The sequence below is a fragment of the Sulfidibacter corallicola genome, from assembly GCF_017498545.1.
GTDB lineage: Bacteria > Acidobacteriota > Holophagae > Acanthopleuribacterales > Acanthopleuribacteraceae > Sulfidibacter > Sulfidibacter corallicola.
Window position 1 is genome coordinate 5,842,813 of record NZ_CP071793.1, and the last position, 57,671, is coordinate 5,900,483.

The following is a 57,671-nucleotide window of genomic DNA, read 5'->3' on the forward strand; positions in this document are numbered from 1 at the left end:
CTTTCGAGTGCGAAGATTGGTATTCGCTCCTTCCGCAAATGGAGCCTCGGATCCTGAAGGGAAAATCCGGCTCCCGGGCAGGTGGTGATGCTGGAGAGCGCATGGTGCGCTCACCGCCAAATCCTCCCCCGATGGTGTATCCTTTTCTACTGATCTGCATGCCATGGAGGCATCTGTGCCACAAGGTGAAAATCTGTTCGGAGAATTGGAATCCAATGAGCCGTGGTTGGTCGAGGTCGCCCTACCGGTTCCCTTGCGCCAATCTTTCACCTACAAAATACCGACTCGGGATTACGACCCGGCCGATATCGTGCGGGGATTGCGCGTCTTGGTGCCTTTCCGCTCCAAGCTTCTCAACGGCGTGACGGTCGGCGATGCCTATCGCTCCGGGGACCACCATCCCCGTACGCGTTTCTTGGTCTCCTGTGAACTGGGCCATACCGTATTGGCCCCGGAAATCTACGAATTGATCGATTGGATGACGCGCTACTATCGCGCGCCGATCGGGGAAGCCGCCAAATTGGCGCTTCCACCCGGGATTCTCAACGAGAAGGAAATTCAATTCGCGCTGACCGAGTCGGGGCGGGACTATATCGAAACCTCGCCGGACGGGGTGCTGTTGGGACAGTTGGCCGGTGGACCGGCGACCCGCCGCGAGTGGAACCTCAAGGCCAAAACGGAGATCAAGCTGGAGGACATCCGCCATTGGGAGGACCAGGGTTTTTTGCGGATTCACGCACGCGATCAGGAGAAGGAGAGCATTCCCCACATCACCGTGGTGGCACTGACGGAGGCGGGGCACAGCTCCGACCTCGACGCATTGAGCCGAGCCGTCAAGCAGCGCGAGGTATTGCTCTGGCTGCGCAGCTATCCCCGAGAGGTCGTGACCTATCGCGAGATCAACGAGGCATTTTCCAACGGAACCGCCATGATCGCGCAACTGGTCAAGCGCGGGCTTTGCGAAAAGCGGCGCATTCCCAAATACGAGCTGGTCTTCAACCAGGAGCACTTCGAGCCCGACGAGATCAAGACCCTGACCGACGAGCAACAAAACGCCTTCGATCAGATCGTCGCATCTTTGGAGGAACGGTCGTTTCGCTCCTTTCTGGTGTTTGGCGTCACCGGGGCGGGCAAGACCGAGGTGTATCTGCGTGCGATTCAGCATTGTCTCGAGCAGGGCCGCCAAGCCCTGTTCCTGGTCCCGGAAATCGCCCTTACCCCGCTCATGCATCGCCGCATTCGCGACCGCTTCGGCGAGCGCTTGGCGATTTTGCATTCGGCGGTGGGCATGTCTCAGCGTTCCGAGGCCTGGGCCAACGTGCTGGCGGGCAAGGTGGACGTGGTGCTGGGCGCTCGTTCGGGTATCTTTGCACCGCTACCCAGGCTGGGTCTGGTCATCGTCGACGAAGAGCACGACCAGAGTTACAAGCAAAACGACGGCATTCGCTACCATGCTCGCGATCTTGCGCTGGTTCGCGCCAAAATGGCGGGTGCCACCGTCGTTCTCGGCAGTGCGACACCCAGCCTGGAATCCTGGCAGAACTACCACAATGGTCGCCACGGGTTGATCACGCTCACCAAGCGGGCCACACGGGCCCCGCTGCCCGCGGTGGAAGTCGTCGACATGTGCGACGAATTCAAGGCCCAGCGCCGCCGGCCCCTGCTCAGTCGCCGTTTGCGCGAGACGATGCGGGCCACCCTCGAGGCGGGACACCAGGTCATGATCCTGCTCAACCGCCGGGGCTATCACAGTTTTCTCCTGTGTCGCAAATGTGGTCATGTGGAGATGTGCCGTCAGTGCGAGGTGAGTCTGACCTACCACCGCACCGATCGCCACCTGCGCTGCCATTATTGCGGCGAGTCGCGGGCGGTCCCCGAGGCCTGTTCCGCCTGTGGCGCCAGCGGCGCCGGGCTCCAGTTCTTCGGCGAAGGGACCCAGCAGATCGAGGAGTTGATCCAGAAGGAGTTCCCTGAGTTCGTGGTGGACCGGTTGGACCGCGACCGGCTCAGCGCCCGTGAGGCCGGGCAGAAGATCTTGGAGAAGTTCGAGAACCGGGAGACCCATATCTTGGTGGGGACCCAGATGATCGCCAAGGGACACGATTTCCCCAACGTGACCCTGGTCGGTATTCTCAACGCCGATCAGGGGCTGCGTATCCCCGATTTTCGCAGTGCCGAATACGTGTTCCAGCTCATCACCCAGGTAGCCGGACGCAGCGGTCGGGGAGAAAACCCCGGGTACGTCATCATTCAAACCTACATGCCCGACCACTACAGTATCGTGCATGCCGCCAACCACGACTTCCTCTCGTTTCTCGGCAAGGAGATCCGTTACCGGGAGCACCTGTTCTACTCGCCGTTCGCCTACATGATCAACATCATGGTGACCCACACCGACGATCAGAAGGCCTACGGTGCGGCCCAATGGATGGCGGCGCAACTGGGTCGCCAAAAGGATCGGAATCGAATGGTGATCCTGGGGCCGACCAAGGCGCCCATCGGCAAGATCAAAGGGGCTTTTCGATATCAGATCGTCTTGAAGTCGGGTGAGCGAACCAGCCTTCATCGCCACGCGGATGCGGTGGTGGAAGCGTGCGTGGCGTGGGGCATGATCGCGCGCCCGGCGGTAATTCTCGACATCGACCCCTACCAATTTTTTTAGTTATTGGGAATCCCGTTCGAAAGGTCTTTATGGTAGGCTGCTAACGGTATGATCCGATTAGCCGCCCGAGTTCGGAAGTCTCACCAACGCACACAGAAATCCATGGAACCACTTGTTTTTTGAAGTTTTACAATTCCAACTCCAGCGGTAAACACGGACACCTATATCGATCAAGGCTGGCGAATGAAGTTATTTTGTCGACACTGCCAGGCAGTCTTTTCTCCCGAGGAACTTCTCGAAAATTGCACCCAGAGTTGGCCGGACCAGCATTGGGTCTATTTCGTGTGTCCGGAATGCCACAAGGGCATGAATCTAGAGGTCAAAAACGAATTTGTGTTCGTCGGTTTCCTGGACGGCGGGCCCGGCTCTTCCTTCATCTACGAGCGTGGCTACACCATCGAAGGCCTGCGTGTGGAACGCGAAGGAAATGATTTAACGATTCACTACGGTTCACACACCCGACGCATTCCCAGCAAATAGAGGCCTCATTTCGCCCCGGTCGCCACCGCCGCCGTATGGGTCAATTTGATCAGCAAGGGTAGGTAGCAAAGAATCGTTGCGCCCGCGGCCAGCCAGGGGTTGTCGAAAGTGAAGAACAGGATGCCGACCAGCGCCAGGGGCAGCGACAGGAAGCACCACTTGAACACGAGTTCCGGTGAGCGGCGTCCCCAGCACACCCAGGTGAAGAAGATGAAGGCCTCGGTGACGAGGGTCATGCCCGCCGCACCGGCGGCGCCGTGGCGGGGAATCAATAGGATGTTGCCGACGATGTTGATCAGCGCGGCCAGGATCCCGGACCACAGGGCGAAGCGCTCGCGACCTTGGGAAAACAACCAGCGGCTCAGAATGCCGTTCGCGAACATGAAGGGCAGGCCCGCGGCAAGGATGTAGAGCAAGGGGAGTGCACCCGCGAAGCTTTCGCCGGCCAGGAGGGTTCCCACCGGTTCACCGAACACCCACATACCGCAAACGCCGCATGCCGCGATGACGACGAGCAGGGAAAACGCCATGTCGAAGAGGCGCGCCCGTGTGTCGGGGTCGGCTTTGACCAGGCGGGGGTAGAGGACCGCGGCGACTGCGCCGCTGATGAACAGGGTCCCTTCGACCAGGTCGTAGGCGTTGGCGTAATCGCCGGCGGCCCGTTCTCCGGCCATCGGGACCAGCATCACCTGATCGATCCGGAAATAGAGTACGGTGACCAGGGTATAGGCGCCCATGGTCAGGAACGATTTCCAAGCGCTGGGATCGGGATCGGCCACCGATTCCGGGATCAGCTTCCAGGCGCGCCAGCCGTACAGCAGGCGAAGGGCGAGAATCCCCGCGAAACACCAGGCGAACAGGTTCAGATCGGGGTCGGGAACGATCAGTGCGGCCAGACCGGCGACGAGCGCGAAGCCGCCCACCTTGAAAAAGGACATGAGCGCCAATTGGTCCGTCTTCGATTTTCCCTCGAAGACCGCTTGTTCGGCGAGGGCGATGCCGTCGAAAACGAGTGCCGCACCGAAGGCGGCCGAGGCGAGCCAGGGATAGCCGCTCAGCGCAACGACGCCGGCCCCGATGAGCAGGCACAACAACCAGGGCCCGGTCTTGGCCCGAAACAGAAAACTGACGGCATGGCCGCGGGTGATGCGGTTGGCGGCCACGGCCCGCGACAACCAGACTTCGAAACCCATGTTCGCGAAGACCGAGAGGATGCCGAAGAGGGAGAAGAGTGACGCCCATACGCCTTTGGCTTCGACACCCAGATAACGGTTCAGGTACCAGAGGGCGAAGAAAACGTATAGAAGCCGCCCGGTCAGATGGGCGATGTGCAGAAGTAGAATGGACTTGACCAAATGGCGTCCTTTTCATCGATGGAAATGGCTGGGCGGAAGCGACGGATGACTTCGGTACGATCGCTGGTGGCCGGTCACCGTTTCGCCGCAACGGCGTGACCATGGCCTTCGGGTCAACGAATCCGTTCGGTGGTTTCCTTCAGCAGGCCGGGCGTGCAGGCGATGACCTTGCCCTCGTGAAGGTCGAAGGGGGCCCCGCCGATACCTGCCAGCCTACCGCCGGCTTCCGTGACGATCAAGGAACCGGCCGCGATGTCCCACGCATTCAAACCGTCTTCGACGTAGAAATCGAAACGACCCGAGGCAATGTAACACAAATCCAACGCCGCCGAACCCAGGCGCCGCAGGCCCCGTGCGTGTTGCAGGAAATCGGAGACGCGATCGAGCAGTTCGTTCTTGCGATCGCGTCGATCGTAGGAGAAACCCGTCACACCGAGCGCTTCACCCATGTTCGTCTCGCCGGACACCGCGATCGGACGCCCGTTGAGGGTGGCGCCCTCGCCGAGATGCGCCTCGAACCACTCGTCCTTCACCGGATCGAACACGATGCCCGCGACGACCTCGCCCGCCTTGGCTAGCGCGATCGATACCGAGAAGTGGGGAAAACCGTGCGTGAAGTTGGTGGTGCCGTCCAACGGGTCGACGATCCACTGATACTCGTTGCTTCCCGAGTGACTGCCGCTCTCTTCCGCCAGAATGTGATCGTCGGGAAAGTGGCTGCGAATGCCTTCGATCACGATTTTCTCCGCGGTCTCGTCGGCCACGGTGACCAAATCCAGAGCCCCTTTCTTGCGGACCGCCACACCGGTGCGAAAATGCCGCAGCAGGCATTCACCGGCCCCAGCCGCGACCTTTTTCATCAACAACTTTCGATTCATGAAGCGCTCCTTGGCGATGGGGATTCCAATCCGTGTGCATGATACCCGATTTGACCGTTCCGTGCTGTTTGGTCTTTGCAATGCGGGTCCTGAAGCGAATCGCGCCTGGACCGGGAAACCCTCCTTTACAGGAGCCCGTGGGCGGCGAAACTGAAATGATCGCGGTGATTGAAAATGATGTGATCGAACAAATGAATGCCCAGCACCGCCGCCGCTGCGTTCAGGCGCCGTGTGATTTCGTGGTCGGCGGAACTCGCCTCGATGGTACCGGCAGGGTGGTTGTGGGCCAGAATGATGCCGGCCGCTCGATCGGTGAGTGGGTCGGCGAAGACCTCCCGCGGATGGATCAGGCCGCGGTTGGCCAGGCCAACCGTGACCACCCGAATGGCCAACACCTCGTTGGCGCCGTTCAGTGAGATACACAGCAAGTGTTCCTGACGGCGATCGGCGTAAATCCGAATCAGTGGCAGAATGTCCGTCGGTTCCATGATCCTGAATCCCGCCGGATGAATGCGTCGGCGGCAGAACTCCAGCGCCGCCAGAAGCTGGGCAGCCCGGGCCGTGCCGATGCCGGGAATCTCGCACAGCCGTTCCAGACGCAACGGTTCCGGTGCCGCGTCGAGTGTTTCCAGGGTCAACCGGGCCAGGCGCCACAGCGAAATGCCGCGCGCACCTTTTCCGAGGACCACGGCCAAGAGTTCCAGATCCGACAGGGCATGCGGTCCCTTTTGGACCAGTTTTTCCCGAGGTCGGTCCGGAGTGGGAATATCGAGAATCGGTTTGGGCTGTCTCACGGTGTTACTCCCGCGAGACCTGAAGGGGATCGTCCCCACGATTCTACCCGATCGTTCGCGCTCTTTCAGCACTTCGGTGCCGATTTTTATTTCCAAAATAGAAAGGGCCCCCTTTCGGGAGCCCTTGCGATAAGAATGGAACCGGGAGAAGCATAGCGCTTCTGGTGAATAGACCCGGCGCTTTGTGAATCGGATCGGTCGGGGTATGCCCCGTCGAAGCCGTGGCTGTTTACTTGTTGTCGTGACGGTCCATTACTTCGATGCCGTCTTCGTTGTAGCAATAGGTTACTTCGCCGTATACCAGGGAAATTTCGTCTTCATCGACATAATTGCCGGAGTGGGGCGCGTGAACGTGCATTTTGTAGGTACCCACTTTGATGACTTTCAGTTCCTTGAACTTGATGGTGAAGTACTCGAACTGGTCGCCCTTGATGTCGGGCTTCACCATGTGAACAGTGAGGTCGGCCATTTCCAGGTTGTTGAACAGGTGCTGATAGAAGCCGGGAGTATGCTTGCCGGTTTCAGAGCGGAAGATGAAAGGCTGACGAGTGCGGCGGCCTTTGATGTTGTTGTCCAGTTCGGAAACGGGCAGTGCGGAGCTGACGCTCATTTCGTGAACACGGATTTGGCCTTCGAAACCCGCGTCGGGGGATTCACCGGCAATGGGACACTCGATATAAGCATAGTTGGTCATGTCGATCTCTCCTGTAGTGTTGTCGCGAAAGTGGATCGCTTGTTGGGAAACCCTAATAGCGAGGGTTGTGCCAACTTTGTAAATCGATGTGAAAAAGCGAGTTGAGCGATTGCCCCTGAAAATGTGTTTTGTTTTCTGTTTGTAATGCGGGAACCGTGTTCGCGATGTCGAACAAGCTTTGGCAGCCTGGGGAACCCAAATGCGGAACAACGGATGCCGCATCCTGAACAGGCACTCTCGTCGTTCGACATTGGTGCGTCTCCCGCGATCACGTGGGAGCCGTGGCTACGTCCCCTTTCGATAAGGGTTCCCGCCGGCTCCATTGCACCGTGGATGACGGAAAATGACGGGAATGTTATGCTGGCTCGGTAAAGGGGAGGCACGGGATCATGGGATTTGTCGCACGGTTTTTTCTGTTGGTTTTCGTGCTCACGATGAGCGAATTCTACCTGTTGATGTTTGTCGCACAACATACGTCCCTGCTGCTCACGGTGCTCCTGAGTGTGTTGACGGGTGTGCTGGGTGGCATGCTGGTACGAGCCCAGGGGCTGCGCTGTCTTCGCGACATTCAGCGTGCGATGGCGGCCGGTGAGATCCCGGCCAATGAAATCGTCTCCGGTCTGATTCTGGTCGTGATCGGCACCTTGTTGCTCACCCCGGGTTTCATCACCGACACCTTGGCCTTCACGATGCTCGTGCCGCCCATCCGTCTTTGGACTGCCAATCGCCTGGTGGGCTACTTCAAGAAGCGCGTTGTCTTGCACAAGAGCGGTTCCTTCGGTACAGGGGCCTCGGGATTTCGCCGTTCACCCGATGGCGGCGTGGTGATCGATGTGGAAGGGGAAGATGTCGCGCCGTCGCCCAACGGTCGTATCGATTCGCCCTGATTATTTCGAGTCCAAGGGCGAAGCTCAGATCGCCTCGTCGTTCGCGGTTTTTTCTTCGATGAGGATTTCGGTGGTCAGCACCGCTTCCCGTTCCACCGTGACCGTCAGTACCGGGATTCGCGAACGTTCCCAATAGTGTCGCGACTCCCATTCCTCCACCAGCGCCATGCGTGGCGATTCCGTGGTCGCATGGATCCTGATTTTGGCCATCGAGGAGCGGGCCCCGGTGGGCGTCAAAACCCAATCGCCGGGCATCAGGCGCCAGCGGAGCGTCGCCGAGTCGTCGAATCCCGCAATGCGATCCGTGATACACCAGCGGGATTCGGTGGCCGTGATTTCGCGAATGTGGAGACAGCCCCGATCGTCGCGATAGCTGCCGGCCCACTGTAGTCCTTCTTCGCCTCGGTGGAGCGGCTGATTCTCCTCCACGTTGGTCCAGCAGCCGAACAGGAATTTTCCAATCCTGGGCATCTGGTCGCGGTCTTCGAACGTGACGCAGTTGTGGCTGGGCGTTCCGGAGAGGAATCGGTAACAGGTGTCGTCGTCGTTATAGCTGTAAGAGCCCGAGTCTCGCAGCAGATTTCGTCCATCCACCCATAGATCCAGATGGAGCGCATCGGCGTGGGCCGGTCGGAATCGATTCTTCGTGGCGCGAACAAATCCTCTGGTTCGACCGGTGTCCATGAGAACCAGACCGAACTCGGGGAACGACTTGGAAGGGCGTTCCGGCGGCTTGGCCGGGTCGTCCAGAGGGTGACCCAGCCAGAACAGGGTCTCGTCATAAGGGCCCGGTTCGTAGAAGCGCTGGCCGTGAAAAAGCCAGGCCGCCCATTGGACCGAAGGGCGGAAGTCGCGGTATCCGCAGGAGCTGAGGCGAAAAACGAAAGAGCCGTCGTTGGTTCCGAGGTTGGGGGCATCGCCGCTCTGTGGGTCGGTCAGGTGATAGAGCCACATGGTTGCCGCACGCAACCGTGAGAGAACCTCATCGGCGAAAGAGGGCAGTTTCCAGGCTTGGCGGAAGTGCTCCACCAGGGAATAGGTGTCCAGCATCAAGCGGTGGTAGGTAGTGGAATACTGGGAAAACCCACCGTCGGGAGTGATGAGTTTGAGAGCCCGTTCTTCCAGGAGGCGTCGGCCCATCTGGGCCCATTTTTCACCAGTGGCGCGGTGCTGGGGCGAGGCGGAGACGCGCAGGAGCCAGTTGCCTGCCAGAAACAGTCCCGCGGCCTCGCTGGTACCGTGGTTGTTGTCCTGAGCCAGGGCGTAGCGGATATTGCCGGCGATGCGTCTACCGTGCTCGTAGGCGAACCGAATCGTGGCTTCGCGCGGCTGTTCCAAGCTGTCCAGCAGCCAGCCGGTCAGCATCACGTGCAGCAGACGCAGGGCGGTTTCCTGCCCGCATTTCCAATTGGGACCGAGGTTGCTGGGGTTGCGCTCCGTCCAGTCCGCGAGCCACGCATTCAGGAATTCCAGGTGTTGGCGCTCCCCGGTAATGCGCCAGGCCCGGGCGAACAGGGGCGCCCAACCGAACCGGGACGCTTCCCATATGTTTTTGATGTCGCCCTGGCCGCTATCGAAGTCGTTCAAGGCGGTCCAATGCCGCTGGGGGTTACCGGCTCCCGTGCCATTGAAGGGGTTTGCGAACCAGTTCGGCGGCGAGCCCACGTGCTTTTCGTGGCGACCGTAGTACAGGACTCGCCCGCGATGCAAGGCGCCCACTTCCGCCAAGAGCGGACGCCACCACGAATCGGGCAGCTCGGTGGGCTCCGATGATTGGGGCTCGAAAAAGATGTCGCACCAGGGGGTGCCGCTCGGGAAGCTCCAGCGCCGCAGCCCGCTTTTCAACGTGGCGCGGTAGAAGGCTACGTAGAGCACGTTGCGCCAGCCCAACAAAGGCAAGGTGCGGGTCAGGTATCCCAATCGTTCGAAAAACGCAGGTGCGGCCTTGGTTGGTGGTGCCGAGGTCGACACGACCGTGTCTGTCGTGTCCGGATTCAAGCTCATCCTTTCCTGATGGGCAGGATCTGAGTCAAAATTGTCGATCATCGAAAGAACCCTCTATTTCGGCACGATTACCAGCAGGAATCGGGAATGTATTCCGAAACATGTGTCGATCTGTCGGCCGAAGTCGGGATGTTGAAAACCTGAGAAACTGATAATCCATGTAGGCCCGTTAACGAGGGAGGGTCTCACTCAATCCGCTGCGAGCGGCCATGAGCGGCATTTGCCGAGGCGATTGGGGAGCCTGGGCCCTGGTGCTCTGTTGGTGCAACTCGTTTCCGCGTCGATCGACCCGCGCGATCAGATAGCCGACGATGCCCCAGAAGATGGCACTGTTCTGAAAGCTGCCGAAAATCGCGTTTGGAGAGAACATCGCCACGATAATGGCGCTGGGGACCACCAGGGACAGGTTTTGCAGGAAGGCTTGTTCGTGTTCGTTGGGAAAGTAGAGACGGATCCTGCGTAATCGCATGGAGATGAAATAGAGAATCATGCTGAAGACGACCGGGTAGATGATGCCCGCTTCGCAGGCCATTTTCAGCCACACGTTGTGAATCGTCTGGTATTCGAACCCGAAGCGACGCAGATCCACCTGACCGAAGCCGTAACCCGTGAGCGGGCGATCGAGCAGCAGTTCGAACCCGAGAATGTACCCGTCGACCCGTCCGGAAGAAAACTTGGAGACGTTGTCCATCGTGATCGTGTCGGAGCGCAGGCGGTGTAGTTTGAAGTGTTGCTCGTATTTATCGCTCAGCGTGACGCCCAAGCTCAAAATGACCAGAAGGGTCATGGCGCCGAACCATTTGTTGACGATCCGCGAGGCGAACACGATCACAGTGAACAGCCCCACGAGCATGCCGGTGCGTCCACCGGTCAGAAGAATGGTACCCAGGATGTTCATGCTCATCAGCGTGGCCATGAAATAGAAGCGAAAGCGCGGGGAGCCCTGGGGCGTCTGTGAGGCGCGCCAGAAAATGCAGGCCAGCGCAATCGGGTAGAACAGGCTCACGCCGTTGCACCAGCCGGTCCTGGCGTAGGCGAACCCCACCATGGAAGGTGCCAAGCCGCCATGGGGCATCGGGGCGGTCCAGTTGGGGAAGCCGGTAAAGTACGATTGTATGGTGATAAACGAGAGAATGGTGATGATGCAGGCCCCGCGCCAGAAGATCTGGATGCAATCATGGCGCGACCTGCCGAGATTGTAGAAGGTCCATACGAAGACGAAGGGTAAGGCCGAATCCAACAACCAGCGCATCCCGCTATCCGCCGTGCCTTGAACCACACCCGGAATCGCGCTGATCATGAAGAGCATCATGCCCAAGGGCCCCAGCAGGCCGCCGATCAGGAAAAAATTCTTGAAGCGCACCGAAGTGTGCACGACGACGATCAGAACGCCCACCGTCACGAGCATGAACTTGAACAGGTAGACGTGACCTGGTGCAAAGTTGCCAAACCAGAAAACAGGTGCGGTGCCCAGATATATGGAAAAGATCCAGCTAATGATTTGATCTACGGGGTTTTGCTTCATGCGTGAGTACTTTCGGGCGCCCGGCAACTTTGGGCTTTCCGGTGCGACACCGGAAATGGACTTTGTCGTGAGGGCTCCATAGGTCAGCGAAAAGGTTCTCCTATCTTAGCACCGAACTACGGGTTGAACAGCCCGACTTGGTTTCGATGTTCCCGAACCGATCCCAATCGAGGCGACCGCCGAAGTTCGATCCCCGATAGCGGAAGTGGGTTGATCGAGGTAGATGTGCCCGCGGGGATCAACTGAACGTCGGGGAAAGGCCCCAATTTAATCTGTCTGGGTCGTGTTGAGATTGTAAGTGGCGTGAATCGAGTCTGTTACTTGAAGTCGCCTGCACAACTCACGCAGTTCAGGTATAATCTGCCGTTCCCTTTTCAAAACAAATCTCATTTCTCGAAACCAGGATTGACTGGCATGAAGACACAGATCGGCGAAAAAAATCCATTCGGGACAAATCGTTACGGATTTTTATGGGAGGTCCTGAACCGAGAGGAAAAGGGCTGCCACCTGGATTTCGGTGCCTACGATGGAACCGTGATCAAGAAACTGGCCGAAACGGGCGTGATCGAGAAGGGGGTCGGCGTCGATCTCAACAAGGAGGTCGTCTCGCTTTCCGAATCCGGCATGCCGGAAAACACCTCCCTGAAATTGATCGCCGCTGGAAAACCGCTTCCCTTCGACGACGATACTTTCGATTCGGTCAGCATCCTGGATGTCATCGAACACATCCACGACCAGGAATCGATTTTGAAAGAGCTGTATCGGGTGTTGAAGCCCAATGGCCTGTTCATCATCACGGTGCCCCAAAAGCATTTGTTCTCTTTTCTGGATCTGGGCAATTTGAAGTTCCGCTTCCCCCGCCTCCATCGCCACTACTACGTCAAGAAATATGGGTTCGAGGCCTACAAGCATCGCTATGTCGATTGTGCCAACGGCCTTTTCGGCGATATCGAGAAAGAAAAAATGTGGCACCAGCATTTTTCGCCACGAGAATTGGGTGATTTGTTGGCGAACTGTGGTTTCAAGGTCGTATCCTTCGACGGCGCCGGCTTTTTCTTCCGACCCATGCGCGCGCTCGGATACGCGCTGCCCCGTTCCATCAAAGGATGGTTCCGGGGGTTCGTGCGGGTGGACGAGAAGGCGTTCGCCAAGTGCCACCTGTTTTGCCTCGCGGCCAAGTAATGCTGAAAGAGGATCACATGGAGAACTGCAATATCTTGTTCACGAGTGTCGGCCGACGGGTTTCCCTGGTGAAAGGGTTCCGCGCCGCCCTGGAGCGCATGGACGTGAAAGGTACCTTGTTCGGTGCAGACCTGAAGACCAATGCGCCGGGCCTGTTCGTCGCGGACGAAAGGGTGGCGGTGCCGCGCTGCAACGATCCCGAATACATTCCCGCGCTTCTCCGGTTGTGTCGCGAGCGCGAGATTCGCCTGCTGATTCCGTTGATCGATCCCGAACTGCCGGTGTTGGCGGAAACCCGCGCCTCGTTTCAGGAGATCGGTACCACGGCTTTGGTGTCGGGACCGGAAACGGTGGCGATTTGCCGCGATAAGCGCGATACGGGGGCCTTTTTCGAAAAGGCCGGTGTGTTGACGCCCGTCATTTTCGACATCGACGAGGTGTTGGCCTCGGATAGCCCATCCTTTCCCTACCTGTTGAAGCCCGCCGACGGGAGTTGCAGCCAGGGGGTCACCGTCATTCGCAACAAGCGGGAACTGGCATTTTTCCGGGAGTACGTGCCCAATGCGATTCTGCAGGAATTGCTCGTGGGTAAGGAATACACGATGGACGTGTTCACCGACCTCGAAGGTGGGGTTCATTGTGTGGTGCCGCGTTGGCGCATCGAAACCCGTGCGGGCGAAGTGAGCAAAGGTCGAACGACCAAAGACGTTTCCGTCATGGAGGCGTGTAAAAAAGTGGTCGAGGCCCTACCCGATGCCAGAGGTTGTATCACGGTTCAGTGTTTCGTCGACAGAGATGGCGTCATCAAATTTACCGAGGTCAATCCCCGCTTCGGCGGTGGGGCACCCTTGGCGATCCAGGCCGGTGCCGCCATGCCTCGATGGTCGATCGAGCTTTCCCTGGGACGCCGCCTCGGCTCCTATTTCGATGGCTGGCAGGATGGCCTGACCATGCTCCGTTACGACGATGCCGTCTTTGTCGAGGACTTGTAGATGGAACGTGTCCTGGTTTTCGATTTGGACGATACCCTGTATCCGGAGCGGGATTTCGTCAAAAGTGGTTTCGGTGCCGTCGATGCCTGGCTGCATGAGCATCGGGGCGGGCCCGATTTTTTTGAGCCTGCCTGGCGATTGTTCGAGCGGGGTGAGCGCGGCACCATATTCAACCAGGTCCTCGATGCTCGTGGCGTGGATTACGATCGAGCCTTCATACGACAGTTGGTCGAGGTCTATCGCTCGCACCGACCTGACATCCAGCTTCATCCGGATGGGGCCGCCGCCCTCGAACGGCTTGGGAGAACCCATGTCCTCGGCTTGATTACCGACGGTTTTCTGGAAACGCAGCGGAACAAGGTGGCGGCCTTGGGGATCGAGCCGGTCTTTCGCTGCATCGTCTATTCGGACGAGGGCGGGCGTGAGGCTTGGAAGCCCAGTCAGATCCCTTACAGACGCATCATGGACGGTTGCGAGGTGACCGGCGAAAGATGCATCTACGTCGGCGACAACCCCACCAAAGATTTCGTCACCGCCAAAAAGCTGGGATGGCTGACGATCCAGATCCTACGGTCGGATGGCGAGTACCGAAACCTGGATGTGGCGCCGGAATTTCGAGCCCACCACCGGATCGAATCCCTGGACCGATTGGACGTTTTGCTCTGAAAAGAGGCCCTATTCCGCGATGATGCCTTTATCCATGCGTACGGCTTCGAATGCCTGGATGAAGTTCTCGACCATGTTGTTGATGTTGTACTTCGTGTCCACCACCCGGCGCGCCGCCTGGGACATCGCGGCCTGTTTCTGTCGGTCGCTGAGCAGTTCGATGAGGCAACGGGCGAGGTCCTCGGGATCCCGTTCCTTGAAGAGCAGGCTGTTTTCACCCTCGATCAGGGCCTCGGCCTCGGTGCTGTGATTGGTGCGGTTGTCGTGGGTGACGACCGGAAGGCTGCAGGTCAAGGCGTGAACGCCACTCAGGCCGATGTTGCCTGGATAGACGAACGCCTCTGCCACCCGAAACCAGGGAACCAGTTTCTCCTGATCGAAAATGGCGCCTTTGAAATGAACGAAATCTTCGAGGTTCAGCTCTTTACAGCGGTTCTTGAAGGTTTCGCGCTCTTCGCCGTCACCGATGACCACCAGCCGTGTATTCGGGTGTTTTTCCAATATGGCGGGCATCGCCGTGAGCATTTCGTTCAGGCGGCTCTTCATGGTGAGTCGGCCGCAAAACAGCAGGATTCGATGGTCGGCGAGACCTTCCTCCCCGCGAAAGGCGACCAATCGTTCCGGGCTCCATTTCTGGAGGTGCTGGTCGACCGTTTCGGTGTCGATGCTGTTGTCGGCGGCGTAGAGCTTTTCGGTAATCAACCCCATGTTGCGGAACGTCTCGATGTCCTGCCGGTTGTAAAACATGACCGCATCGACCCGACGCATGAATTTGCAGCGCACCCGGTGGCGGAACTGGGTGGTTCCGGGCATGGATCCGATGCCCCACCAGATGACACAGACCCCTTTTCGTCGGGCTTGGTAAATCAGCAGGATGTTGCTGATACATCTCGGGTTACCCATCAAAACCAAGATATCGCCGCGCTGCAGATCGTCCAGCAGGTTGGTTCGGTACTGCCAGTAAAAGACACCGAAGATGGAATAGGCGGAAAGGGCTTCCGTCGGGAAAGGGTAGGAGGGACTGTTGTGGGGCCAGGTCGGGTCGTAGTAGACCTTGGCGTCGACTCCCGGTGTCTCGGCAATCTTGCGGTAGAACGCCACGCGGTAATGCGGAATCATGAACTGAATGATCCTTACACGGTAAGTCAATGCTCACTGCTCCTGATGATGTTTCGTTGGGTTGAGTTTGCCGAGAGTTTAGCATAAGGCCGGGCTGACCGGTGTCTCTTGATGTACGTTCCTCTTTTGTGAAGAAAGCATGAGAAATATTTGGTTTCAAATTTCAATTTGGGTGCGAATTCCTCTTGTATGTCATATTTTTATGATTTTTTGAAATTTGATGGGCGCGGGATTCTGAGAATCGGTAGTGAAATATTTTTCGGGCTTCGAGGATGGATCGACACGGTCTGGACTTGCTCGCCTCATTCATCTTATGATGCTTTCCAAATCGAGCCTGGAGCAAAACGATGGGTCGCTTTTATTCCCGATTCGGTAAGAGGGCCTTTGACTTGGCGGTCGCCGTCCCCTTTTCCCTTTTTTTTTTGCCGGTGGGTCTTCTGATCTTCGTCCTGATCAAAATCACCTCGCCCGGGCCCGGGTTTTTCTACCAACAACGCGTGGGAAAGGGCGCCAAGCCCTTTACACTCCTCAAATTTAGGACCATGACCCACAAGAATCACGATGCCTCGGTCCAGTTGTTCGGCGGCGAGGCCGAGATTACCTGGCTCGGGCGTTGGTTGCGGCGCTTGAAATTGGACGAAATGCCGCAACTGGTGAACGTACTGCGCGGCGACATGACGCTGGTCGGGCCGCGCCCGATGTTGCCGGCCACGGTCGACGAGACCAATGCCAATTGTCGCCGGCGCCTGTCGGTACTACCTGGCATGACGGGTCAGGCCCAGATTCACGGCAATATCTACCTCACTTGGCCGGAACGCTGGGAGTACGACGCCGACTATGTGAATTCCTGTTCCCTCTGGCTCGACCTGAAAATCATTGTAGGCACCTTTGCAGTGGTCTTTTTGGGCGAGAAGCGTTTTACCAAACCCATGCCTTCGGCGAAAGGTTCCCCTCATGAATGATGTAACAGTGCCTTGCCCGCCGCGCGTCGTCCTGGCCGGCAGCGTGACGAGTTCTCTGAGAACGCTTCAGGGCCTGGTTCGGCACCATCTGGCCCCGGTCGGGGTTTTGGGTGTCAACGTGGACCGCTCCCAAAAAATCAGCGGCTTCGTGGATTTGGAGCGGGCTGCCGAAGAACTTGGGATTCCCTATCTGGGGTTCGATCGCATCAACGACCGGGCCGTCATCGATCAAGTACGGGCTTGGCGGCCGGACCTGTTGTTCGTGGTCGGTCTCTCCCAAATGGTGCAGGAAGAGTTGATGGGGATTGCCACTGTGGGCAATGTCGGCTTTCATCCCACCCACCTGCCGCTCGGACGGGGACGGGCCCCTCTCGCTTGGATCACTCACGACCTGGGACCGGGCGCCGCCAGCTTTTTCCTGATGGATGAAGGGGTCGACTCGGGGCCGATCCTCGCGCAGGAACCCTACGAGGTGGGCCCGAGAGATATCGCGGACCAGGTCAACGACAGGACCCTTGCGGCCATCGATCGCGCTTTGGACCGCTGGTTGCCCGAGCTGGCTGGTGGCCATTGGCGTCCGGCTCCGCAAAACCACGCCAAAGCTACCTACACCGGAATTCGCCGCCCCGAAGATGGCTGTATCGATTGGCAGGCATCCGCGCGGGATATCGATGCCCTGATTCGGGCGGCCTCGCGCCCTCATCCCGGCGCCTACACGTACGTGGGCGGCCGGAAGCTGTTGATTTGGAACTGCGCTCCCGCCGAGGGGCTTCCCTATCGGGGCATACCGGGACGTCTGCTTCTTTGGGACGACGACCGTGGCTGGCTCGTCCAAACGGGTCATGGACTTCTTTGGCTCACCGAATTCGAGTTCGATGTCGAGGCGGAGGACGCCAAGGAGCCCCAGCTTCGCGTGGGCCGGAAGCTGGGTTATGCGGCGCAGGATGAAATCCATCGGCTTCGGCGACAAAATACCAAACTCAAGAAACAACTGCTCGATCTCGAACAGCGAATCCAGACCCTGGAAGAAGGAGGAACTCGATGAAGGTACTCGTCATCGCGCCCCATCCCGACGATGAAGTGCTTGGATGCGGCGGCGTCATGGCACGCCATGTGGCGAACGGCGACGATGTTTTCGTCCTGCTTGCCACTCGTGGTGCCCCGGAATTTTTCTCCGACGAGCAGGTCGAGAGCACGCGCCGCGAGATGCTCGAGGCACATCGGACCCTGGGGGTGACCGAAACCCGTTTTCTGGAGTTCCCCGCGCCGAAACTGGATACGGTGGCCGGTTGTACTATTGCCGATGCCGTGGGCAAGGTGATCGCCGAAATCCGTCCCCAAACCGTGTACCTACCTTTTCCGGGTGATATTCACAAGGATCACCAGGTGGTTCATGAAGCGGCGATGGTCGCTTGTCGACCCGTCTACGACCACCGTCCCGAAACCATCCTTTGCTACGAAACCCTATCCGAAACGGAATGGGCGTCACCGATTGGAAACATGGGGTTTCTGCCGACCTATTTCGTCGATATCGACCGCTTCCTGCCAAAAAAACTGGAAGCCATGCAGTGTTTCGCCAGTCAATTGCGTGATTTTCCGAACCCCAGGTCCTTGGGGGCCATCGAACATTTGGCCAGGTTTCGCGGAGCCTCGGTCAATCTGGCCGCCGCGGAGGCGTTCGTGCCCGTGCGTCAAATCGTTCCCTGATTGGCGGCGGAATGCCGGGCGATTGGAGGCGTCGCGACCCGCGATCGCCGTGAATGTGGGCGTTTCGCTCGGGCAAATGCCTCCCCTGTCTTCGCTTGAGTTATAATCGGTTCTTTCTGGAGCCAGGGGCAAGGACCGCACCTCTTCGAGCGAGATGCGGCGAGGATGCGGACGGGACGAGTTGCGCTGCTTTTCGGTCGTGCCCGATCGTTTGTGCTTGATTCGAGGGCTGCTCACTCGGTTCAGATGTAATCGCTTCTGGGATTCTTTTCACCGCTCCGGACACATGGTACCGCCGGCGCAAGGTTTGGGATTCGTCGGACCCCTCGCAGGGGAGCCCGGTGGTGGAGGCCTTTTTGGGAGAGCTGCAGAAAAATTTGGTGCGCGTCGTCGGGAATTTTACGCGCCTGGGCATCGGCCTGATGTTCGGGCTGCTCCTGGTTCGGCTGCAATTGAGTTTCGGTCAGGACGCCTTTTCGATCATCATTCTGCTGGGCACCACCGTGGGATACCTGAGAATCTTTCCCGATATCATTCAGCATGCCGTCATCGCCGAGCTCAGCCGTGCCTATCACAGTGAAGATCGCCACGACATGTCGCGGGCCTTTGCCGCTGCCGGTCGGGTCAGCGCCCTGATCGGGCTCACCATTCTGACCGCGGTCAGTGGGTTCGCACTCGTGGTGGATCAGGTATTCAACATTCCCGTCGAACTTCTGGGGGCGACGCGGTACCTCACGGTGTGTATCGGGATTCAAACCATGAGCATCGCCCTGTTCGCACCATGCTACAAAATACTGGAAATCCTGGAACGTTTCACCGAGGTCAACTTCTGGCACATGGCGCTGAAACTCTCGTTCCTGTTCGCCGCCGGTCTGGTCCTCCTGTTCGTCGAAGGCTCCCAGGAACGCTTCATCATCTGTTACGGCACGCTTTCGACCCTGTTCTTCGGCACGGTCATGGTTTCCATCATGTTGCGCGCCATGCACTTGTTACCCCACGCCACTTTCTTCCGACGTGACTTTTGCCGCGACGCCGCCAAGCGCATGCTGCGAACCGGCGTGTGGAACACCGTTTCCAATGTTTCGATGGTCTCCCAAGTGGTGTTCGGTGCGTTCATGGCCAACCGATTCTTCGGGATTCACGCCAACGGCATGTACGGACTCGCCATTCAATTGGGCGGCTATGTACGCATGTGCTGCGGGGGCCTCGCCTACGGATTGGACTCGATTGCGGCACGGGTTCTCCTCGTCGGAAAATCCTCCCGGCGGAACCAATTGATCGAAGTGTCCACCGCTGCGCACGCCTGGGCCGTGTTGACGCTTTTCCCGATGATGGTGCTCTTTCCCCAGGAGATTTTGACCGAGTGGATCGGTCCCCAGAGCAAGAATCCCCAATTCGACTATGCCATGACCGCCAACCTGATTCGCCTGTTCGCGTTTGGTGCCATGTTTCACGGGATTTCCGACGCCTGGGACAAGATTCTGATCGGAGCCGGACGCGTCGCCTCCTACGCCCGCCTTCAGTTGGGCATCACGATCCTGGCCATTCCCCTGAGTCTGGCGATCGCCTTGAAGGGTCCCGAGGGTTTGCGGTTCTTCAGCCTCAGCTTCCCCTACACCCTGTTCTATCCGCTGTTTGGTCTCTGGGTGTTCCCATGGCTGTTGTCGCTGTGGACCCAGCAACGACGTTGGACCATGTATCGTCCGTTGTTCAAGACCTTTGCGGTGACGCTTCTGCCGGTCTCGATCCTGTTCCTGGCCGGACTCGCCCTTCCGGCCGAAGGCTTGGGACTGCTTTTGCTGGCCGTTCTGTTCGGGACTTTCCACGTGTTGTCCTCGGGATTCCTGCTGGTGCCCAAACAGTATCGTAGAATGGGATTCGATTTCTTGATGGGGCTGAGAAGTCGGTTTGGCGGCTCGGCTGCCGAATGATTTGGATCGGCTCTTCGAGGTGCGTTTTTGACGGCCGTGCCTGTCGCCGGCGGGCGATGGATCCTCCGCTTCTTCTTGTCTCCCTTCCCCAAACCAACTAGAATACAACCGCGCCATTTTCCCAATGCTCTCAAATCAAATAAGGTCAGCTCAGGTTCTTTGAAACCAGGCTTCGTTGCATGATGAATACGTCCCATGACTCTCACCACGGTTCTCTGGCAGACTGGATTTGGCACGTCCTTTTCTTCGATGCGTTGGTTCTCTTCCTTCGTTTTGGCGGCTACGCGATTGCGGACCTGCTCTTTCACGCCTGTTGCCTGATCATTGCCGGAGTGTTGCTGTGGCGTTGCTCCTCCGGGTACCGGCTGCCCAAGGGCATTTGGCTCGTTTTTTACGGCATCGCGGCCCTGGCCCTGGTTCAGACCGTGCCGGTCGGTCACGGGCTCTTGGCCTGGCTGGCCCCGATCAAGCACCGCATTTTCTCGGTCTCGTCCGCACACTTTCCCGATGTGACCGTTGCCACCTCGATCGCCATGGTGCCGCCGCTACACTGGCTGAAATTCGCCTCGTTGTGCCTCGATATGGCGATGGTGGCGATTCTGCTTGCCGCGCCGCGTCCCCAACGTCGCGTGTTCTACGGATGGTTCTTCGGCATTGGCGCTTTGGCCTCATGGCTGGCTATCTTGAATTACCAGAATCATATAGAGACGTTGCCATTCTTGCGTCTCTACAGCGGGACTCACGGGGGAATCGTCAACCGCAATCATTTCGCCATGTTGACCGTGACCTTGCTGATCATGACCTATCCGAAGATCCTCAAACATTTTGCGGCATTGCGGCAACCCAAGCGCCGGCAGACCATCGGCTTGGATCAACGCGCGACCGAAATCCTTTGGGGGTTCTTCTTCCTCATCGTGGCCTCGGTGTTTTTCGTGGCCTTTTCGGCAACTTGGTCGCGATCGGGTGTGCTCAATTTCGTGGTCAGCCACTTCGTGTTTTTGTTTTTGCTGGTAGTTGGCCTGGTGCGTCAGATGAATCGGCACAAGTACCTCATTCCGGCGGTTCTTCTGGCGGGGGCCGTCCTCATGCTGTTTCTGCCGCTCGGACGTGGATTGGAACGGTTTCAAAAATTGGGGGCCACGGACGAGGGCCGGTTGAACCGAATCCTGATCGGGATGGGCTACCTGGCCGAAATGCCGGTTCTCGGAGCCGGAATGGGGGCCTCCGAAGCGATCCTCGATCCGGTGGAGCCGCGAAACCTGCGTGAAACGCGCAATGCTCGGCAGTTTCACAACGAATATCTTCAAGTGTTGATCGAAATGGGGCCACTTGGATTGGTGGCTCTTCTGGTGGCTTTGTTTTTCTTGGGGAGCGAGTTGTGGAAGGGGCTTTCGGTCAAGGAATTCGATCGCCGGGTTTTTGCCTGTGCCATCTTCGCCCTGTTCGTGACGCTGTTGATATATTCTCTGCTCTCTTTTCCTTTGCGGGTCCCCGCGTTGAGGGTGTTCCTCATGCTTCTCTTCGCGTATGGGCTCAAATGTGTCCATCATCGGGATCACCTCCATCGCGGGGCCACGCGCAAGGTCCTTGGCGGGCTGCCTCTGCTGGCGTTCGGCACTCTTTGGTTTGCCGCACACCTTCCCGCCTCGCTGGAAAAGGACAGCCTTCCTCTGGTGGAACGATCGCGGAGTTACGGGTTCTTCTACCGCGTCGATCTGTTCAAGGCCAACGATCGCCTGGAGCGGATCTTTCTCGAAATGCCTCCGGCCGAGACCGTCGTGGCCGAGCTTCCCGAGATTCGCGCCGGATTGTTGCGGCATTTGAGGTTGCAGCCCTTCAGCCTCAAGGCCCTCAACAATCTGTTCATCGTCGATGTGCTGCAACACCGTTTCCGGGACTTGAGTTTCGACCCGGACGTCTATGCCGGTTTCCGGGCTCAGGCCATGGCCATCAGCGAGCTTGGGCGCGATGCCAACTGGCACTCCAAGGCGGCCCAATTGTTCCTCTATTCGATTTACGAACCCCATCTCCCACCGGAGGATCTCGCCGAATTCGAACGCTTGAAAAAAGACCCATATGTGATTCGATTCTGGATTCTGGCGCGCAAAAAGCTCGCCGAGCCAAAAGAAGCACCGGAGTCTTCGATGGAACGGGAAAGCAACCCGGAAGGAGTACCCTCGACCACAGGAACCGAAAATCCTCCGAGTAGCCAAAGGAGTTCGGTACCCAACGAGTCGGCTCCTGCCCGGGTGGGATATTGACGGCGATACGTATGCAGTGTGGGCGTCGGCGTGGCCTTTTTCGGAAAGCTGTTTTCGTGGTTTTGGTCGGGTTCTTGGTCGGGTGGGCGCCCACGGCCCTGGCCGCCAAACCCGCTCGTACGGATTTTGTCCTCTTCGCAGATGGTCGATTCGTGCCGGATGTCTATTTGGTGACGCCGGCTCCCGATGTGCCGGTCGCCCGTTTCGAACTTTTTTGCGGCTATCTGGGCAAAACCGCCTCGGAAATTCGCACCGTGCCGTCTCTGGCCGAAGGGATGCGGATCCATGGGGAAAAAGGGGATCTTTCCGGCGACAGTCCCGGAGTCAATCGGGTGCTTTTGGTTTTGGGAAAGGCGGCCCAAGCGGTGACGGGCGCACCCGATGCCCTGGGAGACGGTTTCGTGATTCAGTTTCCCGAGCCGCACGTCATGGTGATCGCCGCGGCCACGGGGAACGGTTTGTGGCATGGGATGGTCGAGTTTTTGGAACGCTACCTCGGTATCCGATGGCTGTTTCCCGGAAAAGAGGGCGAGGTGGTGCCCGAACACCGCGACTTGGCCGTTTCCCGCCGGCCCGTTCGTCAGAAACCTCACTTCGAACATCGTTTCCTGTCCGGCCTGCTCGGTCCAGGGCACCGCGAATGGGCAGAGTTCCAGCGCATGCAGTATAAGATCCATCGTCACCACAACATGATCAATCTCTTCCCTCCCGAAACCTACATGAAGTCCCATCCCCATTTCTATCCCGTGATCGACGGTAAGCGGCGCCTACCCGCCAACAACGAAGTCTACAGTTGGCAGCCCTGTTTCAGTGATGAGGAGCTGCTGGCCGAATCGATCTCGGTCGTCAACCGGTGGTTCGACGAACACCCCGAAGAGAGTTCCATTTCGTTGGGTACGAACGACTCCATGTTCTGGTGCCAGTGTGATCGCTGCCTACCCCGTTATGGCGCCAAAAACGAGCTGGGTCTGGACGACACGTCCGACGTGTATTACACCTGGGCCAACAAGGTGGTGGAGGCGGTGCTGAAACGCCATCCGGACAAGTGGTTCGGGGTATTGGCCTACAGCAACCTGTTGGAGCCACCCAAACGGGTGCCCATCCACCCACGGATCGTGCCCTTTCTCACCTACGAGCGGCTCAAGTGGCGTCGTCGCAAAGAGCGTCGGCGAGGCCTCGCTCGAGAACGGACCTTCCACCGCAAAGCGGCGAATGTCGGTCTCTACGACTATTATTATGGGACCCCGTATTTACTGCCGCGGCCCACCTTCCACAGTGTCGCCACCGAATTGCGCCATGCCGCTCGCCGCGGCATACGCCATTTCTACGCAGAGGCCTATCCCAATTGGGGCGAGGGCCCGAAGATCTATCTCGTGCTCAAGTTACTCTGGAACCCCAAGGCCGATCCCGAGCCGTTGCTGAAAGATTGGTATCGCGCTGCGGTGGGGCCCGAGGCGGCGCCCTATCTGGAGGACTACTTCGCGCATTGGGAACGCTTCTGGATGAAACGAGTCAGAAAGCTAGAGTGGTTTCGCGCGCCAGGACAGTATCTCTTCTTTGGCGAGACCGAATACCTGAAGCCTTTGACGCACGAGGATGTGACGCATTCGGAGTACCTGCTTCGAGAGGTGGTCGCCAAGTCTCGAACGCCGGAACAAAAAGCGCGGGCGGAATTGTTCGTCCAATCTTTCGAGTGGTATCGCGCCAATGCCCTTTCCTACCTGGGGTTGGTCAAGGGGGACATGGGGGGGCGGACCAAAGAGGAATTGTTGGCTATCGATCTGGAGCGTTATGCATTGATCGAGGCCGGCCGCGATCATCCGTTCCTGTTTCAATACGTCCGTTTCGATCGATTTCGCAACCTGAACCTGCTGAATTGGGGTCATCCCGAAAAATACATCGTGACCCCGTTGTGATGGGGCGATGGTTCGGTCGACCCTCACTCAATGACTCGGCACCAACCACTTGATGGCGAGGAATCCTCCGATGAACAAGACTGCCGCCAAGAGGGTGAGCTTGTCGAAGTACTTGTCGATGAAACGCACGGCGGGTTCGCCGAATCTTTTCACGACCCAGGCTTCGATGGCGAAGCGCAGGCCGCGGCTGGCGAGCGAGAGCAGCAGGAACGGAAGAATCGAAAAGTGGAATACCCCGGCGGTGATGGTGACGACCTTGTAGGGGATCGGGGTGAAGCCGGCGATGAACACGACGGCCATGCCGTATTGGGCGTACCAGTTTTTGAAGGTGTTGTACTTGTCCATCGCACCGTAGAATTCGAGAATCGCCACGCCGACGGTGTCGAAGAAAAAGAAACCGAGCAGGTATCCGAAAAGGCCGCCGAGTACCGAGGCCAGGGTGCAGATTCCCGCGATGCGGTAGGCTCGGTCGCGGTTCGCCAGGCACATCGGCAGCAACATCACGTCTGGTGGAATCGGGAAGAACGAACTCTCCGCGAAACTGATCAGGGCCAGCCACCAAGTGGCTTTCGGGTGCTCCGAAAGCTGGAGCGTTCGCTCGTACAATTGCCGAATCCAGCCCATGATTTTGTGATAGACGCGCATGGGCGCGGCAGCTATGGACATGACCAGTCTCCTTGGGCGACCTCGACCAATGTCTGGAGATCGTCCTGGAACTCGCCTTCGTGGCGCTTCAACAGGTCGGTATCGGTCATTTCCATTTGGAGCGGGGTGGCCGTGATGTAATTGGCGTAGAAGGCGCCGAGATCCGTACCGGTCTCCGGGCCGCAGTCGGGGTGATAAGGGCCCAGCCAGTAGTAGTCTTTTCCGCGCGGGTCGGTGCGCGTCACGAGGCGAGTTTGGAAACAGCGCTCGTCGAGCGGTACGAACCTGAGGCCCCGAAGTGGTTTGCCGGGGACGTTCAGGTTCCAGATGGCGTGGCGAGAGGCTTGGGGACGTTCGAGCATCCAGGCGGCGAAGCCTCGAGCGACCCGCGCTGCGGGAGCCACCGCGAAGGCTCGCTGTTCGTCGCGGCCCACCGAAACCGCAAGCGCCGGGGCGCCGTAGTGAAAGCCTTCCCAGGCTGCGGCGACCGTACCCGAGTAGGCGGTGTCCAATCCCAGGTTGGGACCGTGGTTGATTCCCGAAACGATCAGGTCTGGTACCACGCCTTCCAAGACCACCCGTATACCCAGGTGGACGCAATCGACCGGAGTTCCGTTGACCGCGTAAGTGGCCTCGCCGAGGGGTCTCAGCCGCAACGGTGTGTCCAGTGAGACCTTGCGACTCACGCCGGAATTATCCTGTTCGGGAGCCACCACGATGACGCGACCCAGCTCGGCGAGTTCCGTGCACAGAGCCTTGATTCCCGCAGAAAAATATCCATCGTCGTTACATACCAAAATGGTGGGCACCGAATGTGTTTCGGCCTGGTTCATCTGCATGAGAGCCCGTCCTTCGTTGATGCCGATTCCCCACGGCGCTGGCAAATGGTAAAACCCTGATATGTGATGTCCTCGAATGGCGAGTCCTCGGTCGGGACCCGCCTAACACAAAAGAGGCATCCTAACACAACTGTGTCTCCCTTGGTGAGCCTTCGAGGCTGTCCGGACGTCGGCCCTCGAAACAGTGTAGGCCAGGTTGCAAAGTAATCGCGGACAGCGGAATTGGCTCGGTTCCGGTCGATGCGTTATGATGCGGGGAATTCCCGATCGAGACGACCCCTCATCTTTGGATGGAAAAGAATCTTCGGGAACCACTCAACCAAATGTGACGGATCCTCGTTGGGGGAGGTGCACGCCCGACCGCGCGCCACTCCATCCCGACCTCGATGGGGGGCGAGGCCGGAAGCGGTTGATTGCCATCGCCAGGGGTTGTCATGGTGTGGTTGTTCGAATTCCTCCCAAGGAGCGATCATGAAGGACTCGGTTAAGATATTTCCCCTCATTGGGTTGACTGTGTCGCTGCTACTCACGTCCTGCAGCTCCGAGGTCAATTATTCGCGGTCTCTTTTCAATCATATTCCCGCCGATCCCGAGGTCTTGGTTCTGATTCGACCCAACGATGTGACCAACCTTCTGGAAATCACCATGGACGAGCTGGATTTGAACAAGCTCTTCGACGATCGCCTCGGCATCGATACCTCCGATTTCAACCGACAAAAAGAGATCGTCGGCGAGATGTTGCAAGCGGTCGGCGTTCCCTGGCCGCAAGTGGAGTCCGTCGGTTTCCTCCTTTATTTCGAAAAACCCATCATTCTGCTCTCCGGCAATTTCAAACAGCAGGAAGTCGTGGCCAGGATTCGCGAGGTGGGTTTCAAGCAGCGTTCCAATGGTTACTTCGACTATATTTATGAAAAACAAAAACTTCACGTTCCCGCCGATGGCTTGATGATGATGGCCGAGGAAGATCTGCTGGATTTCCTGATGCTGGTTCCCGAGGAGAATCGCCTGTGGAACCGGGAAGATTTCGAAGCCTATCGCCGCACGACCCCGCTCAACAACAGTATTTTTCTGTGGTCCCAACCACCCAAACACTTTCTGTCGGACTTCCAGTACCACGAAGAACTGAGTAACGTCAGCGTGGCCGTGGATTTCAAACACAACCTGAACATGCGGGCCAACGTGCGTCTCAAGAGTTCCGAGAAGGCGACCTATCTCTATGATATGGTCCTCGGCACGGTCACGTTCTCCCAGGGCATGTTCGGCCCGGATCCCGAGTTCGGTCCCGTGTTCAAGGGAATCAAGGTTACCCAGGACAACAATCAGGTCATCGCTTCTCTGGTGATTCCGGCCTCTCAACTACCGGCTCTCAAGGAGCGGATCATGCGAGATATCGAGAACCCCGAGGCGGGGACCTTCGGCAAACTTCAAAATTTCTTTGATCGCTTGGACTGATCTCTGTTGCCAAATCCGCGGTGGATTCCGAAAATGGGAGTGGAACTTTCCAGAGGAATGAACGGAACGGGTTTCGGCTTGGCGCCGGACGGTTTTGGCGTGAGTTTGATCACCGGAGCACTGCCTCGAGGCAAGGACTCCACAATCGAAAACGATACTAAACGAGTTGGGGTGGGGCGGCGTTTCTCTATGCGCAAGGTTGACCTGGTTGATGCAACCGAAACCGATGAACAATTGATGAACCGAGCCGCCAAGGACGACTTGGTTGCTTTCGAAGCCCTGGTGGCGCGACATCAAAAACGCGTGTACCGAATGGCCAGCCGCATGCTGGCTTCAGACGAAGACGCTTGGGATGTGAGTCAGGAGATATTCATTAAGATCTACCATGCTCGTCGGTCCTATGTGGAAAACGCCAAGTTCACCACCTGGCTCTACCGCATAGCCCACAACGCTGTCATCGACAAAATCCGCCAGATCAAACGGCACGCCAAGGTGGTTTCCATGGAAGACATGCTCACCGAAGTTCAGGGTCACTTGAGTAGTGCACACAAGGCACTGGAATTGGACGAAGTGACCGGGAAAATGTCGGAAGCGCTTGCCCGATTGAGCGAGCGACAGCGCAGCATGGTCCTTCTCAAATACTACGAGGGCTGCTCCATCAACGAAATTGCCGAAGTCTTCGATTGTGCCACCGGTACCGTCAAGGCCACCTTGTTTCAAGCGATTCGCAACCTGCGAAAGAATCTGGCCCGCAGTGGATTGGTCACCGCGGAGGTGAACTCATGAAAAAAGATTGGAACCACGATCACGCGGCGCGGGAGGCTTCTTGGGCTGAAGCCTTCGACCAACTGGAGCAGGCCCAGACAATCGGAGGCGATGAATCGTCGACCGATGCCGAAATGGCCGATCTGCTCACTATCACGCGCGCCCTCGATCAACTCGGTCAGGAAGATGTCGCCATGCCGAGAGCCCTGGAGTTCCGCCGCGGTGTCATGAGCCATGTTCGTCAACCCAGGCCCTGGCGTTCCTATCTTGTTGGATTCGCCGTGGCGGCCATCGTTCTCCTCGCGGTGTTTCTGCCGCGAGAACCCGAGCCCTCCGGCAAGACCCATCTCGTGATGGCACCGGAACTGATTGATCAGGCCATGGCCAACCAGGCCCGATCGGATATGATCGATTACCTGCAAAGTACCGAATTGCTGCTGCTCTCCATTCGCGATTACGATTTTTACTGTGCCGAGAACCAATTGGATATGGCTCCGGAGAAGAATCTGGCAAAGGTCCTGCTACTCAAACAGAAAATGTTTCACCATCAATTGGACGATCCGCGCTATTTTCAAGCGCGCCAACTCTTCGATCAGTTGGAACGTATCCTTGTTGACGTGAACAATATGGACGTGTGCAGCGACAAGTTCGAGCTGGAATACCTCAATCAACACATCATCAAGAAGCGCATTCTCACCAAGCTTCGAGTCATCGCTCAAGAAATCCAATATTCGTAGGGTGTCACATATGGTCTTCCTCAGTCACGTGTTCCTGATTTTTACGTTCGGATTCGCCCCGCCCCAGTCGGGCGCCGAAGAATTCGAACTCTGGAAGCAAGCCCGCGCCCATTGGTACAACAAGGAGTGGACCGAAGCGGCTCAGGCATACCAGACGTTGATCGACAAGTTTCCCGACAGCCCACGGCGTTGTAAGAGCCAAAATTACCTGGGATATTGTTACGATCGAATGGGTCGCAAGAAAGAAGCGCTCGACATGTTTTCCCAATTGGTGAGTCAGGGGAATTGCAAGGCCGAAACCGTACTCGACGCCAAGGGCGAGCGGCTAAAATTGGCCTACGAACTGGTTGCGGAAGATCCCGCCCTCAAGTCCATTTTGGAAGCGGGTTTACGCGATCCCAACATCGACATTCGCATGCAGGCCGCCATTTTTCTCAGCAATCTCGACGACAAGTCGGGCCTCGACACCTTTTTCGAAGTCGTGGAAGAAAGCCCCGACCGGGATCTGCGCGATACCGCCACCAAGCACATCATCAAGTTGGGTGACGATGCCGACAAGGAACGCCTCGAAAAAATCCTCGAGGAGCAGCGTCTCTCCAAGAGCGGTGTCAAACCGAAGATGATCCGCCTCATCATTCGCAAATTCTCTTCCACCGAAGAAACCGTGAAGGTCAATTTGCCCATCAGCCTCTACGGAATCGTCATCCGCAGCCTGACGGACGACCAGCTCAAGGTAATCGAGGAACAGGCGGGCATCGATTTGAAACGCTTGAGCTTCAACCTGGAGGACTTGGAGTCGGGCCACGTGCTCTTCTCGGTCGTGACCAAGGATGAAGAAATCAAGATGTTCCTCGAATAGCGGGCCTGTTGGTATGAGGCCCATCCCCGACCGATATCGCTTCCTTGCGCGTCTTTGAGGGAAATGACGCCAACCCTGATCTCGTTTTTCGGCCGGTAGTGCGCGAACGACCCTTTTGGTTTTTGTATTGCGCACTATAACATTGATGATTCGGATCCCGCGGAATCCGAATCAAGGTATCGTTGTGAGAGTGGGTTCCCTTCGTCTCGGGATTGCCCGTTCGCGATCAGGCCGTTGGTGCTCCCGGATTCTCATGCCGTGATCAGGAGTGTTTCTTCATGTGTTTTTCCTTGTTCGGGTTCATCTTTCTCGCATCCTCGGTCATTCAGGCGGAACCGAATTCAAACGCCGATGCACGGAAACAGGTGGAAGCCTATCTTCAAAAGCTCGAATCCCGTTATGGAATTGCCGGTCAATCGGTCGCAATTCTCGTCGATGGGACCATGGTGGATTCCGTCTGGCGAGGTTACGCGAATCTCGAGTTCGAGATACCGGTCGATGCCGAGACCGTATTCCCGGTCTATTCGATTGCGAAGCTCTTTGCCAATGTCACCACGATGCAATTGGTAGAGGCGGATAAGATCGACTTGGATGCGACGCTCGATACCTATCTGCCCGATGTACCGCCCACCTGGTCCAAGATTACGGTCCGACAAGCCATGTCTCATCTCTCGGGATTGCCCGATTTCTATACCACCGACCACCTGCTTCCGGAGGAAGAAGGCCTGGTGTTGCCCAGTGTATTCGGGAAGCCGCTTCTTTCCGAGCCAGGTCACGCCAATCGCTACAACCAGACCAATTTCTTTCTCGTCCGGAACATCATCGAGCGAGTCACGGGCCGTCGATACCTCGATGTGGTCAGGGAGCGCATGATTCGAAACCCCGGTTTGAAACAGACATCGTTCGGCAGCCAAAATGCGGTGGTTTCTCGAAGGGCATCCAGTTACACAGGCAAGGCAGGCCGACTGAGACTGAATTCGGGTTGGGACTTTCCCGAATACTTTTTTGCCAGTGCCGGCTTGAATACCACTGCCGAGGACATGGCGATCTGGTTCAAGCACCTTCTCGATGGGCGACTGATCGATCGTGCAACCCTGGAGGTCATGTGGCGGCCCGTCAAACGAAACGACGGTTCCCTGTCCTTCTTCGCCAACGGCTGGTCCTTCCAACGGTACGAGGGGATCACCGCCGTCGGCCACGGCGGCGGCGGGCGAAACAACGTCCACCACTTCCGGAGGGAGGCGGACGGCCGAAGTGTAACCGTGATCTACCTGACCAATGGTGGCCTGAAATGGTACCCGGTCTACGATATCGTCAACATCATCGGTAACTACTATTTACCGGGCATTCAATCCTCTTCGATGGCGTTGAAGCACGACATGTTTGACGCAATAGAATCCGATCGCTGGGATCTGGCTCAGGCCAGGTACCGTCGATTTCGAGGGGCGGCCGATACGAGGGGCGTCGACACCGAGAACACGCTCAATGCCCTGGGTTACGACATCCTGTTCATGCTCGACGTGAAAAAGGCGCTTCCCGTGTTCGAGTTGAATTTGGAGATGCACCCGGAATCGGCCAATGCCCACGACAGTTTGGGAGACGCCTTGATTCGATCGGGAGACCCGAAGTCCGCGGTGACGGTGCTGAATCGCGGTTTGATGTTGGCCAAAAAACAGGCGGCAGGATCGCGCATGATTCAAACTTTGGAGGCCCATTTGGCCGAGGCGCGGAAACTGCTGAACCCGAAATCGACCCAAGCCAAAACGGAACAAGAAAAAGTACCGTAGCCAAAGGTCGGGCTTTCGGTCCGGTTATCTCTTTGGCGCGATCTTGGCGATAGGCTATTCACTTGGGCGGGTCTTTTTGATGGCCAAACGCCATGTGAAAAGGGTCCTATGTGGGAGTGGAGACTTCCCAAGCAAGGTATCGATCAGAAGATACAAATGGTGTTGGGCTTGTTGGCCAAAAAGGTTGTTTTTTTCTCTGAACTTTCGATGAGAAGATTTCGTTCACTTTACCGACTGGTGATGTGATATTCCGAAGGTAAAACCAAGACACTCTGATGCAGCAACCAATTAACATTGGCTAATACACTATTGAAAGAGTTGCTGTATTGCTTCTTTCCACGTGGAGGTGGGACTATGAAATGTGTTGTGGAGCAACACGAAGGGTTTACCATTGTACGCATCGAAGGTCGGATCGATATCGGAGACGGCGACATCAAGCTGAGACATGGTGTTCGAGAGGCGGCTCTTTTCGACTGCCCTGGAATCATTCTCGATTTCACCAAGGTCACTTATATGGATAGCTCCGGTATCGGGGAATTGGTCAGCATATATTCAGAACTACAGAAGTCCGGCAAGAACATGTGCCTAGCCCATCTCAACGCCAAAATTTACGATTTGATGACCCTGACGCAATTGATCGCCGTCCTACCCGTTTTCGATAGCGTCGAAGACGCCATGATGACGATGATCAAGGCGGCTTGAGACTCTATTACCCAACGTTCTTTGGTTCCGTACCCTGGGAGCATCGGAACGCCATCACGTCCGATGTTCCATTTTTTACGGTAAATCGGGAACGATCGAAATGGGTAGAGGTGTCGATACTTGAATTGCGATCATTGAGCATGTTGTCGTTCTTGAAGAAAAGATAAGGATTATGTCAGTGATATACTAACATGATCAGGTTTTTGGATTGTTGTGTTACTAATGCTTTGGGGGTGACTGTGGCGCTTCTGGGCAATCGTATGCCACGACGATCCGAGATTCCTCGTTAAGTTCCGATCCCTCTCGTTTTCTTTGCGAGGAATCTCCCTCCGCTTTTTTCTCCGAAGCCATCCTTCTTCACCCAAATCACCCCTTTGGATTTTGGGTGGGCCGATCATCCGTGGTCGGCTATTTTTTTGCCCGGATATACGGTGTGGACCTGGGCCTTTTGCGATTGCCCTCGGGCCTGTGCCTCTGGAGCAGAAAAAAACTGCATTTGCAGGCTGCTGCAATCAAGCTTCCCGGCCATGTGACCGAAGAACATGGAAAGTCCTTGGATATCTTTTCCCGAAAATGGCGCTCCGTATCGAGTGGGTTTGACGGCTCGTTCGGCGGGTGCCACATGGCATTTCGCCAAGGAGGCAGGGTTTGCTGAAAAATATTACCCTCAGTGCCGACGAATCTTTGATTCAGCGCGCGCGTGCTCGTGCCGCTCTGGAAAAGCGCACACTCAATGCGCTCTTTCGGGAGTGGCTGGCGCGCTATGCGGGCAAGGAACGGGACATGGAAAGTTACCGGCAACTCATGGCCAAGCTGAGTTATGCAGCGCCTGGCAAGGACTCTTCCCGGGCGACTCGTAATTCCTGAACGCCACTCGAGTTCAACATGGCCCATCACACCCTGGGTTCGTCCGGATGCTGCGGGCACCCTCGACGCGCAAAGTGGAGACTTACATGGAAGGAAGATATTTTATCGATACGGGCGTCTTTATCGCGAGTTTTGACGACAGCGATGCCGATCGCCAGAACATCGCGCAAAAATTGATTGGAACCGCTCTTGCGGAACATGTGGGGATCATCAGTTACCAGGTCATCGAAGAAATGCTGCATCATTTCATGGATCGTTTCGAAAAGAAGCTGGAACCGGGGGACACGGACGAATACCTGGAGCGCGTTTTGATTCCCCTTTGCGAGGTTTACCCGACGGTGGAGCTCTACGAAACAGCGCTCAATCTGTGTTACGAGCGGCGATACTCCTACAAGGACGCCCTGATTTTGGCGGCCTCCCAGCGTGGAAGCTGCAAAGTACTCTTTTCCGACCGCTTGAAGCACGGCGGCACTGTGGGCGCCCTGACCATCCACAATCCGTTCAGAAAGCTGGACGGCTGATTTCGAAATCCCCGAAGAGAATGAGGCGATGAGGACCATCCCCGGTGGCGGAGATGGTCTGGGGTGTCGATCGGTGCCCGTCGGCACGGCGATGTCAAAGCCTTGTTGGGGCCTTTCCCGAACAACTCTGGATGGGGAACAGTTACATCCTGAAGCCGGGCTCCTGCATGGTCTTCCAGATGATCTCCTTCATGATTTCGGTAGTACCGCCGCCGATGGGCAAGAGCCTGGAGTCGCGGTAGATGCGTTCCACCAGTACGCCTTGCATGTAGCCGAGACCCCCGAAGATTTGAACCGCTTCGTCGGCGCAAAAGCGACAGGCTTCCACGGCGGTGTTCTTGGCGATCGCCACCTGGCGAATCGCCATTTCGCCGCGATGGGCCAGGCTGGCGGCGTGGTAGACGAATTGTTGCGCCACTTCCACCCGACTTTGCATGTCGACCAGCTTGTGGCGAATGACTTGTTTGGCGATCAGCGGCTTTCCGAAAGCCTCTCGCTGTCCCGCATAGGTCAACGCCGCCTCGCATGCCATGGCTGCCGAGGTTACGGCCATCACTGCGAGTTGAATGCGTTCCGACAAAAAGTTCTGCATGATCCACTTGAACCCCGAACCCTCGGTACCGATGAGATTGGCGACGGGAACTCGGCAATCCTCGAAAGCCAGTTCAGCGGTGTCCGAGCAGCGCCAGCCCATTTTTTTCAGGGCCTTGGAAACCCGCAAGCCCGGCGTATCTCGTTCGATCACGAGAAGGGAAATCCCCTCGTGACCAGGCCCTCCGGTACGAACCGCAGTGGTGAGAAAGTCGGCTCGGGTTCCGCTGGTGATATAGGTTTTGGCCCCATTGACGATGTAGTGATCGCCGTCGCGCACGGCTCTGGTCTTGATGCTGGCGACATCCGAGCCGGCGTCGGGTTCGGTGATGGCCAGAGCCGCGATGGTTTCTCCAGACAGGGTGGGGGGAATGAATCGCCGCTTTTGCTCCTCCGTTCCGGCAAACAAGATGGGAGGTAAGGCGATCATGTGTGAACCCAGTCCGGCGGCGATGCCTTGGGCTCCGCTTCGGGTCAGTTCTTCGGATACCACGATCGCATGAAACAGATCGGTATTGGTGCCTCCGTATTCCTCGCCGAAACAGACGCCCAAAAGCCCGTGTTCCCCGGCCTTGCGGTAAAGCTCGCGAGGGAAAATCCCCTCTTCCTCCCACTGATCCACGTGGGGTTCGATCTCTTCGCGCACGAAGCGGCTGGTCAGGTCGCGCAGCATTTCGTGCGATTCGTCAAAGTAGCTGCATTGCGTAGCTGTCGTCATCAAAACGCTCCTCGATGTCGGTTCGGCCCATCGCGTCGCGAGTGGTGAACGACGGATCGGGTCGAAAACGATGATGGTTCAGGCACGGAGGGCAAAGGGCAGCCGAGATCAGGGGACCAGGTTTTCATGAATCCAGGTGCCGAGTCGCTCGAGTGGTTCACGAACCTGCCATGAGCGCGGATCCCGAGGTCCGACCCGATTGCTGACCGCACGCAGTTCGGAGAACGGTACCCAATCGAGAGCACAGGCCAGGGCCACCGCCGCGCCTTCCATGTTCTCGAGGCCCGCGCCGAAAGTACGCCAAAGAGCATCCGCTCGGTGAGTCGAATTGGTCACGGCCGCGACCGTAATGGCTTGGGTGGTTGGCAGGTCCCCAGGCAAATCGGCAAGCTCGAAGTCGCAGCCGAATTGGCGATCTTCGCGCGGCAGCATCGGAAGATTCATGGCGTCGAGGTTGTAGAAGCGGTCGGCATCCGCATAGCCGGTATCCGCCAAGGTCTCTCGGGTGACGGCGTAGATGTCGCCCAGCGCCAGATCCGCCTGTGCGAAGGTGCCGGCGATCCCGGCGAGCACCACCCGATCCGGCCGTAAATGGCGAATCAGGTGACTGGTGGTGACCGAAGCCGCGGCGGGTCCGATTCCGCAAAGCGCCCAATCGAGGTCGGCATCTTGGGAGACCGACCAGGGCCCGACCAATCGCTGCGATAGATCGTAACGGGGATTCAGGTAACGCAACTCCAGTTCGGTGGGGACCAAAATCAGGGTTTTCAAGCGGCCTTTTGCTCCTGGGGCAAGGTGAAGGTGAAAACGGTTCCCTCGCCGATGCGGCTGGACACGTCGATCCGGCCCTGGTGGGCCTCGGCGATGCGCTGCGCGATCGGCAGTCCCAGCCCGGTTCCGCCGATGCGGGTCGAGTAGAACACCTTGAAGATGTTCTTCAACTCGGGGTCGGAGATACCGGGTCCTTCATCTCGGATTTGAATCATTACTTTACCATTTCCAGTGGTGGCCGTCTTGATTTCCAGTAATTTACCCGGTGTGAGAATTTGGATCGCATTTTGGACGACGTTCAGCAGCGCTTGACGCATTTGCGCTTCGTCTGCCTGGATTTGAGGAAGATGTTCGTCGAAAAGGATCTCCAATCGGACACCGCTCTTCTTGATTTCGGGATCGAGGAAAGTGAGTACGGCCTGGATCAGAGCGTTGAGATCGCAGGGGTGGGATTGGAGCGCGGTCGGTCTCGCGTACGACAGAAAGGAACCGACCAGGCGTTCCAGGCGCATGATTTCCTTGCGCGTACCCATGAGCATGTCCTGTAGGTCCTCCAGTTCGTCGGCGCCGCGATCCTCCAACTCCTCTTGAATCAGTTGAACATTCATGTTCATTGAATTCAGTGGATTGCGGATTTCATGAGCCAGTCCGCTGGCCAAGGTACCCACGTACGCCATCTGGTCGGCCTTGCGGGCGTGTTCCTGCAGTTCCTTGTTGCGACGGTAGGCCCAAATCACATAGACGAGCCCCAGGCAAAGCAGGGCCAGGGAGATGATGATCGCAAAGGTCAATTTTCGATTGAGATCGGTCCGCAGCGCCGCAACTTCCTGTTCGATCAGGTTGGGATTGTATTCCAGTGCCAGGCGGTTGTCGTCGGAGAGGGGAGAGGTCCCCGACTGAACGGGAATCATACGGGCCATTTGGTCGGCGTGATGTTCGTGGGGTGATTCCGGCGGTTGTTCTCGCGATTCGTTCGCGCGAACGACCATGGAACCGCGGATCATCTCGCGGTGTAGCACGCGTCCCTGCCTGTCGAGTACGACGACCGAATGGAAAAACGAAAACTTCCGTAGTCGCGGTGCGATGCGTCTGGAGAGGGATCGCCCGTCCGGGGATCGATCGGGGAATTCTCGAACCAACTGCTCCTGCAACAGGGTTTCCGCCTCGCGAATACCGGCAACGAGACGTTCGGTGACGATCGCTTCCGAGAGCGAAGAGAACGTCAGAAAACCGAATACGGCCAAATTGGCGATGATCAACAGGCCGAATGTCAAAATGGCGAAAATGATACCGCGCGTCATCGTGACTCTAGACCTCGTTCCATTGGTAATCTCTTCTCATACTTGATGTTATCGAGGGTGCACATTTCTAGATCGTCTCAGGTCACGGTTCGAAACGAGCAAACTCCAAGCCAATGTCGCTCGGGAGGAACGCCGCACCTTGCAGGTCACCACCATTTCGGAGATGGTGCCCTATTTCCGGCTCGATCATCTTGGATTTGGGGATCGGCTTCCGTCTTTGTTTTCGCTCGGGTTCCCGGTGGAAGCTCTTCGGCAGCGGCCGTTTCTCAGGTGGTGGTTTTTTCTTGGTAGGTCGCCAGCGTGCGCGTCAGCCAACGGGGATCGTCGGACATGACGGCGTCCACACCGCAGTCCAGTGCCTTCTGCAGCATGGTCGCATCGTTGACCGTGTAGCTGTACACCGGCTTGCCTTTGGCGTGGACGGCCTGGACGAACTGGGGGCGAAGCCGTTTGATATTTGCCGAGTAGGCGGCAAGGAACGCGTCGTCTTCTACGATGGCCGGTCGTGTCTGATTCAGCACGAAGTGAAAGTCTTTCGCAATCTCATGCCCGTAGCGCAACAAGTCCAGATCGAAACAAAGAATGCGAACCGAATCGACCACCTGAAATTCGCGAACCATGTCGATGACCCGCTCCATCAATTGTTGCCGGCGGCCCATGCGGGTGGACCCGCCCTCGGGTTTGATCTCCAGCAGCAACAGGCAGCGGCCCGCGTAACGGTGCATGAAGGTTTTCAGGGTCAGGGGACCGATACCTCGAAAGCGTCGGTCGAACCAGGAACCGAAATCCACTTGGTCGAGCTGTTGCAGAATGCGCGCGCGAACCAGCTTCATGCCGCCACCCACACGCCGGAAATTCTTGTCGTGGAAGACGATGGGAATGCCCTCGCGCGTGAGTTGGACGTCGAATTCGATTCCCTGGATCGGTAGCTCCAAGGCCGCGTCGAAGGCCGGTAGGGTGTTTTCGGGAAACGCGCTGGAAAAACCCCGGTGGGCAATGGCCAAAGTGGATGTGGATTCACGTGTCAATTTGGTATTCATCGATCCCCCCGCACGAGGTAGCTGTGCCTCAAAATCTCGAGCCGCGATCTCCCGGCCTGCTTGGGGGAATGCGGCGTTCGGCCTCCGGACACCGTACCAGGCTTGTGTGAGTCTTCCGATAGAAAACAACGCGATCCGCGTCGATCGTTCCTATCGCGTTCATGAGTTATTTTTGGAGTCTGTATCCGCTACGCGTTGCAATCTTTCTTTTAACGTTGAAAGCGTGGATTCGTGAAGCAATTCTCGTGCTGTAAGCTTCCGGCCGGATTCGACGAGGCCGATGGAGGCCGCAAGGAGGCCAACCAGGTGTGGTGCCTCGACGCCGCGATCCCGGTATTGGGCAATGGAGTCCGAACCGTCGCGCTTGGAGAGACGGTTCCCCGCTTCGTCGAGCATGAGCGGGACGTGCCAAAACGTGGGGATCGGAAACCCGAACACCCGGAACAAGTAGATTTGTCTCGGCGAGCTGTCGAGCAGGTCGAAACCGCGCAAGACATCGGTGATGCCCATCAGGCCGTCGTCGATGACCACGGCCAGTTGGTAGGCGAATAACGAGTCCGCCCTGCGCAACACGAAATCGCCCACATCTTCGCTCATGGATTGGGAAAATTCGCCGTAGACACCGTCTTCCATGGCGATGAGCGCGTCGTCGACCCGCAGCCGCCAAGCCGGCGTCCGATCGGGGCGGCGGGCTGCCGCGGCGACGCGCGCATCGGGAGCCAGGTCCCGGCAGGTTCCGGGGTAGACGGGACTGCGGCCGTGTGGCGCACTGGCGGCCTGGGCGATGTCCTTGCGTGAGCAATAGCAGGGGAACACCAGATCTCGGTCTTTCAGGACCTGAAGCGCCGTCTGATAGAGGTCGTCACGCGCACTTTGATCATAGGGGCCCAGGGGACCGTCGACATCGGGACCTTCGTCCCAATCGAGGCCCATCCAACGCAAATCCTGGACAATTTGTCGTGCCGAGCCGGATCGAACCCGAGGTTGATCGAGGTCTTCCATGCGCAGTACGAATGTGCCCCCTTGGAGGCGGGTGAGCAGCCAGGCGAGCAGGGCGGATCGAGCATTGCCGAGGTGGAGCGGACCCGTGGGGCTGGGTGCGTATCTTCCGCGGGGACCTCGAGTCCGCAGCTCGGCCGCCTTTTGGCGCAACCGTTCAAATCCAGCGTCATCGGTTGTCGTCACCATGGAGTCAGTGGCGCTCCTCGGCTCCCGTGGCCAGCGTCCGGACCAGATTGCGGCGCAATCCGGATGCGCGTTCCATCGATTCCTCGACGGCGCCGCGCAGCACTTGGCGAGAGCCGTAGATCAGGACGGATTTCTTGGCCCGGGTCACGGCCGTGTAGATCAGTTCTTTGCGACACAAGGCATTCTTCCGTTCGGGGAGGACCAGAACCACGTGACCCGCTTCGGAGCCCTGGCTCTTGTGGACGGTGGTGGCATAGGCCGGTGTCAGGCCGACCTGATTGCCGAACGGGATGCGGCGGAATCCGGTTTCCGTGCGAAACACCAACCAGCGCGCCGCACCGCCTTCCGGTGAAGCGAACCAGAGGCTGACCCCGATATCCCCATTGAACAGGCCCTGGCGGTAATCGTTGCGGGTCACCATCCAAGGCGCGCCGGGCAAAAAGGGACCCTCTCCCCGAAAGATGCGTTCCTTGAAGAGCTGGTTCAGGGTTTCCACTCCGAAAGTGCCGCGATGGGTGAGGCACAAAAGACGCATCTCGTCCAAGGTTCGGAACATGCGTGAAATGGATTCGGTGTCGCTTTCGAGCGAGGTGTAGGTGCGACGTGCCAGGTCGCGATATGGTTCGTAGAAACGATGGCGCAGCAGGTCCACCAGGTCGAGTAGCGAACAATCGGTGGGGTCCAGGGAAGACACGCCGTCCAAGGGGGGAGGCAGCGTATCGGGGTTCAGGACGCGGATCGCATCTTCGCCGCATGCGTCGAGCAAGGCGTTGCTATCCATGCGGTTACAGGCAGCGGCAACGGCGCGCACATGGCGGCCGCCAAAATCGTCACTTTGACGGAAAGTTCGCTGCAGTTGAACCACATGGGCCGCCAGTCGCGCCTCCGGTGATCCGCTGCCGGCCACTCGGCGGCGATCGTCGAGATCTGCGATCAGGCTCTCGAGTCGAGCCGTCCCCGGAGCGGGTCGGGCATGGCTGGTCACATCGCGGAAAACGGCTCCGGCATCGACCGAGGGAAGTTGATCGGCGTCGCCCAACATGATCAGGCGCGCTCCGGGCTTCATGGCGAGAAGCAGCCGTTCGGCCATCAGCACGTCGAGCATCGAGCTTTCGTCGATGATCAACCACTCGGCGGATAGCGGGTTGAATGGCCCGTGGTTGAATTGGTTACGATGGGGTGACCAGCCCAGGAGGCGGTGGACGGTCTTGGGGGCGGGGAGCTGTGCACGCCAGGCATCGCATCGAGCCTCCGGAGCCAAGGTACCGAAACCGCGCTCCAGGGATTCGCCGATGCGGTTGGCCGCGCGGCCGGTGGGCGCGGCCAGTTGGATGGCGCCTGGCGCGACGCCCAATTCGGCCAGTAACCGCAGGATCGTGAGTACGATCGATGTCTTTCCCGTACCGGGTCCACCCGAAATGAAGGTCAGGGGCGCGTGAACCGCGGTCATGGCCGCGGCCAATTGTTCCGGCGCAAGGCTGATGGGCGCGGCGCCGATCCCGTCTTCATCGGTCCAAGGACGGCTGCCCGCCGGAAACTGGGACACGATTCTTTCGAACGCCTGCTCCAGCCGATCGTGGCGTGCCCACGGCCGTTTGAGGCATTTTCCCAATTCGATCGAAATGGATTGCTCCGCCACGTGAAAGCTGTGACGGTAGAGTTCGGTGCCATTGGCATTGACGATGAAGGGCGCGGCTTGCGGCATCGAGGGGGTCGCCGTTCCGAACAGGTCCGGCTCGCTCGCGATCATGGCCGGCACCTGTCGCGCCATCTCGTTCGCTTCCTCGGATTCGAAACCGAGCGAGACGAAGCGCGCCGCCAACGCCTCGGTCTCGATGTTCAGGTAGGTGTTGCCATCTCCGCTGGCCAATTTTTCACAGAGAAGCACCGTGAGAAGCAACGGACTGGGGCAGCGCGCGAGCGAGGCGATTTTTCGGGTGGCGTAGAAGTCGGCGGGCGCGATGCCGTACTGGACGGCTCGTTCGAAGAGACGTCCCTCCGCTGATGGCAACAAATGGGTGCCGTCTACTCCGAGGAGCTGTTGTAGGACGGTTCCGAGGGCGGAAAATTGACGGTCGACGATGGAAAACACGGGCGCCCCACTTTCCGAAGCCAGGAAGAAGGATCCGGTCATTCATGTAACTCGTCCGTCATTCTAGCAGCGATAGGTGCAAAAAAAACGGGTGGATTTGGTGCCGGTTTGGAAGCTCCAGATGGGAAACGAGTTAGAAACCAAAAAAAATTTCGGATGAGATAGGGAAACTATATATGAGGTTACCTTGGAGACCCTACACCATATCTAGGGTTCGCGAGCAATTAACCTCGCTACTCGAAATTGCGCGTTCCAACCGTCGTGGCCGAGTGTTCGAGCCTGCTGTGAGGCGCGCGACCCGTCCCCGGCCAATCGGTGGCCTCGGGGTCGTGGCGTGCACGAAAAAGGCCCGCTCTCCATTCGGGGCGGGCCTTCCAAAGTTTGCTGAAGTTGGGTTTGGGTTCAGGTGACCTGAGCCAATTGGGCGGTCATCAACCGCCAGCGCTTGCGTTGCAGCTTCCAGCGGTATTTCAGGTCGACATATCGCAGGCGCAGCTCGAAGCGATCGAGCTTACCGGCCAGTTCCTTGCGCTTGGCCGCGTACCACTCCTGTTTGACCTTGGCCCAGTCGTTGAGGGCCCGCAGGTAATCCTGGTATTGCTCCTCGAGGCGTGCGCGGAAATCGTCGCGGCGCTCGGCGCGGTCCAATCGGGCCAGGGCCTGTTGAAACTGAATGGCCAGACGCGCCCGTTCGATTTGGAGCTGGGGTACGATCTTCAACTTGTGGGTCAGCCCGACCCAGGAGGCCGAACGAATCATCCACTTGGTGGGATCGAAATGCCACCAGCGAATCCCGTTGCGGTAGTCGTACTGAAAGCGGTGGTGGTAATTGTGATAGCCCTCGCCATAGGTCACCAGGGCGAGCAGATCGTTGTCGCGGGCGGAATTGGCGTTGGAATAGGGGCGGCGGCCCCAGATGTGCGCGAGCGAGTTGATGAAGAAGGTGAAGTGGTGGTTGAGGACCACCCGCAGAAGGGTCGCGATGATGAACACGCCCCAGAGTTTGCCGTGGATGAAGCCCAGCAGCAGCGGCAGTGCGATGTTGGCGGTCAGTGTGATGGCCAGATAGTGGCGGTGCTGCCAAGCGACGATCGGATCCCGTTGCAAATCCTTGACATTGGTGAAATTGTCAGGATGGGGTTTCCAACGGCGCAAGATCCAACCCATGTGGGAGAACCAGAAACCGCGTCCCGCAGAATAGGGATCTTTTTCATTGTCGTCCACGTGGCGGTGGTGATCGCGATGATCGGAAGACCAGGTGAGGATACTGTTCTGGACAGCGCAGGCCCCGAAGATGGCGAAAAAGAGGCGCAATGACCAGTGGGCCTCGTAGGCGCGGTGGGACCAGAGCCGGTGATAGCCGCCGGTGATGGAAATGCCGGTGGCCACCATGAAAAAGGCGAACCAAAACCACTCGTACCAATCGAATCCGTAGGAGAGAGCATAGAGTGGAACCAGGATGGCCGCTGCGATCGGTGTCATACCGAGAACCGCCAAATTTTGTGGAATGAAGGGCGGCTTGGCGGTTTTGGACGCCGAAGTCGATGTGGGAGCATGTTTCATGGACGCCTCTGTGGAAGTAGATCCATTTCTGATGAGAAGACGTTCGCCGAAAAAACGGACCGCTTCCCTAGAGCTGGATCAAATCATATGTGGCGCGGACACTTTTTGGCAAGCAAGGAGTTCGTGAATGCCTGTCAGGTCGCGTCACGAAACGTGGTAAGTTGACGCCGAGCACAGCCCGATATTCCGAGGGCTCGGCCGATGCGGATGCGTCGAACGCCGTTAGTCGAATGATGCTGGGTTGGCGGGCTTTCTTTCTCGAAGAGCCAACTGGGGACGGGAGTTTGGTGAAGCAACGGGTGGGTTCGATGCACTGTGCCGAAAGGCCTCTCCATCCGGCGGCAAATGCGTGAGTGGGATGAAGGATCTTATGCAAACTATCGGTACCGATCGACGCAAGACTGATTTTTTTTCTCGAGACGCTTTCGAGACTGGACTTAGACCTTGGGATGGCAATGGTTTCGGGGCACCTTGCCGCCACTTTCCAGCGACACGCAAACCGGGGTTGGGTAGCTTTCTCGCTGTATTTGGGTTACTTCTGACCGCCTCGTGGCCTTCGATCGCTCAGTCTGCGGCACCGCGCGCCGTCTCGTCCCATCCCAATGTGACCCGTCCCGTTCTCGCCACCTCCTTCGAAAGGAGCGAGCGGCCCCGCATCGGGTTGGCGCTCAGCGGCGGCGGCGCCAAGGGCTGCGCCCATATCGGCGTCCTGAAGGTGTTGGAGGATATGCGCATTCCCGTCGACTACGTGGCCGGCACCAGTATGGGCGCCGTGGTGGGTGGTATGTTCGCGGCCGGCCTGAGTGCAGAGGAGATCGAGGCCGCCATTACCGGCATGGACTGGGTCGACGTCATGGAAGATGTACCTCGCCGCGTGGATCTCACCTACCGCCGCAAGCAGGACAAGCAACGCTACCTGTTGGATTTCCAAATGGGCCTGAAGGACGGCTCGCTCTTGCTGCCCCGCGGGTTGCGACTAGGTCAGAAACTGAGGATGGAGTTGATGGCGCGCACCCTTCACGTGGCACACCTGAACGATTTCGACGCGCTGCCGATTCCCTTTCGGGCGGTGGCCACCGATATCGGCGACGGATCCATGGTGGTCCTGGAGCGCGGCTCGCTGGTGTCCGCGATTCGCGCCAGTATGGCGATTCCCGGCGTGCTGTCGCCGGTTCTGCTGGACGATTGCCTGTTGGTGGACGGCGGCATGACCCGCAATCTTCCGATCGACATCGTGCGCGATATGGGAGCCGACGTCGTCATCGCGGTCGACATCAGCGATCCGCTCATGGCGGTCGAGGAGCTGACGTCGTTGTTCGCGGTGTCCTCCCAGGCCATGGGCATGTTGACCCGCATCAACGTGGAGCAGGTGCTGGGTGAGGCCGATCACCTGGTCGTGCCCGATGTGGAGGGCATCGGGGTGTTGGATTTCGCGGACGTCGAAGACGTGGTGCGAAGAGGGGCCGAATCATGCCAGCCCATGGTTGCCGAACTGGAACATCTCTCCCTGCCGCCCGCCGAGTTCGAGGCATGGCGCATCAAGCACCACGGCAACCGGCCGCCGCCTCCGGTCATCGCCGAGGTCCGCATCGAGGGCAATCGCAACGTGGACACGCGTTTCCTCCAGGCCCGCATTCACGCCGAGGTCGGCGAGCCGCTCGACGTGGATCTGCTCTACGAAGACCTGGGTGCCATCTACGGCTTGGGCGATTTCGAGGAAGTCGGTTTTCGCCTGGAGTTCGACTACGGCTCGCGAGAAGTCTCGGAAGATGCCGGGACCACCCCCGCGGGTCTGGTGGTGTATGTTCGCGAAAAATTCTGGGGTCCCAACTACGTGCACCTGGGATTTCGCATGGGGGGCGACGTCGAGGACGACGAACTTTTCGGGGTCCTGTTCAATTTGACCATGACGCGCATCAACCGGTTCGGGGCCGAACTGCGCAACGACTTGGAACTGGGGCGCCAAAATCGCCTCTATTCGCAGTTCTATCAGCCACTCGGGTTTCGCAGTCCGTTTTTCTTGGCGCCCTCCCTGGAAGTGTCCGCGCGGGATCTCGGGGTCTTCGTCGACGATGACGAGGTCGCCGATCTACAGGTGCGCGGCTACACCGCCGAAGTTGCCGTCGGCCTCCAAATGAATACCTATGGGCTGGTCCAGACCGGGATGCAGCGTGGCGAACTGGAAGCGGAATTGGACGTGGGTACACTGAATTTCGAGGGTGCCGACCCGGAACTGGCGGGCCTGGACGGCCTCAAACTGGATGTAGGGGCCTGGGTGACGCGCGTGGAAATCGACCGGCTGGACCAGATCAACGTTCCCTTGAGCGGTGTCCAACAGGAATTGATCTACACCGATTCGCGGCGATCCTTCGGCGCCGAGTTCGATTACCGCAAAATCGAATATGCCGGCCAGTACTTCAAGACATGGCGCAAGCACACCCTGTTCACTTCGCTGGACTTGGGCCACGACATGGGCGAGGAGCTACCGGCCCATGACGAGTTCGAGCTGGGAGGGTTCCTGTCGCTGTCGGGTTATTCCGAAGCCCAGCTCCGCGGTCAGTTGATGGGCCTGATGCGAGCCGGTTACTACTACCGTTTCAAAACGTTGCCGACCGCCTTGGGACGCGGCGTGTACCTGGGAGGCTGGTGGGAAGGCGGCAATGTCTGGGAAACCGACGACGACATTCGCTGGAACAACCTGCGGCACGCCCTGACGTTCATCCTGGGTATGGACACGGTCGTGGGTCCGGTTTACGTGGCCTACGGTCTCGCCGAGAAAGATCGCCACGCGATCTACGTCTCGCTGGGCACCAGTTTTTAGAAGCGCCGGGGTGCATCCCCCATTCGAAGCGTTCGCCGTTCAGCAGCAAAGCCCGAACTCGTCCAGGGTATCGGAGAGGTTGTCGTCGTCGAGTACGACCGCATCGGCCATGAATTCGGGCCAGGCCTCGGGATCGTTCCGATCCAGCACCAACGGTGCATGGGCGCGCTCCTGCCAGGACACCGTGAGCGGTGTCAGGTGGTTCGGGTCCGTTGCCGCGAAGACCGCCACATTGGCCGCTTCGGCCGTCTGCAAAAGGATCAGTCGCCCGAAGACGTCCAACATCGTGACCAGTTGGTGGCCGAATATCGCGTTGGCGTCGGCCCCGGCGAAATTGAACATGGCCAGCCCATCGTTCTCGAGGCTCGTGGCGACCGCCTGCATGAAGTTGCGAGTCATCAGGTGCGGCGGCAGATCGTGGGCGCCGTAGCAGTCGCAAAGCAACAGGTCGAAGGTTCCCAAATCGCCCGCTTCCAAGGCATGGCGAATATCGTTCTCCTCGACACGAGCTTCGGGAGAGAGCAGGAAAAACCGCCGAGCCAGCTCGATGACGCGGGGGTTGATTTCCACGCTGACCAACTCGGCCGCGGGCCATTCGGCGGCGGCCGCGTGAAGAAAGGCGCAACCACCGAGCCCGCCCATCAGAATGCGTGCCGGCTTCAGGTTCAGGCCGCGGGCGTATCCCATCATCAGGGCTACGTAGGTCAATACCGGGTCCTGGGGGTGCCGGGTGTTCAGGACCCCGTGCAGGTTGTCTTCGAAATACATCATGCGCAGGGGCGGATCTTGCGTCTCCGCCACGCGCAACCATTCAAAATCGTCTTGATACTCGTGCAACAGGGTGGCGCCCTCCGGGGGGCCGTCCTCCAACTCAACCAAAATCAAGCTCCAATCGGGGTCCGGGAGAGCCCGTCGGGGGCGGCGCCAGGACAGGAAATTCAGGGTCAAGGTGCGGCCTCAATTCCAGAGTCGCCGCTCCATCGCGTCGTCGACGGGATTCATGGATTCTCGCTCCAACGTACGGGAAGGGTGCGCGGGCCACGGGACAGGGAGGATGCCGTTTGCCACGTGATGCCGTCTTCCATGAGGTTTGCCCGGCACAGCCGCGGCACGATCACCGGAAGCACCGTGTGGGCCACGAACCGCATCAGCGTCACATCGATGACCGGAACCAGGTTCAGCGCCAAATCGGGTACGCCGGTTTCGCGATCCAGACGAAATCGATTGGCATCGGGGAGCATCATTTTGTCGCGATGGGCCGCACCCAGGCTCAACCACACGCTCTGGCCCCGGTGAATGGTCTTCTCGTGAAGCATCACGTCCTCGCGGGCCGTGATCGGATAGAACTGGATCGGACAGTCGAAGCGCAGGCATTCTTCGAAGGCGTCGGGGATTCCCTCGGGGTCGGCATCCAGGCGCGCCAACTCGTTGGGATGGCGCAGCAATGCCACGAAGGCGTTGCCCAGGCCGTGGGCCGTGTTTTCGGTCAAGGTGTGCAGCAGGAAGACCAGCATGTCGACCAGATCTTCCTCGGCGACCGGGTCACCGTTTTCCGGAGAGGCCAACAGCGCGGTAAGGGCGTCCTCGTGGGCGTGACCGCGGAATTGTTTGCCCGCGACCAGCTCGAGGTACATGCGCAGGAGGTCGCCGAAGATGATGTTCTTCGACGAAATGCGACCGCCCATGCCGGCGAGTTCGAACAGGCGGCCGTTCAGTTCGGTCAGGATCGAGCGAAAGCGGAAGCGCGCATTTTCGGGGACGCCCAGCAAGTCGGCCACGATGCCCAGGACCAGCGGTTTCACGAACCGCGCGATCAAGTCGGAAATGCCCCATTCGGGCAGGGCCGCGGTGAGTCGTTCGGCCTCGTCCCGCCAGGCGCCGCAGTGGCGTTGGAGTGCTTCGCGCGACAGTAGTTCGGTCAAGCGCTGGCGAAAATAACCGGGATTCACCGGGTCCATCAACCGGTACCAGCGGTTACAGGCCGCTTCGAAGGGCATGGCGTCTTCATCCACTTCTGAAACGCTGGGCTCCAGCGAAAAGCGATCGTGGCGAAGAAAGGTAAGGATGTCTTCGTGGCGGAACACCATCCAACACTCTAGGGCGCTCCAGTGAAGGGGGTCCTCTTCACGGAGGCGATCATAGAAGGGGTAGGGGTTTTTTAGGGCCTCAGGGAGAAAGGGATGGAATAAGGGGGTCTGTGCCATGAGTTATCCTGCACGTTTTTTTTCCAGAAAATCGTGGGAGGTCTCGAACTTCACGTGGGTCGGGGGAGGAACCATGCTGCGATGGGGAGCGGGAAGGGGACTCCGGCTTGGCCGGCATTCGCGACCCCAGTCGATGGTGGCTGAGGAGACCCACGTGGCTGCCTCTCTAAGGAAGAGGGCGTGAAAACCCGAGTTTAGCAGTCGAACCGCGATGATTTCGATCAACTTGACGCGAAGTGAGCGACCGATCCGGCCGTTCGCGGGTTGCGATGGTCGAAGCCGGCAGGGTTTGGAGCCCTTCGCATGGGTGGATGGAAAAACGGAATGGATTGCCGATTCGGATCGAAGCGAGATAGAACCCTTTCACTCATGCATCGCCACGTACTTCCGAAAGGCTTCCACTTGAAAGGAAAGGCCTTCTGGAAACGTGACGGGCCACCATGGGATACATCGATCCGTCGCGCGAGGCGCGGACGGCGTGAGGGGCACGGAGAGAAAAGGATCTTCAAGCTTACGAATTATATTATGCTTTCGCTGGAAATGGGTGAAGTAACCTGATTTGGCGTGAAGGTCGCACCGGTTCAACGGGTTCCAAGGTGGTGCCTTCCAATCGATGGGTCCATTTGATAAGGTATTGCCCGTCCGAAAGCCGCTGTTTTCGATTCGAATCGCCTGATCCGATCGGGAGCCGAAGTGGTCTGGGACCAGCCCGCGAACGCGGCGGGGTTGTCGATGATCCGGAGATCTCGGAATGCGCTGCCCGCAGAGGGCCCCGACGCGTCGGTCGATATCCGTTCGTCGCTTGGTGAGCTCGCGGCGAAATGGGCATCAGGCGGGCTCGTGCCGCGAACCGGGTCTGTAAGGAGATGCCGCGGCGGATTTCTCCTACCCTAGATGCGACCGATGGCGGCTCGATCCTACCGCGTGGCGTTCGTCGCGGGAAGAACCGGGACACACGTGGGAATTCGAGTTTTCAACAGGGTCGCGGCGGCTCGGATCATGAATCTATCGAACAGGGCCTTTTCACGGGTCTTCGATCGCGTCTTCGACGCCTGAATCGCTCTTCGGGAAACCACATCGAGGTATCGGGTCCACCCTGTAGGGAAAAAACTTTGTCAACCGTTACAGGAAAAGGTTTTCTCCTGCATGGTGAACCGTATAATTGGAGTCATGAGCACGATTCGCCATTACCTGATTTCCATTAGCGCTTTTCTCTTATTCGGCCATCTGTCGTCGCTGCCCTGTCTCGCCTGGCAAAATCAGGTATTGAGGAAGCTGGATCACCAGAGCTTTGCCGCGCTCAACAAGCCGCAAGGCGCACATCTGGACGTACGCGTGGCCAAACCCGAGGAGTTGATTCCCTCGGTCAAGATTTATACCGGCCGATTTGGTGACGAAAACTTCAGTCTCCGCAAGTACAATGTGGTTCGCATCAACTCCAAGCGCGCCCTGATTCCCTATTTCGAATTGTCTCCCACGTTTCGCAAGACCTTTCTTTCCAAGCTTTGGCCCGATGACAAACTGGTTGGCGACATCTGGCATCACCGGGTGAAGTACGCCGGGCACGAGACGCTTTGGTCCGTGTCACAATGGTTGACCGGCACGGGGACTCATTGGAAGACCATCAAAAAGGCGTCGGGCATGCGCTCCAACGGCGTCTACAAGGGATTGCGGCTCAAAATCCCGCGCAAGGTACTTTTTCCGATTCTGCGCGGCGACCCGATCGCCTCCTTGCCTCGGCCCGAGGACCCACGGCCCGCTCGGGAAACCCCACCCGCGCAGACGACGACCGCCGATTCGGATGAACCCTCGGTCCAGTCCGGTGCCACCGAGCCCGTTTCTCCGGTAGCTCCGGCCGATGACGTCACCCCCGCCGCGGAGAGCGCCGGACCGGTATTCCACGATCCAACACCCATCGTGCAGGATCCCGAACCCCTTGCCGAGGAGCCGGGACCCACGCCCGATGCCGAAGCGGCCCCGACTACCGAAGACCCTGCCGGCAACGAGACCGTGCGAGCCTTGGAGCAGGATTCACCCACCGCCGAGGAGCAACTGCTGGCGGGGGAAGAGGGCGACGACATTCCCGAGCCGATCCGGCCCGAGGAAGCGGGCGCCCCGCCTGCCGCCGATAGCGAACAACCTTGGGAGCGGCCCGCCATCGATGCGGAAACCAAGCGCGGCCGCCAGATCCTCAGACAATTGGCGCGGCTGGATGAACAGCGGGCCCTGCTGCGATGGGGCGAAGACCGCAAGGGGCGCTATGCGGAGTACCGTCTGCGTGCCGGCGAAGCCATCTACAGCTCGGTGGTGGTTCGTTTCTGCGGCCTGACCCGCGCGGCCGACGTCCGGCGCCTCGCTCGGGTGGTCATCGACCGCAACGACATTCGCGACGAGACCGATCTGGCGATCGGCACACCGATCCGCATTCCCTACGAGAACCTCGAGCCCGAATTTCGTCGGGAAGACGACAAGGACTTTCAGGCCTTCATCGACAACTTGAGTGAAGTCTCCCTGATGACCACCGAGGTGCGCTCGCGCAACCTGGAGGGGGTGCACGTCATTTTGGATGCGGGGCACGGTGGCCGCGATCCGGGGGCGGCCATCTCCAATGTCTGGGAAGACGATTTCGTCTACGATATCGTGTGCCGCATCAAGAAGCGGTTGGAGGAAGAGTCCGGCGCAGTGGTCATGACGACCGTGCTCGATCCTTCCGTGGATTACAAGGTTCAGGACGTTCGCCGGTTCCGTCGCGATCAGGACGAAATGTTACTCACGTCGCCGCGTTACCCGCTTTCCGCCAAGAACATGAGGGTCGATGGGGTCCACCTGCGCTGGCTGTTGGCCAACAATCGCTACCAGCAGTTGCTCGACCGCGGCGTGAAGTCGGAAAACGTGGTCTTCGCGAGCATCCATGCCGAGTCCCTGCACCGCAGCATTCGCGGCAGCATGTATTACATCCCCGATGCACGCCTTTATCCGAAGAAGACACCGGCTCATCGCTACGCCAGGTTTGCCGAGTACGAGGGCAACAAATTCCGCTTCAACCGCAAGATGATGCGCCGCGCCCAGGCCCTGAGTACCAGTTTCGCACTGAATCTCAAGGAAGCCTCCGAAAAGGCCGGTATTCGCGTGTACCACCAAAAGCCGATTCGGTCGGCGATCTACCGCAACCCGCGACGACCCTTCGTGCCTGCGGTGATTCGGTACAACCGCATTCCCACCAGGGTTTTGGTCGAAGTGTGCAATCTCAACAACCGCCATGATCGCGAGCTGATGACACGCCCCGAATTCCGCCAGAAAATGGCCGATGCGTTCGTCGAGTCCGTGTATGCCACCTATAGCGCTCGCGATACCCGATTGCCGGCGGTACACGCCGATACGGCACCCGGTCGATGAGAGTGTGGCTCCCTCTTGTGTCGCGGCCGGCTTCGGCATAAACTTAGGCGGCCAATTGAGATCGAAACCTCTTCATTTATCGTGATCGCTCCGCGATCCGTCCCTTCCATCGAAGCTCTTTCGGTCGTCCCCGCATGGCTTGGCATCGATCTGTCGCTACTTCGTCGCTCGTTTCCCTGTCGGCTTTTGGGGTCGCCGCAGCGAACGACGTCTTTCGGTCGGTGAACGACGGCCAGACCGTGCGTCTCGCCCCCTTTTGTTGAACCCGTGGCCCTTCCATCGGGAGAGAGCCGGGGTACCGAACATCCACCATTCATTCCTGGCGTTGAACGCGTTCCCCTTTGCCCGTCCTCTCGCGATGCATCCATTCAGTGACGGGCGGCGTCGCGCCGAAAGTGCTCGCACCACCAAGAACCAAAGGACAGGAGGAACAGCCATGGCTGTAATTCGAGCAGACCGCGGAACCCAACGCACCTGTAAGGGTTGGGTCCAGGAAGCGGCCTACCGCATGATCAAGAACAACTTGGATCCGGAAGTCGCCGAGGAGCCGGATCGACTCATCGTCTACGGAGGGTTGGGCAAGGCCGCCCGCAATTGGGATTGCTATCACGCGATTCTGCGCGAGTTGGAGCGGCTCGGCGACGATGAAACGCTGCTGGTTCAATCCGGCAAACCGGTCGCGGTATTTCCGTCCCATCCCGATGCACCGCGGGTGCTGATTTCCAATTCGATGCTGGTCCCCAAGTGGGCCACCTGGGAGCATTTTCACGAGCTGGACCGAAAAGGTCTGATGATGTACGGCCAAATGACGGCCGGATCCTGGATCTACATCGGCAGTCAGGGCATTTTGCAGGGCACCTACGAGACCTTCGTGGAAGCCGGGCGCCAACACTTCGGTGGCGATCTCGCCGGCCGGGTCGTTCTGACCGCCGGCCTCGGCGGTATGGGCGGCGCCCAGCCGCTGGCGGCCACCATGGCGGGCGCGGCCTGCCTCGCCATCGAGGTGGATCCCACGCGAATCCAGAAACGACTCGAGACGAAATACCTGGACGAATACTACGAGGATCTCGACGAGGCCTTGGCCCGCATCGAGAAGGCCCGTGCCGGCAAAGAAGCCGTTTCCGTCGGTGTGCTGGGCAACGCGGCCGATGTTCTGGCCGAGCTCCTGCGTCGTGATTTCAAACCCGATATGCTGACGGACCAGACCTCGGCGCACGATGAATTGAACGGTTACGTACCCAACGGAATGACCTTGGCCGAAGCGGTGGCGCTTCGCGAATCCGACCCGGAGAAATACGTGGCCGAATCGCTGCGCACCATGGGCGAACACGTCCGTTCCATGCTGGAATTCCAGAAGCGGGGTGTGCCCACTTTCGACTACGGCAACAACATTCGCGGTCAGGCGCTGCGGGTCGGTGTCGAGAACGCCTTCGATTTCAAGGGCTTCGTGCCGCTTTACATTCGCCCCCTGTTTTGCCGGGGCAGCGGTCCCTTCCGCTGGGTTGCCCTTTCCGGCGATCCCGAGGACATCTACACCACCGATCGCGAGCTCATGAAACTGTTTCCCGAAAATCAGGCGTTGCATCGCTGGCTGAAACAGGCCGGTGAGAAAATTCAGTTCCAGGGCCTGCCGTCGCGCATCTGCTGGCTGCCCTATGGCGATCGCGCCAAGGCCGGCCTGATGTTCAACGAGCTGGTGGCTTCCGGCAAGGTCAAGGCCCCGATCGTGATCGGGCGCGACCACCTGGACTCGGGTTCGGTCGCCTCGCCCAACCGCGAGACCGAGGGCATGAAGGACGGATCCGACGCGGTGGCCGATTGGCCGATCCTCAACGCGTTGATCAATACCGCCAACGGCGCGAGCTGGGTCAGTGTCCACCACGGCGGTGGGGTCGGCATGGGTTACTCGATCCATGCCGGCATGGTCGTCGTGGCCGACGGCACCGAGGCGGCCACGCGTCGCCTGACCCGCGTACTGACCAGCGACCCGGGAATGGGCATCGCCCGTCACGTGGATGCCGGCTACGACCTCGCCAAGGAACAGGCCCAGGCCAAGGGCGTCAACATTCCCATGATGTAGGTGCTCATCCGCAAATGGGCTCCGTAAATCGGCTCCGGCCAACGCCCACGAAGCGTTGGCCGGATTGGGAACGAAATGGATTCCCAGCCTTCGAGTCCCGGCAAGGCTTTTGTTTGTAAGCCTTTCGCTGGGATTTGATCTCTTTTTTCAGGTTCGATTGCGCAGATGACGGAACTTCGAATCGGCGTTCCGTCACCTTTGTGTTGGCGTTGTGAGCGAATGCCGATCATCCCGGCGTGGATCGGTGTGAACCTTTCTGATGCCGGTTTGTGGGAAATTACCTGAAACCAGCATGAAAGAAGGCTTTTTTGGCTGAGTTTTCATTCACAGTTCGTCCATCCAGTGCTAGTATTAGTGTTTTTGTATCGTAACCTTAATGTATGGTCACTCACGCCATATCACTGATTTAATCTATGCGCAATACTGTCGTTTTTACTTTTTGAATATTTTGGGAATCACCTTGAGATCACGGGGGGGGCATGCTTTCTCGGCAATTGATCGGGCGTTTGCTTCGTAGAGAAACCGCCATTTTTTTCACTGTTTTGATCCTATTTGGGATCGCCATTTCCACCCAATCGAAAAAAAATCCAGATTCATCACATCTCGATCCACAAGATACAGCGCAGGTGCCTGAAGCTTCCGTCGGCGCAGATGTGCCCGAAGTACAGGCAGAACCGGAACCGGAGCCCGACCCGCGGGCCGCACTCGCATGGAAAAAAGGCAGATTCGGCCGCGAGTTGATCTACAACCAATTGATGCGCGCGGGTTTGAGCTCCACCGATATTCATCGCATCATCGATTTGTTGACGCCGGTTTACGATTTCCGAAAATCCCACCCCGATCATCAATGGGAGCTGGGTTTCGATGGGGAGACCGCCAAGGCGTTCACCCTGATCGCTTCGCCCACGGAGATTTTCGATATCGACCAATTGGATGGCGAGCCGGTTTTGGCGCGCCGCGAGATCGAACAGTTCGTGCGCAACGAGGTGGTACGCGGGCAGATCGATGTCAGCCTGTTCGGGGCTTTGGCCCATCAGCCGCAAAACGCGTTGCTCGCCTCCAAGTTGGCGCGCGTCTTCGCCTGGGACATCGATTTCTACAAGGATCCACGCAAGGGCGATCGCTTCGAGATGCTGGTGGAAATGAAGTACGTCAAGGGCGATGATGGCGAAATCTTCACCGAGTACGGCGAAGTGTTGGCCGCGCGCTATTTCGGGGCGTTCGACACCTATGACGCCTTTGCCTACGAGACCTCCGACGGGGAGATCAGCTATTACAATGCGCAAGGCAAGTCGCTGGTTCGCGAAGTCTTGCGTTCGCCGCTCAAGTTTCAGAACGTCACTTCCCGCTTCAACCGCAATCGCTTTCATCCCGTACTCAAACGGCGACGTCCCCACAACGGCATCGATTACGGGGCGCCGCGCAATACGCCGGTCATGGCGGTTGCCTCGGGCCGCGTGGTGCGGGCCGGTCGTTACGGCGGCGCGGGTATCGCGGTGGAGCTCAAGCATCGCAACAAGATCCTGACCCAATATTTCCACCTCAACAAGATCGCCTCCGGCGTCCGCGTCGGTTCCCGCGTCAAGCAGGGCCAGGTGATCGGGTACGTGGGCAAGACCGGATTGGCCACGGGCTACCATTTGCACTACGGCATGAAGATCAACGGCCGCTACGTGGACCCGCTCGGCCAGAAATTTCCGCCGAGCACACCGGTTCCGAAGTCCGACCGCGATGCCTTTCTCGCCCACGTGTCCACGATGTTGACCGCCTTGGACGGTGATGGTCGCCGCGGTGTGAGCCGATCGATCGCGACCCTGACCGCGCCGGAGCGTCAGGAGCACGTCGCCGACTGACTCGGTTCGAAACGACATCCGAATTCAGGTGCCGGGCATCGGCGAACCCCCGGTTGGTGGGCCTCCCGTCGAGATTGGGCACCGGAAGTCCGGGGTCGTGTCCACCCAGGCATCATGCACCGAGGCCTGTGCACGGCTTCGATTTCGGATGATCCAATTTGAGGGACGGTCTCCGTGCATTGCACGGTCCCGTCCCTTTTGCCTGTCCTGCGGCGGGTTCGGTCCGCGACGGGACTTCACAACAGCCGTGGAAAGGCCTATGATCGTGGCCGTGATCAACATCGAGACTCGGGCGATTGGCCGAACGCCGGACCCGAGTCAGGGGGAAGTATTGGCTCCAGTCAGTGAAGATGATGTACGCCAAGCATTGCGCGGCGTGTCCGATCCCGATCTGAAGCAGGACATCGTCAGCCTCGGGTTCGTCAAAAAGGTCCAGGTGACGCCGGAGCGAATTCTGGTGGATGTGGAGAGGACCGTACCGTCGGCCACGGTCGAAGCTCTTTTGCGGGCTCGCTGTGAGGCGGCACTGGGTGCCTTGGGTGTGGCGGCTATCGAGATCAACGTCGGATTCCAGGTGCCTCCGGTCACGATTCCCGGGAAAACACCGGTGCCCGGCGTCGCCAGGCTGATCGCGGTGGCCAGTGGCAAGGGCGGTGTCGGGAAATCCACGGTCGCGGTAAACCTGGCCCTGGCACTTTCTCAATCGGGGGCCCGAGTCGGCCTGCTGGATTGCGATCTCTACGGGCCCAGCGTACCGGCTCTCTTCGGCATTCAGGAACGGGCCCATGCCGACGGCCAGAAACGCCTGATTCCCCTGAGCGAATATGGAATCGAAGTGATGTCGATGGGCTTCCTGATGGATCGCTTGGCCGCGCTGTCCTGGCGCGGACCCATGCTCCACAAGATGTTGAGCCAGTTCCTTTTCGGCACACGCTGGCGTGAACTGGATTACCTGCTGCTGGATCTGCCGCCGGGCACGGGAGACGTTCAGCTTTCCCTGACCCAGATCGCGCCCCTCGCCGGTGCCGTGCTGGTGACGACCCCGCAGAAAGTCGCCCTGCGCGATGTGGTCAAAGGCCTGGAAATGTTCAAGTCCGCCGGGACACCCGTGTTGGGTGTGATCGAGAACATGAGCTACCATCTTTGCCCCTGCTGTGGCGAACGCACCGCCGTGTTCGGCGAGGGCGGCGCGCAGCGATTGGCCGATAAATACGAAATGCCGTTGCTCGGCCAGATTCCGTTTTCACGCAAGGTCCCCTCCGTGTTGGGGAGCGGCGAGCCCTTGATGGTTCGCGATGTTTCCGAGGAGTCGGCGGGCGATCTCACTGACCGCGCCGCGGCGGACGCGTTTCGCGCCGTGGCACGGGCGACCGCTGCCGCCATCAGCCAAGCTCGGCCCGGTTGGGCCGCGGCCGGACCCGATGCGATGGAGGTGTAAGTCATGGTGGAACGACAAGTCGATACACAACCGAAGTCCCAGCAACCGAACCGGGGCGGGAAGGCCCGGCGGGTCATTGCCGTGCACTCGGCCAAGGGCGGCGTCGGCAAGTCCACGCTGTGCGTCAATCTGGCCGTGACCCTTGCCCGGCGTGGGTTGCGGGTTGGTCTGCTCGATGCCGACCTGCATGGACCCAGCGCCACCATCATGCTCGGAAACGCGGAATGGCCCGATCCCGGGCCGGACGAAAATACCATCCTTCCCCTGCGCGCCCACGGCATTCAGTTCCTCAGCATGGGTAACCTGGTGACGGGAAAGACCCCGGTCATCTGGCGTGGGGCCATGGTTCACCAAATGCTGTCCCAGTTCTATCGGAACGTGATTTGGGATGATCTCGACTACCTGTTTCTGGACATGCCGCCAGGCACGGGAGATGCCCTGTTGACGACGGCCCAGGTCGAGCCGCCGACAGGGGTCCTGGTCGTCACGACGCCCCAGGAATTGAGCCTGGTGGACACCCTGCGCGGCATGCGTGCCTTCCGCGATATGAACGTGCCCATTCTCGGGTTCGTGGAGAACATGAGTTACTTGATCTGCGGATCATGTTCCCATCGCGACGACCTCTTCGGCGAAGGAAGTACCGAAGCCTTGGCCGAAGAATTGGATTACCCGTTGTTGGGCTCGGTTCCGATCGAACCGGAGATCTGCGCTTCGAGCGATCGCGGGACGCCTTTCGTGATCGGTCACCCCGATTCCGAGTCCAGTGCGGTGTTGGGTCGAATTGCCGAACGCCTGATCGAGCTCGTGGACGAAAGGGCGGCCGATTCGGCGTTGAGCCTGGAATGGCGCGAGATGGATTGGCTGGAACGCAGTCCGGAGCCGCCCGAAGACGCACCGAAATCCGAGTTGCCGTTGCAACTCATGTGGCAAGTCAGCAACGATGAATTGGGATTGATGTGGTCGGATGGCGAACGACGCATCATCGGCGTGCGGAATCTGCGGTTGGCGTGTCCCTGTGCGCGCTGCGTGGACGAAGTCACCGGAAAGAAACTGCTCGATCCACTGACCGTTCCGGACGACATCACCCTCACCAAGGTGGAAGTGGTCGGCCGTTACGGCATCGCCCCCCATTTTTCGGATGGACACCATACCGGCATTTTCACCTTCCCCTATTTGCGCGAGATCTGAGCCGGGCCCGGTCGAAAGGAAACCGGGCTCAGCGTGTCTTCATGGCTTTTTCCATGGACCGCACCTTGTTGGTGATTTCCACGGCCATCTGATCGAGTGGCGCCTGTTTCTCGACCGCCCCGATCTCGAAGGCTTCGCGGGGCATGCCGTACACCACGCAGCTCTCCTGGTTCTGGCCCAGCGTTCGCCCGCCTGCCTGGCGCAGCTTCAACAGGCCGTTGGCGCCGTCGCGGCCCAT

At 58.6% G+C, this 57,671-nt stretch carries 45 protein-coding genes (1 of these 45 running past the window's edge); 26 read left to right on the forward strand and 19 right to left on the reverse strand.

Going from position 1 to position 57,671, the window contains the following annotated elements; genetic code table 11:
* The first annotated feature begins 175 nt into the window (after positions 1-175).
* Both priA and J3U87_RS17910 read left to right on the forward strand, forming a co-directional pair.
* Positions 176-2,662 carry a replication restart helicase PriA gene (gene priA / locus J3U87_RS17905; RefSeq protein ID WP_237384425.1) on the forward strand — a complete coding sequence of 829 codons (2,487 nt, stop codon included), beginning with the start codon at positions 176-178 and terminating at the stop codon, positions 2,660-2,662.
* A 183-nt stretch (positions 2,663-2,845) separates the two neighbouring features.
* A complete protein-coding gene (locus J3U87_RS17910; RefSeq protein WP_237384426.1) occupies positions 2,846-3,142 on the forward strand; it encodes a hypothetical protein in 297 nt (98 codons plus the stop codon).
* Positions 3,143-3,147: 5 nt separating this feature from the next.
* On the opposite strand, the gene J3U87_RS17915 is transcribed toward J3U87_RS17910, so the two are convergent.
* The 4 genes from J3U87_RS17915 to tssD form a co-directional block, all read right to left on the reverse strand.
* Positions 3,148-4,497: a flippase gene (locus J3U87_RS17915; protein WP_237384427.1), complete on the reverse strand. Its 1,350-nt coding sequence runs from the start codon at positions 4,495-4,497 to the stop codon at positions 3,148-3,150.
* A gap of 113 nt (positions 4,498-4,610) precedes the next feature.
* Positions 4,611-5,375 (reverse strand): inositol monophosphatase family protein, encoded by a 765-nt coding sequence (locus tag J3U87_RS17920; protein WP_237384428.1) that lies wholly within the window; start codon positions 5,373-5,375, stop codon positions 4,611-4,613.
* 125 nt (positions 5,376-5,500) lie between these two features.
* Positions 5,501-6,169, reverse strand: a complete 669-nt coding sequence (locus tag J3U87_RS17925; protein WP_237384429.1) for a JAB domain-containing protein — start codon at positions 6,167-6,169, stop codon at positions 5,501-5,503.
* Between the two features lie 229 nt (positions 6,170-6,398).
* Positions 6,399-6,863: a type VI secretion system tube protein TssD gene (tssD, locus tag J3U87_RS17930; protein WP_237384430.1), complete on the reverse strand. Its 465-nt coding sequence runs from the start codon at positions 6,861-6,863 to the stop codon at positions 6,399-6,401.
* Between the two features lie 389 nt (positions 6,864-7,252).
* Here tssD and J3U87_RS17935 point away from each other — a divergent pair, with 389 nt between their 5' ends.
* On the forward strand, positions 7,253-7,750 hold the full coding sequence (locus J3U87_RS17935) for an FxsA family protein (protein ID WP_237384431.1): 498 nt from the start codon (positions 7,253-7,255) through the stop codon (positions 7,748-7,750).
* Between the two features lie 24 nt (positions 7,751-7,774).
* Here J3U87_RS17935 and J3U87_RS17940 read toward each other — a convergent pair whose 3' ends face one another.
* Complete coding sequence (locus J3U87_RS17940) at positions 7,775-9,748, reverse strand: alginate lyase family protein (RefSeq protein ID WP_237384432.1); 1,974 nt, start codon at positions 9,746-9,748, stop codon at positions 7,775-7,777.
* 175 nt (positions 9,749-9,923) lie between these two features.
* A complete protein-coding gene (locus tag J3U87_RS17945; RefSeq protein WP_237384433.1) occupies positions 9,924-11,279 on the reverse strand; it encodes an O-antigen ligase family protein in 1,356 nt (451 codons plus the stop codon).
* 414 nt (positions 11,280-11,693) lie between these two features.
* On the opposite strand from J3U87_RS17945, the gene J3U87_RS17950 reads away from it, so the two are divergent.
* Genes J3U87_RS17950 through J3U87_RS17960 form a run of 3 tightly spaced genes read left to right on the forward strand, consistent with a single transcriptional unit; the run spans position 11,694 to position 14,119 of the window.
* The gene (locus J3U87_RS17950) at positions 11,694-12,461 is read left to right on the forward strand and encodes a class I SAM-dependent methyltransferase (protein WP_237384434.1); all 768 of its coding nucleotides are present in this window, start codon (positions 11,694-11,696) and stop codon (positions 12,459-12,461) included.
* Positions 12,462-12,478: 17 nt separating this feature from the next.
* Positions 12,479-13,453, forward strand: coding sequence for an ATP-grasp domain-containing protein (locus J3U87_RS17955; RefSeq protein ID WP_237384435.1), 975 nt, complete (start codon positions 12,479-12,481; stop codon positions 13,451-13,453).
* Positions 13,454-14,119, forward strand: coding sequence for an HAD family hydrolase (locus tag J3U87_RS17960; RefSeq protein ID WP_237384436.1), 666 nt, complete (start codon positions 13,454-13,456; stop codon positions 14,117-14,119).
* A 9-nt stretch (positions 14,120-14,128) separates the two neighbouring features.
* Here the strand turns inward: J3U87_RS17960 and J3U87_RS17965 are convergent, their stop codons facing one another.
* A complete protein-coding gene (locus J3U87_RS17965; protein ID WP_237384437.1) occupies positions 14,129-15,268 on the reverse strand; it encodes a glycosyltransferase in 1,140 nt (379 codons plus the stop codon).
* 317 nt (positions 15,269-15,585) lie between these two features.
* Here J3U87_RS17965 and J3U87_RS17970 point away from each other — a divergent pair, with 317 nt between their 5' ends.
* From J3U87_RS17970 to J3U87_RS17995, 6 genes are all read left to right on the forward strand, one after another.
* Positions 15,586-16,200: a sugar transferase gene (locus J3U87_RS17970; protein ID WP_237384438.1), complete on the forward strand. Its 615-nt coding sequence runs from the start codon at positions 15,586-15,588 to the stop codon at positions 16,198-16,200.
* Positions 16,193-17,245 carry a methionyl-tRNA formyltransferase gene (locus tag J3U87_RS17975; protein WP_237384439.1) on the forward strand — a complete coding sequence of 351 codons (1,053 nt, stop codon included), beginning with the start codon at positions 16,193-16,195 and terminating at the stop codon, positions 17,243-17,245. Before J3U87_RS17970 ends, J3U87_RS17975 begins: the two co-directional genes overlap by 8 nt.
* Positions 17,242-17,907, forward strand: coding sequence for a PIG-L deacetylase family protein (locus J3U87_RS17980; protein ID WP_237384440.1), 666 nt, complete (start codon positions 17,242-17,244; stop codon positions 17,905-17,907). Before J3U87_RS17975 ends, J3U87_RS17980 begins: the two co-directional genes overlap by 4 nt.
* A gap of 344 nt (positions 17,908-18,251) precedes the next feature.
* Positions 18,252-19,838, forward strand: coding sequence for a lipopolysaccharide biosynthesis protein (locus J3U87_RS17985; RefSeq protein ID WP_237384441.1), 1,587 nt, complete (start codon positions 18,252-18,254; stop codon positions 19,836-19,838).
* Between the two features lie 179 nt (positions 19,839-20,017).
* The gene (locus tag J3U87_RS17990; RefSeq protein ID WP_237384442.1) at positions 20,018-22,099 is read left to right on the forward strand and encodes an O-antigen ligase family protein; all 2,082 of its coding nucleotides are present in this window, start codon (positions 20,018-20,020) and stop codon (positions 22,097-22,099) included.
* A gap of 152 nt (positions 22,100-22,251) precedes the next feature.
* Positions 22,252-24,015 (forward strand): DUF4838 domain-containing protein, encoded by a 1,764-nt coding sequence (locus J3U87_RS17995; RefSeq protein ID WP_237384443.1) that lies wholly within the window; start codon positions 22,252-22,254, stop codon positions 24,013-24,015.
* Positions 24,016-24,042: 27 nt separating this feature from the next.
* Here the strand turns inward: J3U87_RS17995 and J3U87_RS18000 are convergent, their stop codons facing one another.
* Positions 24,043-24,681 carry a YqaA family protein gene (locus J3U87_RS18000; RefSeq protein WP_237384444.1) on the reverse strand — a complete coding sequence of 213 codons (639 nt, stop codon included), beginning with the start codon at positions 24,679-24,681 and terminating at the stop codon, positions 24,043-24,045.
* Positions 24,672-25,499: a 5'/3'-nucleotidase SurE gene (surE, locus tag J3U87_RS18005; protein WP_237384445.1), complete on the reverse strand. Its 828-nt coding sequence runs from the start codon at positions 25,497-25,499 to the stop codon at positions 24,672-24,674. The genes J3U87_RS18000 and surE overlap by 10 nt, the downstream gene beginning before the upstream one ends.
* A 471-nt stretch (positions 25,500-25,970) precedes the next feature.
* On the opposite strand from surE, the gene J3U87_RS18010 reads away from it, so the two are divergent.
* The 8 genes from J3U87_RS18010 (at position 25,971) to J3U87_RS18045 (ending at position 33,189) form a co-directional block, all read left to right on the forward strand.
* Positions 25,971-26,951 (forward strand): hypothetical protein, encoded by a 981-nt coding sequence (locus J3U87_RS18010; RefSeq protein WP_237384446.1) that lies wholly within the window; start codon positions 25,971-25,973, stop codon positions 26,949-26,951.
* Positions 26,952-26,984: 33 nt separating this feature from the next.
* Positions 26,985-27,737: an RNA polymerase sigma factor gene (locus tag J3U87_RS18015; RefSeq protein ID WP_237384447.1), complete on the forward strand. Its 753-nt coding sequence runs from the start codon at positions 26,985-26,987 to the stop codon at positions 27,735-27,737.
* Complete coding sequence (locus tag J3U87_RS18020; RefSeq protein WP_237384448.1) at positions 27,734-28,453, forward strand: hypothetical protein; 720 nt, start codon at positions 27,734-27,736, stop codon at positions 28,451-28,453. Before J3U87_RS18015 ends, J3U87_RS18020 begins: the two co-directional genes overlap by 4 nt.
* 10 nt (positions 28,454-28,463) lie before the next feature.
* Positions 28,464-29,312, forward strand: coding sequence for a tetratricopeptide repeat protein (locus J3U87_RS18025; protein WP_237384449.1), 849 nt, complete (start codon positions 28,464-28,466; stop codon positions 29,310-29,312).
* 278 nt (positions 29,313-29,590) lie between these two features.
* Positions 29,591-31,099, forward strand: coding sequence for a serine hydrolase (locus J3U87_RS18030; RefSeq protein ID WP_237384450.1), 1,509 nt, complete (start codon positions 29,591-29,593; stop codon positions 31,097-31,099).
* A 354-nt stretch (positions 31,100-31,453) separates the two neighbouring features.
* A complete protein-coding gene (locus tag J3U87_RS18035) occupies positions 31,454-31,801 on the forward strand; it encodes an STAS domain-containing protein (RefSeq protein ID WP_237384451.1) in 348 nt (115 codons plus the stop codon).
* Between the two features lie 648 nt (positions 31,802-32,449).
* Entirely contained in the window at positions 32,450-32,668 is a 219-nt protein-coding gene (locus J3U87_RS18040; RefSeq protein ID WP_237384452.1) for a hypothetical protein, read from the forward strand.
* 86 nt (positions 32,669-32,754) lie between these two features.
* Positions 32,755-33,189 carry a PIN domain-containing protein gene (locus tag J3U87_RS18045; protein WP_237384453.1) on the forward strand — a complete coding sequence of 145 codons (435 nt, stop codon included), beginning with the start codon at positions 32,755-32,757 and terminating at the stop codon, positions 33,187-33,189.
* 142 nt (positions 33,190-33,331) lie between these two features.
* On the opposite strand, the gene J3U87_RS18050 is transcribed toward J3U87_RS18045, so the two are convergent.
* The 7 genes from J3U87_RS18050 to J3U87_RS18080 form a co-directional block, all read right to left on the reverse strand.
* Entirely contained in the window at positions 33,332-34,498 is a 1,167-nt protein-coding gene (locus J3U87_RS18050) for an acyl-CoA dehydrogenase family protein (RefSeq protein ID WP_237384454.1), read from the reverse strand.
* A 108-nt stretch (positions 34,499-34,606) separates the two neighbouring features.
* Entirely contained in the window at positions 34,607-35,269 is a 663-nt protein-coding gene (mqnB, locus tag J3U87_RS18055; protein WP_237384455.1) for a futalosine hydrolase, read from the reverse strand.
* Positions 35,266-36,570 carry a two-component system sensor histidine kinase NtrB gene (locus J3U87_RS18060; RefSeq protein ID WP_237384456.1) on the reverse strand — a complete coding sequence of 435 codons (1,305 nt, stop codon included), beginning with the start codon at positions 36,568-36,570 and terminating at the stop codon, positions 35,266-35,268. The genes mqnB and J3U87_RS18060 overlap by 4 nt, the downstream gene beginning before the upstream one ends.
* A 266-nt stretch (positions 36,571-36,836) precedes the next feature.
* A complete protein-coding gene (locus J3U87_RS18065) occupies positions 36,837-37,610 on the reverse strand; it encodes a glycerophosphodiester phosphodiesterase (RefSeq protein WP_237384457.1) in 774 nt (257 codons plus the stop codon).
* 159 nt (positions 37,611-37,769) lie between these two features.
* On the reverse strand, positions 37,770-38,798 hold the full coding sequence (gene gluQRS / locus J3U87_RS18070) for a tRNA glutamyl-Q(34) synthetase GluQRS (RefSeq protein WP_237384458.1): 1,029 nt from the start codon (positions 38,796-38,798) through the stop codon (positions 37,770-37,772).
* 4 nt (positions 38,799-38,802) lie between these two features.
* Positions 38,803-40,932, reverse strand: coding sequence for an exodeoxyribonuclease V subunit alpha (recD, locus tag J3U87_RS18075; protein ID WP_237384459.1), 2,130 nt, complete (start codon positions 40,930-40,932; stop codon positions 38,803-38,805).
* A gap of 360 nt (positions 40,933-41,292) precedes the next feature.
* On the reverse strand, positions 41,293-42,372 hold the full coding sequence (locus tag J3U87_RS18080) for an acyl-CoA desaturase (protein ID WP_237384460.1): 1,080 nt from the start codon (positions 42,370-42,372) through the stop codon (positions 41,293-41,295).
* A 685-nt stretch (positions 42,373-43,057) separates the two neighbouring features.
* On the opposite strand from J3U87_RS18080, the gene J3U87_RS18085 reads away from it, so the two are divergent.
* Positions 43,058-45,274, forward strand: a complete 2,217-nt coding sequence (locus J3U87_RS18085) for a patatin-like phospholipase family protein (RefSeq protein WP_237384461.1) — start codon at positions 43,058-43,060, stop codon at positions 45,272-45,274.
* Positions 45,275-45,313: 39 nt separating this feature from the next.
* Here J3U87_RS18085 and J3U87_RS18090 read toward each other — a convergent pair whose 3' ends face one another.
* Both J3U87_RS18090 and J3U87_RS18095 read right to left on the reverse strand, forming a co-directional pair.
* Entirely contained in the window at positions 45,314-46,222 is a 909-nt protein-coding gene (locus J3U87_RS18090) for a spermidine synthase (RefSeq protein WP_237384462.1), read from the reverse strand.
* A 50-nt stretch (positions 46,223-46,272) separates the two neighbouring features.
* A complete protein-coding gene (locus tag J3U87_RS18095) occupies positions 46,273-47,361 on the reverse strand; it encodes a cytochrome P450 family protein (RefSeq protein WP_237384463.1) in 1,089 nt (362 codons plus the stop codon).
* A gap of 1,287 nt (positions 47,362-48,648) precedes the next feature.
* Here J3U87_RS18095 and J3U87_RS18100 point away from each other — a divergent pair.
* The 5 genes from J3U87_RS18100 (at position 48,649) to J3U87_RS18120 (ending at position 57,433) form a co-directional block, all read left to right on the forward strand.
* Positions 48,649-50,874: an N-acetylmuramoyl-L-alanine amidase family protein gene (locus J3U87_RS18100; protein WP_237384464.1), complete on the forward strand. Its 2,226-nt coding sequence runs from the start codon at positions 48,649-48,651 to the stop codon at positions 50,872-50,874.
* Positions 50,875-51,310: 436 nt separating this feature from the next.
* The gene (gene hutU / locus J3U87_RS18105) at positions 51,311-52,954 is read left to right on the forward strand and encodes a urocanate hydratase (RefSeq protein WP_237377188.1); all 1,644 of its coding nucleotides are present in this window, start codon (positions 51,311-51,313) and stop codon (positions 52,952-52,954) included.
* A 626-nt stretch (positions 52,955-53,580) separates the two neighbouring features.
* Positions 53,581-54,807, forward strand: a complete 1,227-nt coding sequence (locus J3U87_RS18110; RefSeq protein WP_237377189.1) for a peptidoglycan DD-metalloendopeptidase family protein — start codon at positions 53,581-53,583, stop codon at positions 54,805-54,807.
* 259 nt (positions 54,808-55,066) lie between these two features.
* Complete coding sequence (locus tag J3U87_RS18115) at positions 55,067-56,245, forward strand: Mrp/NBP35 family ATP-binding protein (protein WP_237377190.1); 1,179 nt, start codon at positions 55,067-55,069, stop codon at positions 56,243-56,245.
* Positions 56,246-56,248: 3 nt separating this feature from the next.
* A complete protein-coding gene (locus tag J3U87_RS18120; RefSeq protein WP_237377191.1) occupies positions 56,249-57,433 on the forward strand; it encodes a P-loop NTPase in 1,185 nt (394 codons plus the stop codon).
* A gap of 28 nt (positions 57,434-57,461) precedes the next feature.
* Here the strand turns inward: J3U87_RS18120 and J3U87_RS18125 are convergent, their stop codons facing one another.
* A protein-coding gene (locus J3U87_RS18125) for a protein-glutamate methylesterase/protein-glutamine glutaminase (protein WP_237377192.1) crosses the window boundary here: on the reverse strand, positions 57,462-57,671 show its 3' portion. The gene runs 864 nt beyond the window's last position; 210 of the gene's 1,074 nt are visible here — the last part of the coding sequence; its start codon lies beyond the right edge, outside the window — the gene reads right to left on this strand; its stop codon occupies positions 57,462-57,464.

Excerpts from the sequence above, each read along its gene's own strand:
- J3U87_RS18035 (WP_237384451.1), top strand. The coding sequence starts at position 31,454 with ATGAAATGTGTTGTGGAGCAACACGAAGGGTTTACCATTGTACGCATC.
- J3U87_RS18065 (WP_237384457.1), bottom strand. The coding sequence starts at position 37,610 with ATGAATACCAAATTGACACGTGAATCCACATCCACTTTGGCCATTGCC.
- J3U87_RS18030 (WP_237384450.1), top strand. The coding sequence starts at position 29,591 with ATGTGTTTTTCCTTGTTCGGGTTCATCTTTCTCGCATCCTCGGTCATT.
- J3U87_RS17910 (WP_237384426.1), top strand. The coding sequence starts at position 2,846 with ATGAAGTTATTTTGTCGACACTGCCAGGCAGTCTTTTCTCCCGAGGAA.
- J3U87_RS17970 (WP_237384438.1), top strand. The coding sequence starts at position 15,586 with ATGGGTCGCTTTTATTCCCGATTCGGTAAGAGGGCCTTTGACTTGGCG.
- J3U87_RS17975 (WP_237384439.1), top strand. The coding sequence starts at position 16,193 with ATGAATGATGTAACAGTGCCTTGCCCGCCGCGCGTCGTCCTGGCCGGC.
- J3U87_RS17960 (WP_237384436.1), top strand. The coding sequence starts at position 13,454 with ATGGAACGTGTCCTGGTTTTCGATTTGGACGATACCCTGTATCCGGAG.
- tssD (WP_237384430.1), bottom strand. The coding sequence starts at position 6,863 with ATGACCAACTATGCTTATATCGAGTGTCCCATTGCCGGTGAATCCCCC.
- recD (WP_237384459.1), bottom strand. The coding sequence starts at position 40,932 with ATGACCGGATCCTTCTTCCTGGCTTCGGAAAGTGGGGCGCCCGTGTTT.
- J3U87_RS18045 (WP_237384453.1), top strand. The coding sequence starts at position 32,755 with ATGGAAGGAAGATATTTTATCGATACGGGCGTCTTTATCGCGAGTTTT.
- J3U87_RS18025 (WP_237384449.1), top strand. The coding sequence starts at position 28,464 with ATGGTCTTCCTCAGTCACGTGTTCCTGATTTTTACGTTCGGATTCGCC.
- J3U87_RS18115 (WP_237377190.1), top strand. The coding sequence starts at position 55,067 with ATGATCGTGGCCGTGATCAACATCGAGACTCGGGCGATTGGCCGAACG.
- J3U87_RS17945 (WP_237384433.1), bottom strand. The coding sequence starts at position 11,279 with ATGAAGCAAAACCCCGTAGATCAAATCATTAGCTGGATCTTTTCCATA.
- surE (WP_237384445.1), bottom strand. The coding sequence starts at position 25,499 with ATGCAGATGAACCAGGCCGAAACACATTCGGTGCCCACCATTTTGGTA.
- J3U87_RS17980 (WP_237384440.1), top strand. The coding sequence starts at position 17,242 with ATGAAGGTACTCGTCATCGCGCCCCATCCCGACGATGAAGTGCTTGGA.
- J3U87_RS17950 (WP_237384434.1), top strand. The coding sequence starts at position 11,694 with ATGAAGACACAGATCGGCGAAAAAAATCCATTCGGGACAAATCGTTAC.
- J3U87_RS18100 (WP_237384464.1), top strand. The coding sequence starts at position 48,649 with ATGAGCACGATTCGCCATTACCTGATTTCCATTAGCGCTTTTCTCTTA.
- J3U87_RS17955 (WP_237384435.1), top strand. The coding sequence starts at position 12,479 with ATGGAGAACTGCAATATCTTGTTCACGAGTGTCGGCCGACGGGTTTCC.
- J3U87_RS17920 (WP_237384428.1), bottom strand. The coding sequence starts at position 5,375 with ATGAATCGAAAGTTGTTGATGAAAAAGGTCGCGGCTGGGGCCGGTGAA.
- J3U87_RS18020 (WP_237384448.1), top strand. The coding sequence starts at position 27,734 with ATGAAAAAAGATTGGAACCACGATCACGCGGCGCGGGAGGCTTCTTGG.
- J3U87_RS18120 (WP_237377191.1), top strand. The coding sequence starts at position 56,249 with ATGGTGGAACGACAAGTCGATACACAACCGAAGTCCCAGCAACCGAAC.
- J3U87_RS18095 (WP_237384463.1), bottom strand. The coding sequence starts at position 47,361 with ATGGTGTTCCGCCACGAAGACATCCTTACCTTTCTTCGCCACGATCGC.
- J3U87_RS18015 (WP_237384447.1), top strand. The coding sequence starts at position 26,985 with ATGGGAGTGGAACTTTCCAGAGGAATGAACGGAACGGGTTTCGGCTTG.
- J3U87_RS18050 (WP_237384454.1), bottom strand. The coding sequence starts at position 34,498 with ATGACGACAGCTACGCAATGCAGCTACTTTGACGAATCGCACGAAATG.
- hutU (WP_237377188.1), top strand. The coding sequence starts at position 51,311 with ATGGCTGTAATTCGAGCAGACCGCGGAACCCAACGCACCTGTAAGGGT.
- J3U87_RS18000 (WP_237384444.1), bottom strand. The coding sequence starts at position 24,681 with ATGTCCATAGCTGCCGCGCCCATGCGCGTCTATCACAAAATCATGGGC.
- gluQRS (WP_237384458.1), bottom strand. The coding sequence starts at position 38,798 with ATGGTGACGACAACCGATGACGCTGGATTTGAACGGTTGCGCCAAAAG.
- J3U87_RS17935 (WP_237384431.1), top strand. The coding sequence starts at position 7,253 with ATGGGATTTGTCGCACGGTTTTTTCTGTTGGTTTTCGTGCTCACGATG.
- J3U87_RS18010 (WP_237384446.1), top strand. The coding sequence starts at position 25,971 with ATGAAGGACTCGGTTAAGATATTTCCCCTCATTGGGTTGACTGTGTCG.
- J3U87_RS18060 (WP_237384456.1), bottom strand. The coding sequence starts at position 36,570 with ATGACGCGCGGTATCATTTTCGCCATTTTGACATTCGGCCTGTTGATC.
- J3U87_RS17990 (WP_237384442.1), top strand. The coding sequence starts at position 20,018 with ATGATGAATACGTCCCATGACTCTCACCACGGTTCTCTGGCAGACTGG.
- J3U87_RS18080 (WP_237384460.1), bottom strand. The coding sequence starts at position 42,372 with ATGACACCGATCGCAGCGGCCATCCTGGTTCCACTCTATGCTCTCTCC.